Below are 57,671 nucleotides of genomic sequence, written 5' to 3' on the forward strand. Positions count from 1 at the left end.
AGCACCGGCTCGCGCGGACAGCCGTACGCCGCCCACACCCCGGCCGCCGCCGCGCCGGTCGCGACCAGCGGCAGACAGGCTGTCACCCAGAGCCACTGGGGCCGCAGTTCGCCGCCCGAGCAGTACAGCGCGATCGCGCAGCCGACGCCGAGGTAGCCGAGGACGACGCCCGTGCACGCCGTCTGCGCCGGCACGGGCGGCGGGCCGTCGGCGTCCTCGGGCGCGTCCACCGCGACCCGGGCCGCCCGGTACACCAGCCACACCGGCAGCAGCATCAGCAGCAGCGGGGTCACCCCGACCGGCATGGGTGTGCCGGTGAGCGTGTCGGTGCGCAGGAGTTCGACGCCGTGGGCCAGCAGCCACAGCGCGGCGGCGATGTGCAGCGCGCCGCTGGGGCCGCTGTCGGGATACGGCGAGCTGACCCACAGCACCATCACGAGCACGGCGAACGAGCCGAACCCGAGCCCGGCCGCGACGGCACCGCCCAGCAGGCTCGCGGCCAGTCCGGGCTCGCGGTCCCGCATCCGGGTCAGCAGAGGTGACAGCGACGGTCGGCGAGCGGTCTTGAGGATCACGCACGCCATGCTCCCAATGACACGCGATATCCCGTGGTAACGGGCGAACCTCCGAAGTGTCGCTCAATATACTTTTATGTTCCATTTCCCACGGAAGGGCGAACGCCGACGCCCAGGCCGGGCCCGGCCTCTGACGCGGGCTCAGTCCGGACCGGCGGGGGCTGGAGAGGCGGCGGCCGGGCCGGCGGAGCATGGGGCGGCCGGAGTTGGGCCGGGGGCGGTTGGGGGGCGGTTGGAGGAGAAGACGGGCTGCGGCGCGCGGACGCCCGTTCAGGCCTTCGACGCGCTGTACGCCTTCTGCGCCCCCGCCCTGGTCCGCCAGACCTATCTGCTCACCGGGCGCCGGGAACTGGCCCGGGAGGCCGTGGCGCGGGCCTTCCAGCTGGCCTGGCAGCGCTGGCCCGAGGTGGCCCGGGACCGGGATCCGGGCGGCTGGGTGCGGGCGGCGGCGCACGACTGCGCGCTCTCGCCCTGGCACCGCCTCCGGCCCCGGTACCGGCGTCCGGAACCGCCGCCCGCCGACCCGGCCGACCGGGCGCTGCTGCAGGCCCTGCTGGAGCTGCCGCCGTCGTACCGGCGCACGGTCGTCCTGTACGACGGCGTGGGCCTCGGTCTGCCGGAGACCGCGGCGGAGACGGAGGCCGGCTCGCCGGCCACCGCGAACCGGCTGGCCCACGCCCGCGAGGCGCTGGCCGCGCGGCTGCCGGAACTGGCCGACCCCGCCGAGCTGCACCGTCGGCTGCTGGTGCTCGCCTCGGCCGAGCGGCTGCGCGCGGCCGAGGCCGAGCCCGTGCGTCGCGAGGGCGAGCGGCGAAGCCTGTTCTGGGCGCGGGCGGCGCTCGCCCTCACGGCGGCGGTCGCCGGCGCGACGACGCTCACGCTGCAGACGGCGCCGACCCACTACGAGGCGCCGATCGCCCCGGCGCAGGCGGTTCAGGGGGTGCCGTCGCCCGGAGTGCTGGGGCCGTTGTCCCCTCGGGAACAGGCGGTGGAGGTGGCATTGCGGCGCGCGGCGGCGAGGGGCCCGGAGAGACTGGAACCGGAGCCGCGGTGAGCGGAGCCGGGAGTTCGCCGTAAGGGCCGGAGACTTCCCGGAAGGTGGCGGCAACTCGCCGTACGCCTACTGGCCGTACCCGACCGCGGACCGTCGTGGTCGCTCGCGCCCCCTTGAGGGCGGCTCGGTGCCGCCGGGGTCGAACGGCGGCAGGCCCGTCCCCACCGAGGGAAACGGGCCTGCCGGGCGTCGGTTCAGAAGCCGAGCGGTGTCAGGGAGCTCAGCCGCCCAGGATCTCGCGGGCGAGCTTCGCCGTCTCGGTCGGGGTCTTGCCGACCTTGACGCCCGCGGCCTCCAGGGCCTCCTTCTTGGCCTGTGCGGTGCCGGAGGAGCCGGAGACGATGGCGCCGGCGTGACCCATGGTCTTGCCCTCGGGCGCGGTGAAGCCCGCGACGTAGCCGACGACCGGCTTGGTCACGTTCTCCTTGATGAACGCGGCCGCACGCTCCTCGGCGTCACCGCCGATCTCACCGATCATCACGATCAGCTCGGTCTCGGGGTCGTCCTGGAACGCGGCGAGGGCGTCGATGTGCGTGGTGCCGATGATCGGGTCGCCACCGATGCCGACGGCCGTGGAGAAGCCGATGTCACGCAGCTCGTACATCATCTGGTACGTCAGCGTGCCGGACTTCGAGACCAGGCCGATGCGGCCCGGCTTGGTGATGTCGCCCGGGATGATGCCGACGTTCGACTGGCCCGGGGTGATGATGCCGGGGCAGTTCGGGCCGATGATGCGGGTCTTGTTGCCCTTCTTGCCGGCGTACGCCCAGAAGGACGCCGAGTCGTGCACGGCGATGCCCTCGGTGATGACGACGGCCAGCGGGATCTCGGCGTCGATGGCCTCGACGACCGCGTCCTTGGTGAACTTCTCCGGCACGAAGATGACGGAGACGTTGGCGCCGGTCTTCTCGATGGCCTCCTTGACGGTGCCGAAGACGGGTACCTCGGTGCCGTCGAAGTCCACGGTCTGACCCGCCTTGCGCGGGTTCACGCCGCCCACGACGTTCGTGCCGTCACCGAGCATGAGCTTGGTGTGCTTCATGCCGGTGGCGCCGGTCATGCCCTGGACGATGACCTTGCTGTCCTTGTTGAGCCAGATAGCCATGGTGGTGTTGAGTCCTCGTCCTCGTGCTTACTTGGCGGCGGCCAGCTCGGCGGCCTTGTCGGCCGCGCCGTCCATGGTGTCGACGCGCTGAACCAGCGGGTGGTTGGCGTCCGTGAGGATCTTCCGGCCCAGCTCGGCGTTGTTGCCGTCGAGGCGGACGACGAGCGGCTTCTCGACCTTCTCGCCGCGGTCCTCCAGCAGCTTCAGGGCCTGCACGATGCCGTTGGCGACCTCGTCGCAGGCGGTGATGCCACCGAAGACGTTCACGAAGACGGACTTGACGTCCGGGTCGCCCAGGATGATCTCCAGGCCGTTCGCCATCACCTGGGCGGAGGCGCCGCCGCCGATGTCCAGGAAGTTGGCGGGCTTGACGCCACCGTGCTTCTCACCGGCGTACGCGACGACGTCCAGGGTGCTCATGACGAGACCGGCGCCGTTGCCGATGATGCCGACCTCGCCGTCGAGCTTGACGTAGTTGAGGTTCTTCTCCTTGGCGGCGGCCTCGAGCGGGTTGGCCGCGGCCTTGTCGTGGAGCGCCTCGAACTCGGGGTGGCGGAACTCGGCGTTGTCGTCGAGCGACACCTTGCCGTCGAGGGCGATGACGTCGCCGGAGGCGACCTTGGCCAGCGGGTTGACCTCGACGAGGAGGGCGTCCTCCTTGATGAAGGTGTCCCACAGCCTCACCAGGACGTCGGCGACCTTGTCCGCGACCTCGGCCGGGAACTTGGCGGCGGCCACGATCTCCTGCGCCTTGGCCTTGTCCACACCGTCGATGGCGTCGATCGCGATCTTCGCGACGGCCTCGGGGCGGGTGGCCGCGACCTCCTCGATCTCCATGCCGCCCTCGACGGAGGCGATGGAGAGGAAGGTGCGGTTGGCACGGTCGAGGAGGAAGGAGACGTAGTACTCCTCGAGGATCTCGGGGGCCGTCTCCGCGATCATGACCTTGTGGACCGTGTGGCCCTTGATGTCCATGCCGAGGATGTCGGTCGCGCGGGCGACGGCCTCGTCCGGGCTGGCGGCCAGCTTCACGCCACCGGCCTTACCGCGGCCACCGACCTTCACCTGCGCCTTGACGACGGACTTGCCGCCCAGACGCTCGGTGATCTCGCGCGCCGCCTCAGGCGTGTCGATGACTTCACCGGCCAGCACCGGTACATCGTGCTTGGCGAAGAGGTCCCTCGCCTGGTACTCGAACAGGTCCACGCGCTTCCGTCCCTATCAGTGATCTCGCGGTTCGTTGGATGCGTGGGCGTGCCGCGAAGGGCAACGTGACGTCCGCTTGTCACAAGGGAGGCGCACACGGTGTCCGAGCGCGCGGCATGTCCGTCTCGCAGGTTATCGCCGCTTGCGGGACCTCCCTAAATCGAGGGTCACACCCGAGCGGTGATACCTGTCACATGATGCCGGTTTTGCTGGCACGGCGTGCCGCAAAGGGGTGGTGTGCGAGGCCTCACCGGGCTGGGGTTGACCCGGTGAGGCCTCTGGGGCGGCCCCGGTGGATCCGGGGCCGGGGCGGTTGATCCCCACCCCAATGGGGACCACCCGCCCGTGCCGCGGGGCCCCGGCCGGACGCGCCGACGGCATTCGGCCATCCGGGTCCGGACACCCCGCGGAGCGGTTGGGGGCGTTCAGCCCTGGTATCGCATGCCCTGCGCGGGGTCCTGCACGCCGTAGGCGTGGTCGTAGCGGTGGTCCGCGGGTACGTCCAGACGGACGTCCTGGTGCGCCTCGTGGAGGTACGCCGGTACGGCTGCACGGCCGACCCCCTCGCCCCCGCCCACGGCGTGCCCGGCGAGCGGAACACCGGCGTCCCGGACCGTCCCGCCGAGGCCGTACGCCAAGCCCCCGGCCCCCTGACCGACCGGCCCGCCCGCATCGGTGACTCCGGCGGCGAAGGGCGGTACCTGCGCGGCGAGGCCCTGGGCGAAGGGGGGCGTCTGGGTGGCCACGCCGTCCGCGAAAGCGTCGGTCGGGGTGGTCACGCCGTCCGCGAAGGCGGTGGTCTGCGTGGTCACGCCGTCCGCGAAGGTGTCGGTCCGGGGGGTTACGCCAGCCGTGAAGGCGGTGGACTGCGCGGTCACACCGGCGGCTATCACGATCGAACGACGGATGTTCTTGTTCATTGCGTGCGTCAAGTCCTTGGAAGAACGCCGGAAACGGCTGGAGTCGGCGGAAGCAGGTGGGGCCGTCCGGAACCCGCTGGGCGCTGATCACGTGGACGCGGATGGCGTGAACCCAGCTCAGCGAGGTGTGCCGGCGGCCGGCGGGCCTGTGCCGCCCCGCACGACAGGGCGTGGTGGGGCCGGCCCTGCTGCCTAGCCGGGGAAGACCAGGATGTCCCGGTGCCGTTCCCGGGGGCGGGGCGCGTCGACGCGCGCGGTGGCGCCGGGCGCGAGCCGCACGGACGCCCGGTCGCCGAGGGTCACCGCATGCGCGTCCCCGTGCCGGGACGCGCTGCCGTCGGCGGCCGGCTTGCCCAGCACGCCGTCCGGGTCCCCGGTGGGCACGGGTCGCTCGGGGACAGCCGCCGCGGCGGCTGCGCTGTACCGCGCGCCGATGTATGCCACCGGCTGCGGCACCTCCGCGCCGCCCGGGCCGTACACCACGGCCGATGCCGGTGCGCCGACGGCCGCACGACCCCCGGCACCGGCGTGCCGCCCCCTCTCCTCAGCCGGACCGGACACCGCCGCGCCCACGTCCCGCTGCCTGCTGGGCGGCGCGGACATCGGCTCCGGTGTCACCTGGACGGGCACGTCCGTGACGGGAGCGAGGTCGGGCAGGGGCAGCGAGGGCGCGGTGGTCCGGGGCTGCCCGGAGACGGCCCGTCCGGCCGTCTCCTCGACGGCCCGGGAGACGGCGGTGAGCACGTCGCGCACCGAGTCGCGCACCGAGCTGACGGCCTGCACGGGGATGGCTGCCTTTACGCCGACCCTGCGGACGACAGGACCGGCGAGCGGCTCGCTGACCGTCCGCACCGGCGGCACCGCCGGTACCCCCTGCACCGCAGGTACGGCATGTACGACCTGCGCCGCACCCGCGCCATGTACGGCCTGTTCCGCCCCTGCCGCGCGGACGACCTGTGCCGCCCGCGCCGGGTCCGCGTGTCCGCTCGGCCCGGGACGTCCCGCGGCCGAAGTCATCTGCGCCGGAAGCGGGGTTCCGTCGGCCGCGTGTGCCTGCTCGCCGCAGAGGAAACCCAGCGTGAACAGTCCGCCGACCAGCAGCACCAGTTGGAGCGCACGTCGCCCGGCCGCCGTACGCAGCACGCGCACGGAGGTGCCGAGGAGGGCTGCTGGGGAGATCAAGAAGCTGGACATCCTGGCTCGGTACGACACGGGCTCCGCCGATCCTCGCACGGGCCGCCCAAGGCCGCGCAAGCCCGCTGTTACCGATGGGTAATCATGTCCCCTTTCTCTCCTCTTTCATGGCCGGAGTCACGCCGTGTCCGGTATCGGCAGCGGTCGCTTCTCCAGTGCCGCCGCCATGACCTCGGGGAACAGGTCGGGCGTACAGGCGAAGGCGGGTGCGCCCAGCGCGGCGAGCGCGGCCGCGTGCTCCCGGTCGTACGCCGGCGCGCCCTCGTCCGACAGGGCGAGCAGCGCCACGAACTGCACTCCGGACGCCTTCATCGCGGCCACCCGCTTGAGCATCTCGTCACGGATGCCGCCCTCGTAGAGGTCGCTGATCAGCACCACCACGGTCTCGGCGGGCCGGGTGATCTGCGACTGGCAGTACGCCAGCGCCCGGTTGATGTCCGTGCCGCCGCCCAGTTGGGTGCCGAAGAGAACGTCGACAGGGTCGTCGAGCTGGTCGGTGAGGTCGACGACCGCCGTGTCGAAGACGACCAGCCGGGTGCTGATCGACCGCATGGAGGCGAGGACCGCGCCGAACACGGACGCGTAGACCACGGACGCCGCCATCGACCCCGACTGGTCGATGCAGAGCACGACCTCCTTCTTCACGGACCGCGCGGCCCGCCCGTATCCGATGAGCCGTTCGGGCACGACCGTGCGGTACTCGGGCAGGTAGTGCTTGAGGTTGACCGCGATGGTGCGGTTCCAGTCGATGTCGTGGTGGCGGGGGCGGGCGATCCGCGCGCTGCGGTCGAGGGCGCCGGTGAGGGTGGCCCGGGTGCGGTTCGCGAGCCGCTTCTCCAGGTCGTCGACGACCTTGCGCACGACCGCCCGTGCCGTCTCCCTCGTCGTCTCCGGCATCGCCTTGTTCAGCGAGAGCAGCGTGCCGACCAGATGAACGTCCGCTTCCACCGCTTCCAGCATCTCCGGTTCCAGCAGCAGGGAGGCCAGGCCGAGCCGGTCGATGGCGTCGCGCTGCATGACCTGGACCACGGAGGACGGGAAGTAGGTGCGTATGTCCCCGAGCCAGCGCGCCACGGACGGCGCGGAGGCGCCGAGCCCCGCCGAACGGTCCCGTCCTGCCTGCGACTTGTCGCTCCTGCCGTAGAGCGCGGCGAGCGTGCCGTCCATCGACGCGTCCCTGCCGGACAGCGCGCATCCGGTGCCGTCGGCCTGGTCCCCGCCGAGCACCAGCCGCCACCGCCGCAGCCGCTCCGCCGCCGTGTCGACGCCGCCCACCACCCTCACCTCATCCGTCATGCCCCCACCCCCGCACGCCTGTCGTCATCGATCACAGCCACCAGGTCCTCCAGTCCGAGCAGCAGGCGCAGTACCGGGAGTACGGAGTCGGCGCGTTCGGCGTCCGGTTCGGTGGCGAAGCCGGGTGTGACCGCGCCGTGAGCTGCCCCGCCGGACGCCCGGAACGCGGGCCCGCGCCGGACCAGTTCACCGAGCGTTCTGCGCACCCCCGGGTCGTACGCCGCGAACGTGCGGCGCAGCAGCGGCAGTACGTCGGTGAACGCCTCCGCCGACACCCCGGTCAGCCAGTTGTCCACCAGCCCGAGCAGCCGCTCGTCGTGCACCAGCAGCAGCCCGCCCCCGCCGCCGACGAACCCCTCGATCCAGGCGGCCGCGTCGGCGGGCGGTGTCCCCGGCGACAGCGCCAGCCCCATCAGCCGCGCCGCCTCCTCGCACCCCAACTCACCGTCGTCCAACAGCAACCGCACCGCGCGCCCTCGCAGCACACCGGGCACGGTGTCGCGCAACGACAAGGTCCGCAGCACTCCCCGCCAACGGTCCCGCAGGCCCCCTCGCCCGGCACCGCGAACGGCACCACCGGCAACTGCCCCGGCTCCGGGGCCGAAGAGACCGTCCGCACCCTCCGCACCGGCACCGGCGCCCGCCCCCGTTCCTCTGCCCTGTCCCGCGCCGCCGTGTGCTTCAGCAGGGGTCTCCGTCAGCAGGCTCACCGCCGTGTGCACGGCGTCCACATGGGCGCGCATCTCCTGCGCCGCGTCCGTGTCGAGCGCGGTGCAGGCCGGGGGCAGGCCGACGAAGACGCGTTCGGCGAGGCCCGCGGCGACGCCGGCCAGCGCGCCGGTGTCGGTGCCGCGCACGTCGCCGTAGCGCAGGGCGCGGACCAGGGCGGGCAGGGCCCGGGCGAGATGGCCGACGTCGGTGTCGAGCGCGGCCCGGTCGGCGAGGACCCGCATGACCACGGGCAGGGCGTCCGGCAGCCCGGCGAGCAGGCACTGCTCGGCGAGGGCGGTGACGTCGGCGAGGGTGCCCGCGGCCGTCGCGTCCGCCTCGGCCTTCGCCTGCGCCGCGCCCAGCACGGTCGTCCCCCACACCCCCGCCTCCGCTACCCGTACCGACAGCTCCGGCTCCCAGCGCAGCCGCCAGGTCTCCCGGAACGTGCCCGTGCTCCCCCGTGACCGCGCGGGCTCGCCCCAGCCGACGCCGAGCAGCCGGAGCCGGTGCAGCAGCCTGCTGCGGCCGGCGTCGGTCTCGCCGCGCAGGTCCAGCTCCAACTCCCGCTCCAGCGCCTCGGGTTTGAGCCGCAGCGAGCGCTGCTGCCGGGCCAGGTCGCGCTGGAGCGGCACCGCGGGAGCCGACTCCGGGACCTCGCCGAGGACGTCCCCGACCACCAGCCGGTCGTGCACCAGCGCCAGCGGCACGTCCGAGCCGTCGCCCATCACCGCGCGCACGGCGTCGGTGGTCTCGCTCAGCCCCGGCAGCGGTCGGCCGCGCAGCGCCGCCAGGGTGTCGGCGAGCCGGACGGCCTCGATGACATGGGCGGAGGACACGATCCGGTCCTCCTCCCGGAGCAGCCGCGCCACCTTGGTCAGCCACCGCTCGACCGGCCGGTCGGGGGCGTGGAACAGATGGCCGTACCAGCCCGGCGAGTCGATGCCCGCGCCGTACCCGCTGGACCGGGCGAGCCTGCGGTGCGTCCACGGCACCCAGGTCAGGTCGGCCTTGACCTTGGGCAGCCCCTTCAGCAGTGCCCGGTCGGCGGTGACGGTGGTCCTCTCGCGCAGCGCGGGCACGTGCCAGGCTCCGCAGACGACGGCCACCTCGTCGCCGAACTCCTTGAGCGCGGCCCGCAGCCTGAGCCGCATGTGGGCCTCGCGGACCAGGTCCCGGGAGTGCCCGCCGGCGCCGTACCGCTCGCGGAGCGCGCCCATGGCCTCTTCCAGGGCTGCGAAGGGGGCGAAGGGGTCCCGCTCGCCCGGGCCCCGGTGCTCGACGACGTCCTCCCACCAGCGTTCGGGATCGTCGTACCCGGCGGTCTCGGCGAGCACGGCCAGCGGGTCGACCCGCACCTGCTCGCCGGCTCCCCGGCCGTCGTCGGTGCCCCGGTCGGCGTCGGCGTCCCAGTCGGCGTCGCCCTCCCGTCCGACACCGGCCTTCCCACGGTCCTCGCCCTTCCGCCCGGCGCCGGCCTCCCCGCTCTCCTCGCCCTCCCGGCCGGCGTCGGCGTGCTGCGGCTCCGTCCCCTGGGCTGCGGGTCCGGCGGGCCGGGCGGGGTCGCCGGGGAACCCGCCCTCGGCGTCCTCCGGCTCCCAGGCCAGCGTGTGAGTGGCCGGAAGGTCGATGAAGCGGGCCGGGACGCCGTGTTCCACGGCCCAGCGGATCGCCACCCATTCGGGGCTGAACTCGGCGAACGGCCAGAACGCCGAGCGGCCCGGCTCGTCCACGGCATGGGCGAGGAGGGCGACCGGGGGCCGCAGGCCGGGGTCGGCGGCGAGCGGGATCAGCGCGTCCGCCTCGGGCGGCCCCTCGATGAGGACGGCGGCGGGCCGGGCGGAGTCCAGGGCGCCGCGCACCGCTCGGGCGGAGCCGGGTCCGTGGTGCCGCACGCCCAGCAGGAGCGGCCCGGAGTCGTAGGCCTTCGGCCGGTGGCTGTCGTCGGTCATGCGCCGACCTCCCGGCACGCGCGGTAGAAGTCCGTCCAGCCCTCGCGCTCGCGGACGACGGTCTCCAGGTACTCCTGCCAGACGACCCGGTCGGATGCCGGATCGCGCACGACGGCGCCGAGGATGCCGGCGGCGACGTCGCCCGGCCGCAGCACGCCGTCGCCGAAGTGCGTGGACAGGGCGAGCCCGTTGGTGACCACGGAGATCGCCTCGGCCGTGGAGAGCGTGCCGCTCGGCGATTTCAGTTTGGTGCGGCCGTCGGCGGTGACGCCGTCGCGCAGCTCGCGGAAGACGGTCACGACCCGGCGGATCTCCTCGATGCCGTCGGGCGCGGTCGGCAGGTCGAGGGAGCGGCCGATCTGGTCGACCCGCCGGGTGACGATGTCGACCTCGGCGTCGGCGCTCTCCGGCAGCGGCAGCACCACGGTGTTGAAGCGGCGGCGGAGGGCGCTGGAGAGGTCGTTGACCCCTCTGTCCCGGTCGTTGGCGGTGGCGATCAGGTTGAACCCGCGCACCGCCTGCACTTCCTGGCCCAACTCGGGGATCGGCAGGGTCTTCTCGGAAAGGATCGTGATCAGCGTGTCCTGCACGTCGGCCGGGATACGCGTCAGTTCCTCGACGCGGGCCGTCATGCCCTCCGCCATGGCGCGCATGACGGGGCTGGGCACGAGGGCGTTCCGGCTCGGTCCGTGCGCCAGCAGCTGCGCGTAGTTCCAGCCGTAGCGGATGGCCTCCTCCGGCGTGCCGGCCGTGCCCTGAACCAGCAGGGTGGAGTCGCCGCTGACCGCGGCCGCCAGATGCTCCGACACCCAGGTCTTGGCGGTGCCGGGCACGCCGAGCAGGAGCAGGGCGCGGTCGGTGGCGAGCGTCGTGACGGCGACCTCGATGATCCGGCGCGGACCCACGTATTTCGGTGTGATCACCGTGCCGTCAGGCAGGGTGCCGCCGAGCAGGTACGTCGCCACCGCCCACGGCGACAGCTTCCATCGCGCCGGGCGCGGCCGGTCGTCCTGCGCGACGAGCGCGGCGAGTTCGTCGGCGAAGGCGTGCTCGGCGTGCGGCCGCAAGGCGTTGCTGTTCTGTTCGACGGACGTGGCGTCCATGGACACGGTCATGGCTGAGGCCCCCTCCAGCTCGGCCGGTTCGGATCTGGCATCCACCGTGCACCACGCCACTGACAATCGCTCTGACCTGCACAAACGCCCGCACCGGACGGATTGTCAGTGGTGGGACCTACCGTCGGAGGCATGACTGAGCAGGGGGTGCGCTGGACCGCGGAACAGGTGCTGTCACTGGCGCCTGACGCCGCGTCACGCACAGCGGGAGGCAAGCTCGGCACGGCCGGGCCGTGGTCCGAGGCCGGCAGCGGAGAGGGGACGGTGTGGGGGCTGTGCAAGGGCAGCGGCAGCAGGCCGTACCAGACGGTGGTCGATCTCGCCGACCCGGCCGGCCCGGCGTACAAGTGCAGTTGCCCGAGCCGTAAGTTCCCGTGCAAGCACGCGCTCGGACTGCTTCTGCTGTGGGCGGGCGGTGACGGCCCGGTGCCGGCGTCCGCCGAGCCGCCGGAGTGGGCCGAGCAGTGGCTGGCGGGCAGACGCAGACGCACCGAGGCCAAGCAGGCCAGTGGCGACGGGGGTTCGGGGGGCGGGTCGGCCGATCCGGAGGCGGCGCGGCGGCGGGCCGAGCGCCGGGCCGAGCGGGTCACCGCGGGCGCTACCGAGCTGGAGCAGCGCCTTGCTGACCTGCTGCGCGGCGGGCTGGCCGCGGCCGAGCAGGCGGGGTACGGCCTGTGGGACGAGACGGCGGCCCGCATGGTCGACGCGCAGGCGCCCGGACTCGCCGCGCGCGTGAGGGAGTTGGGTGCTATCCCGGCATCCGGTGCGGGCTGGCCGGGCCGGCTGCTGGAGGAGTGCGCCCTGCTGCACCTGCTCGACCAGGGCTGGTTGCGCCGCGCGCAGCTGTCGGACGCCCTCGCGGCCACGGTCCGCTCCCGGCTGGGCCTGCCCGCTGCGGCGGACGGCGCGCCGGTGCGCGACCGCTGGCTGGTCCTCGCCCAGTACGACACGGTGGACGCGAAACTGACGACCCGCCGGATATGGCTGCACGGCGCCGCCTCGGGCCACACCCGGCTGCTGCTCTCCTATGGCGCGGCCGGCCGGGCTCCGGAGCTGCACCTGTCGGTCGGATTGGCCCTGGACGCGGAGCTGTCCGCCTATCCGGGCAGCGGTCAGTCCCGCTCCGCGCTGGGTGAGCGGTTCGCCCCGCCCGCGCCGGCCGCGTTCCGCCCACCGGGCACGAGCACGGCCGAGGCGGCGGCCCGCTACGGCGCGGCCCTGCGTGACGACCCCTGGCTGGAGTCGGTCCCGGTGACGCTGGACCGGGTGATACCGGTCCCGGACGGCGACCTGTGGCAGCTGGCCGACGCCGACACGGACTCCGCCCTGCCGCTGACCCGGGCCGCCCGCTCCCGCCCCGGCCTGTGGCGGCTGGTCGCCCTGTCCGGCGGCGCCCCGCTCAAGGTCTTCGGCGAGTGCGGCCACCGCGGCTTCACCCCGCTCACGGCCTGGCCGGAGGGCCCGGGCGATCCGGTGCCCCTGTGCTGACCGCTCTGCCGCGAAGGGGCAGCACCGGCAGCCCTCGGACACACGCAGGGAAGACGACCGGTCTGCCCCCGAACGACAGCACCGGCACGCTTCGGACACGCACAAGGAAGGCGACCGCTCTGCCGCCGAACGAGCAGCACCGGAGCCTCCCCTCGGACACACACGGGAAGCGACCGCTCTACCCCGAACGACAGCACCTGCACCCTTCGGACACGCACAAGGAAGACGACCGCTCTACCGCCGAACGAGCAGCACCGGCACCCCGCGGACACGCGCAAGGAAGGGAACGCGATGAACGGGACGGACAGGACGACCTCGACCGACGTGGGGGCCACGGCCCCGGCGATCTCCTGGGACGACCTGGTCACCACCGCCCTCCTCGGTACCGACCGGCGCCCGGTGGCGTACGCCGGGGCGAGCCGGGAGGCGCCCCTGGCGCTGCTGGACGCGGCTGCCGTGGCGACCGTACGGCGGCGGGCCGGGCTGCGGCCCGCGCGAGCCGCACGCCGGCCCGAACCGGCGCCCGAGGACCCGCGCCCGGCCCTGCCCGCCGCGGCGGCCCGCAGGCTCGCCACGCTGCTCGCCGACCGTTCCGGCGGAGGATCAGGCGGCCGGCGGGGCAGCTCACCGGACCTCGTGGAGCTGCTCCCGCAGTGGCTCGCGGCGGCCAACGCACACGGGTACGCGGCGCCGCCGCAGGCGCTGCCCGCCCTGCTGGACGCGGCCCGGGGCCGTACGGACCTGCGCCCGGCGGCGCTGGCGTTCGCGGGCCCCCGGGCCCTGTGGCTGGCCCGGCTCAACCCGGACTGGCGCTTCGCGCTGCGCGCGTCCCCCGGCGGCGGCGCCACACTGCCCGGCCCCGAGGACCCCGAAGGGGTGCGCCTGCTGTGGCAGGAAGGGCTGTTCGCCGAGCGCGTGGCTCTATTGGGCGCGCTGCGCAGCCGTACGCCCGCGCTCGCCCGGGAACTGCTGGCCTCGACCTGGCCGACGGAGCGGGCGGAGGACCGGCTGATGTTCCTCGACTCGCTGCGCACCGGCCTGTCCGCCGCCGACGAGCCGTTCCTTGAGCAGGCGCTCGGCGACCGCAGCCGCAATGTGCGGGCGACGGCGGCCGAGTTGCTGTCGGCGCTGCCCGCGTCGGCGCTCGCCGCGCGCATGGCCGTACGGGCCCAGGCGTGTGTGGCCCTCGACCGCACCAGGCCGTCGCCGGCGATCGCGGTGGAAGCGCCGCTCGAGTGCGACTCCGGCATGGAGCGCGACGGTGTGGTGGCCACACCTCCCGCGGGCAGAGGGGAACGGTCATGGTGGCTGGGGCAGTTGGTGGAGGCGGCGCCGCTGAGCACGTGGCCGGTACGGCTCGGCGGGCGGACGGCGCGGGAGATCGTGGCGCTGCCGGTCGCGGACGGCTGGCAGGACGAGCTGCACGCGGCCTGGTGCCGGGCGGCGGTACGGCAGCGGGACACCGAGTGGTCGAGGGCGCTGCTGGGTTCGCCGTGGGCGCCGGAGGCCGGCGGGCCGGGCGCGGTGTCGCTGGCGGAGCGCGCGAAGCTGCTGGTGGCCCTGGAGCCGGAGGAACGGGCCGCGTGGGTGGCCGGGTTCATCGCCACGCACGGGCTGTCGGAGGCCTTCCAGCTGCTCGGGGTGTGCGCGGTGCCCTGGTCCGCTCCGCTGGGCCGCGCGGTGGTGGACGCGCTCAACATCGCGCGGGACGCGGGCAGTTACCCGTGGAGCTTCAGCGGGGTGATGGGTCTGGCCGAACGCTGCCTGGATCCCGCGGAGGTCGGCCGACTGGAGGCGCTGCTGGCGATACCCGACGAACGGGAGGACGCGGCGCCGGGCGCCGGCGGCTACTGGGCGGAGGCGTTCCAGCGGCTGGTGACCACCTTGCGGCTCAGGGCGGAGATGGCCGCCGAACTGGCACCGGCCGGCGCCGACGGCCCGCCCGAGGGCTGAGGACGGCGCCGTTCAGGCCGGGCGGGGTGCTCGGATCGACACCGCCGGGCACCTCGACCCCCGCTCACCGAACCACCGGCTCAACCGCCGCAGACATCCGCTCGACAGCCGGCAAAACCCGCTCAACCGCCCCAGGCACCCACTCAACCACCGGAAACACCCTCTGCACGCGGCCTGGCGCCGGGCTGCACGCGGCCTGGCACCGCGCGGCCCAGCGGAGCGCCCAGGGCACCCGCTCAACCGCCGCAGGAAGCCTCTCAGCCGCCGGAGGCAGCCGGCTGGCGTACGTTCTCCCGCACCCACTCCACGATCGACGTGGTCGTCGCGCCGGGCGTGAAGATCTCCGCGACGCCCTTCTCCTTCAGCGGCGGGATGTCCTCGTCCGGGATGATGCCGCCGCCGAAGACGAGGATGTCCTCGGCGTCGCGCTCCTTGAGCAGGTCGATCACCGCGGCGAACAGCGTGTTGTGCGCGCCGGACAGGATGGACAGGCCGATCGCGTCGGCGTCCTCCTGGATGGCGGTGTCCACGATCTGCTCCGGCGTCTGGTGGAGCCCGGTGTAGATGACCTCCATACCGGCGTCGCGCAGGGCACGCGCGATGACCTTGGCCCCGCGATCGTGGCCGTCGAGCCCCGGCTTGGCCACCACCACGCGGATCGGACCGGCTGCCACACCCATCACTGCCTCCATCAAACGACCACGGAAGCGATCGCTTCCGTCCGTAACGACAAGTACCGCACTTTTGGTGCGTTCCGCCACCCGTCGTCAAGTGAACGAACGTTATCTCCAGCATCCCGCAACCGGCAGTTTTACGGCGCGCAGCGAGGGGGAAATCACATGGTGGGACATGAGGGCACACGGGGGGCAGAGCCGTCCTCCGGCGTGCCGACAGGAGGTCGGCCCATGAAGGTCACCGGGGTACTGCCACTCTTCCTCCCGCTCTGCCGGCGCCTGTGGCCCGGCAGAATTGCTGGAATCTCCGTGGCGCTGCTGAAGGCGACCGCCCTGGAGGCCGCGATCCTGGCCGGCCATCTCCTGCTGTATCCGACCGGCCTCACCCAGGAGCGCCGCACCCCCGCCCTGCCGGCCCAGGACGGCACCGCCCAGCTGCCGGTCCGCTCGGGCCCGCCGGTGGTCCTGTTGCACGGTTTCATCGACAACCGCTCGGTGTTCGTGTTCCTGCGCCGCAACCTCGCCCAGCACGGCAGGCAGCGCGTGGTCTCGCTCAACTACTCCCCGCTGACCTGCGACATCCGCGCCGCCGCCGAGCTGCTCGGCCGGCATGTCGAGGAGATCTGCGAGCGCACCGGCAGCGACCGGGTGGACATCGTGGGGCACAGCCTCGGCGGGCTGATCGCGCGTTACTACGTGCAGTGTCTGGGCGGCGATCTGCGGGTGCGCACCCTGGTCACGCTGGGTACACCGCACTCGGGAACCAGCGCGGCGCCGTTGGCCAACGCCCATCCGATCGTGCGCCAGATGCGGCCCGGTTCGCAGGTCATCGAGGAGCTGGCCCGGCCCGCGCCCGGCTGCCGTACGCGGTTCGTGAGCTTTTGGAGCGACCTGGACTCCGTGATGGTGCCGCTGGAGACGGCCTGTCTGGAGCACCCCGATCTCGACGCGCAGAACGTCCGGGTGACCGGCATCGGGCATCTCGCCCTGCCCGTGCACCCCGCCGTCGCGGCCGGGATACGCGAGGCCCTCGAGACCGCGGCTCCAGGGGGCCGGATTGCCGACGGCCTGACGGTGGCGTGACGCGGCAACGGACGGCGACGGACGCGTGACGGACAGGTGACGAACAGTCACCAGGCGTCGAACAGTAATCGAACTCTCGGCCAAACTCGTGTCCAGCGCCCCCGAAACACCGCCGAATGCCCGTTTCCGGCGGGCGCGAAACCAGCTGAAGATTGTCGCGCCCAGGTACCGGCGGGTACAGTCGCCGCACTGCTCTGGCAGCCCCTGTTGTCGAGGCGAAAGAGAAGTTGGTGAACGACCGTCACCCGTCGGGGACCATGACCACCCCGGCCCCGGCTTCCGACGCCTCAGCCGCGCACTACGACACCCCGTACGGCACCCAGCAGCCCCCTTACGGAGACCACAGCACGTACGGCGGGTACGACGCCAGCGGTTTTCCCGGCGGCACGGGCACGTTCTCCACGGACCCGCTGTTCGGCAGCATGCCCGGCGAGCACACCACCGGCGCGTACGACAGCACCCAGTGGCAGACCGGTCAGGGCCTGAGTTACGACGACCCGTACGCGGCCCAGCAGCACGCCGCCTACGACACCGGCGGTTACGACACCACCGCCTGGACGGTGCCCGCGCAGGCGACGGGCAACGACATCAGCGGCCAGTGGGACGCGAGTGCCTGGCAGCAGCCCGGCCCGTCCGGCGTCGCCGAGCCGACCCAGCAGTGGGCGTGGGACACGCAGACCTTCGAGTCGGGCACGTACGACGCCACGCAGTGGAACTCCGACGGGCACGCCGTACCGGCCCAGCCCGAGAACGCTGCCGAACCGTTCGGCCTGCAGACCACCGCCGCTTACGACCAGGTCGGCGAGGCGCAGGCGACCGCGGCCTTCCCGCAGGCGCCGTACGAGGACGACACGCCGTACGAGGACACCGCCTTCGGCGAACAGCACTTCGTTGACGACGAGTCGGGCGCCACCGGTGAACTGCCCGCCGCGACCGCTCTGCTGGAGGACCAGGAGGAGGCCGGTGCGAAGCCGGCGCCCCGGGGCGGCTCGCGCGGCGCCGCGCGCTCCCGCCGTCGTACGCCCGCCAAGCGCTCGGCGCTGCTGACCGTCGCCGTGCCCTCGGCCTGTGTGATGGGGGTCGCCGGGATCGCCGCCGCCTCGGTCGGCGCGCTGAGCGACGGCGGCCAGGACACCACCGCCTCCGCCTCGGACGCGCACGCGGTCAAGCCGTCGGTCGCCAACAGCAAGCTGGACAGCCAGCTGACGACGCTGTCCGCGGGCGCCCACGACTTCGCCGACCGGGCGAGCCGGACGCAGGAGCGGATCGACCTGAAGAACCAGCAGGAGCTGGAGCAGAAGAAGGCCGCGGCGGCGGCCGCGCTCAAGGAGCGGCTGCGCCCCAAGTTCGTGCTGCCGGTCCTGCAGAAGGGGCTGAGCGCCTACTTCGGCCAGGCCGGTGTGAACTGGATGTCCGTGCACACGGGCATCGACTTCCCGGTCTCGTACGGCACCACGGTGATGGCCGCCACCGACGGCGTCGTCTCCACCAAGTGGAACAGCGCCTACGGCAACATGATGATCGTGACGGCGAAGGACGGCACGCAGACCTGGTACTGCCATCTGTCCAGCTACCGGGTCCCCGCCGGGACGTCCGTCAAGGCCGGCCAGCCGATCGCCTATTCCGGCAACTCCGGCAACTCCACCGGACCGCACCTGCACTTCGAGGTGCGGCCCGCGGGCGGGGCGGCCATCGACCCGCTGCCGTGGCTGCGCAGCCACGGCCTGGACCCGACCTGAGCGACCCGGCCCTGAATGCACGGCAGAGCCCCGCCCGACCGGCGGGGCTCACGCGTGTCTAGAGCTTCTCCACCGGCGCGTACCGCAGCAGCAGCCGCTTGGGCTTGGCGTCACCGAAGTCGATCGTCGCCTCCGCGTTCCCGCCCGTGCCCTTCACGGCGACGACCGTGCCGAGCCCGAACTGGTCGTGCGTGACCCGGTCGCCGACGGCCAGCGCGACCACCGGCTTCTCCGCGGTGCGCCGGGTGGCGAACCCGGACGCGCCCGACGCGGACGAACGCGAGCGGGACGAGGACAGCGAGGCCGCGATCCCGGCGGCCGGGCCGGAGGACACCGGCGCCGCCGCTCCCGTCCGTTTCCAGTCCACATGGGTGGCCGGGATCTCCTCCAGGAAGCGGGAGGGCGGGTTGTACGACGGCTGCCCCCAGGCGCTGCGCATCGCCGAGCGCGTGAGGTAGAGCCGCTCACGCGCGCGTGTGATGCCGACGTACGCCAGGCGGCGCTCCTCCTCCAGTTCCTTGGTCTGGCCGAGGGCGCGCATGTGCGGGAAGACGCCGTCCTCCATGCCGGTGAGGAAGACGACCGGGAACTCCAGGCCCTTGGCGGTGTGCAGGGTCATCAGCGTGATGACGCCGTCGCCCTCTTCGCCGTCCGGGATCTGGTCGGAGTCGGCCACCAGGGCGACCTGCTCCAGGAAGTCGGCGAGTGTGCCGGCCTCTCCCTCGCCGCGCTCCTGCTCGAACTCCAGGGCCACGGCCGCGAGTTCCTGGAGGTTCTCGATGCGGGTCTCGTCCTGCGGGTCGGTGGAGGCCTGCAACTCGGCGAGATAGCCGGTGCGTTCGAGGACGGCTTCCAGGACGGTCGCGGGACCGGCGCCGGACTCCACGATCGTGCGCAGGTCCTCCATGAGCGTGTTGAACCGCTTGACGGCGTTGGTGGAGCGCGCGGCCATGCCGTACGCCTCGTCCACGCGCTTGAGCGCCTGCGGGAAGCTGATCTTCTCGCGCTGGGCGAGGGCGTCGATCATCGCCTCGGCGCGCTCGCCGATGCCCCGCTTGGGCACGTTCAGGATCCGGCGCAGCGGCACCGAGTCCTCGGGGTTGGCGAGGACGCGCAGGTAGGCGAGGACGTCGCGGACCTCCTTGCGCTCGTAGAAGCGGACGCCGCCGACGACCTTGTAGGGCAGGCCGACGCGGATGAAGACCTCTTCGAAGACACGGGACTGGGCGTTGGTCCGGTAGAACACGGCCACGTCGCCCGACTTGGCCTCGCCCGCGTCGACCAGGCGGTCTATCTCGTCGGCGACGAACTGCGCCTCGTCGTGCTCGTTGTCGGCGACGTAGCCGGTGATGCGGGCGCCCTGGCCGGCGTTGGTCCACAGGTTCTTCGGGCGGCGGGACTCGTTGCGCTCGATGACCGCGTTGGCGGCGGACAGGATGGTCTGCGTGGAGCGGTAGTTCTGCTCCAGCAGGATCGTCGTCGCGTTCGGGTAGTCCTCCTCGAACTGGAGGATGTTGCGGATCGTCGCGCCGCGGAAGGCGTAGATCGACTGGTCCGCGTCACCGACGACGCACAGCTCGGCGGGCGGGAGGTCATGCTCGCCGGGCGGGGTGTCCTCGTCGTGTTCGCCCGTACCCACCAGCTCGCGGACGAGCGCGTACTGGGCGTGGTTGGTGTCCTGGTACTCGTCGACCAGGACGTGCCGGAAGCGGCGGCGGTAGTGCTCGGCGACGTCCGGAAAGGCGCGCAGCAGGTTGACCGTCGTCATGATCAGGTCGTCGAAGTCGAGCGCGTTGGCCTCGCGCAGCCGCGACTGGTAGAGCGCGTAGGCCTGGGCGAGGGTCTTCTCGAAGCCGTCGGTGGCCTGGGCGGCGAAGTCCTCCTCGTCGATCAGCTCGTTCTTCAGGTTGCTGATCTTCGCGCTGAACGACTTCGGCGGGAAGCGCTTGGGGTCGAGGTCCAGGTCGCGGCAGACCAGGGCCATCAGGCGCTTGCTGTCGGCGGCGTCGTAGATGGAGAAGCTGGAGGTGAAGCCGAGCTTCTTGCTCTCGCGGCGCAGGATGCGCACGCACGCGCTGTGGAAGGTCATCACCCACATCGCGTTCGCGCGCGGGCCGACGAGCTGCTCGACGCGCTCCTTCATCTCGCCCGCGGCCTTGTTGGTGAAGGTGATCGCGAGGATCTGACCCGGATGCACGTGCCGCTCGGCGAGCAGGTAGGCGATGCGGTGGGTCAGGACGCGGGTCTTGCCGGAGCCGGCGCCGGCGACGATGAGCAGCGGGGAGCCGGCGTGCACGACGGCGGCGCGCTGGTTGTCGTTCAGCCCCTGCAGCAGGGCCGCCGAGTCGAGGGCGGGGCGTGGGGCGCCGTCGCGGTAGTGGGTGTCCCGGTCCGGCGGCGCGTCGAACTTCCCGCCGAACAGATCGTCCGGAAGCGGCTCCGGAGCGTGATCGTCCTCGGGCGGCGGCGGGGGCTCCTCCTCGTGCCCGCGAGGGGCCTGGAGGTCCGCCAGGAAGCTGTCGTCAAAGAGGCTGCTCATCGCTCTACGAGTCTAGGGCGCGCCACCGACAACCGGTCGCCGTCCCGGAAAGACGACCGTCACAGGCGGCACGGCATGACCCTCACGCTGCGGAATCACCCGCTGACGGGGCGGTGATCCAGGCGTCGGATCACAAAAATGTATCGGACATATCACGCACCAACCTTCACACTAGTCACACGAGTTGGCTAGGTTGCCGTCAGGCCGCGTGCGCGGCCTCCGCCGAGTCCGGCGCGCCCCTCGGCGCGCGGAGCCGGGGACCCAACCGATCCCGGGGTGAATCGGCCGACTCCCGAGGGGACGACGCCGTAGGGCAACCCTTCCGAACCACCGCCCGAACCCGACAGCTAACCCGGTAGGCGGCCCATTGGAAGGAGTCGCCTCCCTTGGCGTCGCACCGCAAGCCGCGCCCCGGCGGGACCTCTGGCGCGGGCCTCCGCAGCCCCGCCCTCGCCACCGCAGCCCTCACCTCCATGGCCGTGTTCTCGCAGACCGCCGAGGCCGCTCCGAGAACCGATCACGCCAAGCCCAGCCTGGAGGAGGTCGAGAAGAAGGTCGACGACCTCTACCGCCAGGCGGAGTCGGCGACCGAGAAGTACAACGCGGCCAAGGAGCGCACCGGCAGACAGCGGGGACGTGTCGACGCCCTGCGCGACGAGCTCGCCCGGCGCACCGAGCGCCTCAACAAGGCGCGCGAGGAGCTGGGTTCCTTCGCCGCGGCCCAGTACCGCACCGGCACGGCCGCTCCCGGCACCGCCACCTTCCTGCTCGCGAACGACCCGCAGGAGTACTTCGACCAGAGCCAGCTGATGAACCGGCTGACCTCCCGGGAGAAGCGCGCGGTCGACGCCTACGTCGGCGAGCAGGCCGCGACCATGAAGGACCGGCGCCAAGCCTCCGAGAGCCTGCGAACGCTGGACGCATCGCAGCACGATCTGCGGACCGCCAAGGCCACCGTGCAGCGAAAACTGGCCTTCGCGCGCGAGCTGCTGTCCACGCTGACCGCCCAGGAGAAGGCTCGGCTGGCCGCCATCGAACGGCAGAAGCAGCAGGAGGCGGCGCACAGGGCGGCGGAGCTGGCGAAGCAGCAGGCGGCACGGCAGCAGGCCGCCGCGTCCTCGTCCACGGGGTCCGCTTCCGCGTCCACGGGGTCCGCTTCCGGCTCGGCCGGGTCCACGGTGTCCAGCTCGTACGACACGAAGGCCGAGAAGGCGCTCGCCTTCGCCCGTGCGCAGATCGGCAAGCCCTATGTGTGGGGCGCCACCGGCCCGGACTCCTACGACTGCTCGGGCCTCACCCAGGCCGCCTGGAAGGCCGCCGGCGTCACGCTTCCGCGCACCACGTACGACCAGGTCGACGCGGGCACCACGGTCTCGCTGGCCGACGCGCGGCCGGGCGACCTGATCTTCTTCTACGACGACATCAGCCACGTCGGCGTCTACATGGGCAACGGCATGATGATCCACGCCCCGAAGCCGGGCGCGTACGTCCGCGAGGAGTCCGTCTACTACGGCGGCGAGTCGATCATCCACAGCGTGGTCCGCCCCGGCTGACCGGGTTCACGCCCCGCGCGCGGGTACGGGCGCTTCCCGAACCTCACGCGCGCGTACGGGACATTTTCCGCACCCTGTGCGCGCGTGCGGTCATGGCCTGATCCCCACCCGCGCGGACGGGCATGACCGATCCCTGCGCGCGCGTGGGTGCTTTCGCCGCGATCCCCACGCGGGGATGGCCGGTGTTTTGACGTCCACGCGTGCGTGGCGGGTGTGTTCACGCACACGCGGTGCGTGGCGGGACCTGGCCAGGGCGGTTGCCGCGACGGGGTGAGCGTCAGGTCCACAGGACGGCGATGAAGATGTTCGCCATGGTCAGCGTGCCGACCAGCCCGAAGGTCCCCTTGTCGAGCTTCTCCTCGTCGCGCTTCACATAGACCAGTCCCAGGATCACGATCAGCAACGCCAGCTTGACGCCGATCTTGATGGTGTTGACGTGGTGGTCGTCGGCCTGGTTGAGACCGACCAGCGCCACGCCGGTGACCAGCATGGTCAGCGCCCCGTGCAGCATCCCGGGCACAAACCGGGCCGTGCCCTGGCCCATCGCCTTCATCTGAGTGAGGAAACCGCCGAGCAGCGCGGCGATGCCGATGATGTGCAGGCCGACGAAGAGATGGATGAGTGCGTCCATGGGCCGGAGCCTAGCCAGGGGCCCCGCAGCGTCCTGTCACCGGCCCCCGGCCCGAGTGACCGTACGCCGCATGGGCGATCTTGCATATATGCGCTCCATAGCACCCCACGCCTCCCGCCAGTCCCGCTTTCCGCGCTTCGGTCACCACGCTCCGTGAAGGCGACCGGCGCGGCACGGCGATGCGGTCACATACGGTCGCTCCCCGATCCGTCGGGACCAGTTCCGTACACCGCGTTACCAGCTCGTCACAGACAGGCCTAGCGTCCTGCTCCAGGTGACCGACTCCCCACCGCCGCCCGGGCCAGGGGCGGCCGTCGGCCACCACCGCCGAGAAGGGTCCGGCGGTGGCCCACTCCCCCTGTGCGGGCCGCCGCCGGACACACGGTCCCCTCGGTCCTGCGAGTCGTATGGAAGGACGTGACGGTCCAGGTGGCAGCGCACCGCAAGCCCCGGCAACGCTCGATCGGCGGCCATACGGCCCGGACGGCCGCCACCCTCGCCCTGGCCGGCGCGGCCACCGCGACGGGGTTCGACGGCACCGGACACGCCGAGCCGCAGCTGACGCCGGCACAGGTGAAGGCCAAGGTCGACAAGCTGTACCAGGAGGCGGAGGCCGCGACCGAGAAGTACGACGGCGCCAAGGAGCAGGCGGACAGCGCGCAGCGGCGGCTGAACGCGCTGCGCGACGAGACCGCGCGCAAGCAGCAGAAGCTCAACACGGCCCGGGACGCACTCGGTTCCATTGCGGCGGCGCAGTACCGCGAGGGCGGATTCGCCCCGGCCTGGCAGCTGGCCCTGTCCGGCGACCCCGACCGGTACCTGGACGACGCCGCGTTCGCGGAGCGGGCCGGTGACCGCGAGTCCGCCGCCGTGTCCCGGGTGCGCGAACAGCTGCGGGAGATCGAGCAGTTGCGCGGCGCCGCCCGCGTCGAGCTGACGTCGCTGCGGTCCCGGCAGGCCGAACTGCGGCTGCAGAAGAAGACCGTCACCGGCAAGCTGACGGAGGCCCGGCGGCTGCTGGCACGGCTCACTCCGCGGGAGCGTACCGAGGTCGCCGGCGCCGGCGGCACCGGGCCCGGGCGCGCCTCCCGCTCGGCCTCGGACGCCCGGGCCGCACTGGAACAGGCCGGGTCGGCTTCGGCCCCGAACGCGCGCGCCGCCGAGGCCATCGCCTACGCCTACGCCAAGCTCGGCAGCCCCTATGTGTGGGGCGCGGCCGGCCCGAACGCCTTCGACTGCTCGGGCCTGGTCCAGGCCGCCTACCGCTCCGCCGGCATCTCCCTGCCCCGCACCACCTACGCCCAGATCAACGCGGGCCGGCGCGTCACCCGCTCCGAACTCCGGCCGGGTGACCTGGTGTTCTACTACTCCGGGGTCAGCCACGTCGGCATCTATGTGGGCGACGGGCAGATCATCCACGCCCCGAACCCCTCGGCTCCGGTCCGGCTGGCCCCGGTCGACCTGATGCCGTTCGCGGGGGCGACCCGGGTGGCCTGAGGGCCGACCCCGTAGGGGCCCGACGAGGTCAGACCAGCCGGCGGGCCGTCGCCCAGCGGGTCAGCTCGTGCCGGTTGGACAGCTGGAGCTTGCGCAGCACCGCCGAGACATGGGACTCGACCGTCTTCACCGAGATGAACAGCTGCTTGGCGATCTCCTTGTAGGCGTAGCCACGGGCGATCAGCCGCAGCACCTCCCGCTCGCGCTGGGTGAGGCGGTCCAGGTCCTCGTCCACGGGCGGGGCGTCGGTGGAGGCGAAGGCGTCCAGGACGAACCCGGCCAGCCGCGGGGAGAAGACGGCGTCGCCCTCCTGCACACGGAAGATGGAGTCGACCAGGTCGGTACCGGTGATGGTCTTGGTGACATAGCCGCGGGCGCCGCCGCGGATCACCCCGATCACGTCCTCCGCCGCGTCCGACACCGACAGCGCGAGAAAGCGGACCGGCCGCTCGGCGTCCGCCATCAACGGCGCGCACCGGCGCAGCACTTCGACCCCGCCGCCGCCCGGCAGATGGACGTCGAGGAGGACCACCTCGGGCCGGGTCGCGGTGATGACCGTGACCGCCTGGTCGACGTCCGCGGCCTCCCCGACCACCTCGACGCCGGTCTCCGCGGTCTGCCCGATCTCGGCCTGGACGCCGGTGCGGAACATCCGGTGGTCGTCCACCAGCACCACCCGCACGTGCCGTCCGCCCGCGCCGCCGTCGGCAGCCCCGGTCCCGGGCGCCTCGGGGGCTCCCGCCGTGCCGTTCGCCTCGGTCGCGTCGCTCATGACGTCTTCTCCGCCCTCTCCATCTCCAGCTCGACCTCCGTGCCGCCGCCCGGCACCGGCCGCAGCCGGGCCGTGCCGCCGTTGCGCTCCATGCGGCCGATGATCGATTCTCTGACGCCCATGCGGTCGGCGGGTATCGAGTCGAGGTCGAAACCGGGACCCCGGTCGCGCACGGACACGAAGACCGTCCTCCCCTCGACTTCGGCATACACCTGTACGGCGCCGCCCTCGCCACCGTACTTGGCGGCGTTCACCATCGCCTCGCGCGCCGCCTGCATCTGCGCGCCGGTCCTCTCGTCCAGCGGGCAGTCGCCGACCACGACGACCTCGATGGGCACGCCGTGCTTGTCCTCCACCTCGGCGGCGTTGCGCCGCACCGCCTCGGCGACCGTGTCCGGCTCGTCGGCCTCGTCCTTGCCGGTGCCCTCCGGCTTGTACAGCCAGGTGCGCAGATCGCGCTCCTGGGCGCGGGCGAGGCGGCGCACCTCGTTGGCGTTGTCGGCGTTGCGCTGTATCAGGGTCAGGGTGTGCAGCACCGAGTCGTGCACATGCGCGGCGACCTCCGCGCGCTCCTGGGCGCGGATGCGCATCAGGCGTTCCTCGGAGAGGTCCTGGGTCATCCGGACCAGATACGGGCCGGCGAGCAGGGTGATGCCGACGAGGACGGCGAGCGCGGCCTGGAGGACGGCGCCGAGATGGGCGGCCGAGCCCTGGAGCCAGAACACGGCGGAGACACCGGCCGTGACGAGGACGACGCCGGCGGCCGCGCGGACCAGGGTGAGGGTGCGCCGCCGTCGGCCGACCTCGACCCAGCGGGCCCGGCGGGCGTTGTCCGCCTGACGCCAGACGAGGGCGACACCGGCCGCCACGAGGACGGCGGGCAGCAGATACGCCTTGGCCGCGCTGGTCAGGTTCACGCTGCCCACGAACACGATGGACACGATGACCATGAGCAGCAGCGCGACGATCTGCCCGCGGTCCGGCTTGCGGGCCACGAGTCTGCGCCGTCCGCCGGGCACGGCGTCTGCGGTTGTCGGCGGCTTGTGGGCGCCGACGCCGCCGACGCCGAGCGGGACGAAGAACCAGAACGCCGCATACAGCAGGGCGCCGAGGCCGTTGGCCATGAACAGGCCGACGAAGGCGAGCCGCACCCAGATCACGGGCAGTCCGAGATGCCCGGCGAGGCCCCGCGCCACTCCGCCGAGCCAGCGTCCGTCGCTGCTGCGGTAGAGCTTGCGCGGCGGCCGCGGGTCGTCGACTGGGAGGCTTGCGGCTTCCGGCATGCCAACGATGGTCACATGCCCGGCGGGGCCAGGCATCAGGGTCGGCCCCTAGACGCCCCTGATCTTCCTCGGGGCCGGGTCGGGGCACGTCCGAAGAGGCGACCGGGCGCCGCTCGAACGGTTCCCCGGACCGTCTCGGGGCCGATTTCAGGGTTCGCCCAGGGTCGTCCCGACTGCCGCGGCGGCACCGGGCCCGTCACCATGGACGCATGACGGATCACGAGCACGCCGCGACGGGTCCGGGACCCGGCTCCGGCCCGCGCCCGGCCCCGGGCACCGGACCGACGGATGCCGCGTCCGCCGCGACGAGGACATCGGGAGCGGCCGGCGCCGGCGCCCGGCAGCGCACCGACGCACCGCAGCAGGACAAGGACCAGGACCAGGACCAGGACCAGGAGCGAACCGCGGCCGACGCGCCCGGGCGGTTCCGGCGTGACCACCGGCACAAGATGATCGCGGGCGTGTGTGCGGGCCTCGGCCGGCACACCGACATGGACCCGGTGATCTTCCGGATCACTCTGGCCGTGCTCTCCGCGACCGGTGGCATCGGCCTCATCTTCTACGGCTTCGCCTGGCTGCTGGTGCCGTACGAGGACGAGGAGGAGAACGAGGTCCGCAAGCTGCTGACCGGCCGGGTCGACGGCCAGGCGCTCGCCGCCGTGCTGTTCGCCCTGGTCGGCTGCGGAATCTTCCTGACCATGCTGAGAAACGGCGGCGTGCTGGCCTTCGCCGTGGTGCTCTCCCTGCTGCTGGCGGCCGCCGGGTACTGGTCGCGGCGCCGCGGCGCCCCCGACCCCGACCCGCTCGCCGCCCAGGCCGCCGCCGACGCACCGCCGGAGGCGCAGGCGCCGCCGGTCGTCGACATCTATCCCTCCTGGTGGCGGGACCCGATCGTCAAGGACGGCACGCATGTCGGCGGCACCGGCTATCTGTGGGGGCCCGGCGACGCCCACGCCAGGGATGTCACCTCCGTGCTCGACGTCGGCATCGCCACCCCCTGGACGCACCACGGCCACCAGGGCTCCATACAGCCGCGGCCCCCGGCGCCCCCGAGACCGCGCGGCCCGCGCTGGACAGGCGGCTGGGTGTTCCTGCTCGCCCTGGTGGCGGGCGGCCTGGGCACCGGGCTGACCTGGGACACGCACCCGCTGGGCACCAGCCTGCAGACCGGCCTGGCGTGCGCGCTGGCGGTGTTCGGCCTGGGCCTCGTGGTCAGCGCGTTCCTGGGACGTACGGGAGCCGGGACGGTGTTCCTGGCGATCGTCACAGCGGCCCTGCTCGCCGGGACGGCGGCCCTGCCGAAGGACATCACCACCCACTGGAGAGACACCTCCTGGGGCCCCTCCGCGGCGGCGCAGGTGCGGCCGGCGTACGACCTAGGCACCGGCCGCGGGACGCTGGACCTGAGCCGGGTGCGTCCGGGCAGGGGCCGGACGGTCGCGACGGACGCCCATGTGGGCGCCGGGCAGTTGAAGGTGGTCGTGCCGGCGGACGCGACCGTGCGGATGACCATCGAGGTGGGTGTCGGCGACATCCGGTTGCCGGGGGACAACAGGAAGGACGTGGACGTGCAGCCGCACAGGCTCAGGAACGTGACGCTGACGCCGGCCAAGGGCGCCAAGGACACCGGCACGCTGGACCTCACGCTCAAGGTCGGTCTGGGACAGGTGGAGGTCAGCCGTGCTGCGTCATGAGTTCCAGCCCGGGAAGCTGGTCGCCGGGCTCTTCCTCACCGCCACCGGCGTGGTCTACGCGGGGGACGCGGGCGGCCTGTGGGAGACGCCGTGGTTCGCGGTGGTTCCGCTGGTCGTGGGCGGCCTGTTCCTCGCCGGTGCCACGGCGGCGGTGGCCCGGGGCATACGCAGACGGGGCGACACCGAGAGCGGCTAGGCGCCCGGCCAGAGGTGCGGGGTGCGAACTGCGGGGTGCGAGGTGCTGTGCGAGTTGCGGGGGGGCAGGATACGGCCCACGGGCGCGCGCTCTGCCCCGCGGGCCGTATCCCGCCCGACCCCCCGCGGGCCGCTCCCGCCGGCGACCCCGGCGAGCAGGCCATGGGCCCGGCGCTGGGATGGGCGGGCGGCGTGTCCGGTGGCGGAGCGACTGGGCCGGGGCGGCAGGCCGTCGGCTGTCAGTAGCCGCCCAGATGCCGTCGGCGGCGGGCGCGCCAGGCCGCGTCCACGGAGAAATAGGGGGCACCGGCGAGGATCAGGGGGATCCAGGCCATGAAATAGATGAGGTCGTTGCCGTAGTAGTAGGGGGTCGTCGCCCAGCTGACCGTCATCCACAGGCTGAACGAGATCAGCGCGCCGCCGAGCGCGGACAGCCGGCCGAGCAGACCGAGCAGCGTGCCGATGCCGACGACCAGTTCACCGAGGGCGATGGCGTAGCCGAAGCCGACCGGGGCCTTCAGGGCCAGGTCGACCAGGGCCGGGATGGCGGCGGAGTCGCGAGCCGAGCGCATGGTCTCGCCGATGGACCCGGCACCGCCGGACTTCAGGAAGGAGCTGCTGGTGAGTTTGTCCAGGCTGGCGTAGATGAAGGTGACGCCGAGGAAGATCCGCAGCGGAAGGAGGGCGTAGTGGGCGGCCGTGTCCCGCACGCCGCGGCCGTTCAGCCGGTCCATGTGTGTGTCCGTCCGCATACCGTGAGTCATCGTCGCCCGCCGCCTCTCGCCCGCCGTCCCGCCCCTCACTTGACCATACGTACGACGACGCGGCGCAGTTCAATCCGAACCCGGGCGTTTTTCCGGATATCGGCTCCTCAGAAGAAGGGGCCGAAGGGAGAAGGGAGGTATCGGACACCGCTTCCGCCCCGCCACTCACCTCGCCCTCCCCGTCAGCCCGTCACTCCGTCACTCCGTCACTCCGTCACTCCGTCACTCCGTCACTCCGTCACCTGAACAATGCACCGATTGCTGGCCACCCCCGCCGCCGTGACCACCTGCACCTCCACCGCGCCGGGTTCGACCTCGACCGGGACGGGGACGGTGAGGACGGTGTCGGTGGGGTTGCGGAAGCCGCCGGTGACGGGGACCAGGGGGACATGGACGTCGACGTTGCCGATGCGGACCACCATGCGGGAGAGCCGGTCGGCGCTGTGGGCGCCGGGCGGCACGAAGCCGGCGCCGCGGATCTCGATGTCGTCGCCGGTGCGGATCGGCCCGTCCAGGTCGCCGGGTTCGCGGGCGCGCACGACGGAGAGGACGACCGGGCGGCCGCCCTCGGCGTACTTGCCGGCCAGGTAGGTCGCGGCCGAGATCAGCACCACCACGCCCAGCCCCCAGGGCAGGTCGGGCAGCTGGTCGGGGCGGCGGGCCAGTCGTACGGCGGCGAAGAGCAGGGCGACGGCGCTGATCGCGACGTACTGGATGTCGGTGAAGGCGCCCCGGCCGGAGTCGTCGGTGAGCAGGTCGGCGGCGCGCGGCCGGTGTGCCGGGAGTTTCTGCAGCCGCTGGGCCTGGATGCGCAGGCCGACCACCCGGCGGACCAGGACGGCGATGCCGCACACCACGGCGAGGACGGTCACCACACCCGCTCCGTGCGCCAGACCGAGGCCCGAGATCAGCGCGTCGCGTTCGGCGTGGTCGGAGGCGGCGGCCAGGCGGGCGGCCAGCAGCAGGACGGCGTAGCCGACGAACAGCACCCAGCAGGCGGCGACGGTACGGGAGGTGGACATGCGGTTGTCCTCGCCGATCACCGGGGCCAGCGCCCCGCCACGTGCCCGATGGAACCAGGAGGCGGCAGTGAGCACACCGGCGACTACGAGCGCGGCGGCCAGGGCAGCGGTGCGGGCGCCCGACCAGCCGCCGCCCGCGGTGAGTGCTTCGCCGAGCAGCAGCGCGAGGACCGCCCCCCACACGACGTACACCGTGCGCAGCCACAGCCGGGCGAGCCAGGCCTCGCCCTGGGCGCGGCCGCGTCCGGCGACGGCCTCCGCGCGCTGGGTGAGTTCCTCGGAGACCCACTGGCGGGATGCCGAGGCCGAGTGCGCCACCGCCGCGGGCAGGCCCTGCCCGGCGGCGAACTCGTCGCGCCGGCGCAGGAACGCGGCGACGGCCCGCCGGTGTCCCTCCCGGACGCCGTGCGGACAGTCCCCGCAGGTGCAGCCGCCCTCGTGGACACCCTGGGTGTCCATGCCCTGTCTCGCGTCCTGCACCGCCACGACCGGCGCCCGCCTTCCCCACAACCGTCCGGCACGGCCGGCGGGCCCTCGGTGGAGGGTCCAGCCGCCCGTGCGACTCCCCTGCGCTGAGAGCGAATTGTGCCCTACGGCCGGACGCCCAGGACGTCCGGGCCGGGTCAGGGCGGGTGAAGTACGGGCCGCCGTGTTGACCTGGCTGCGAGAATTTCCCGCTGGAGGCGGACCAGGGGGCCGGCGGGGCTCAGCTGAGCAGGTCGGGTTCGCTGCGGCTGATGTCCTGCCACAGGGGCTGGTAGTTGATCCAGGCCACCAGGTCGCCGCCGAGCTGTTCCCGGGTGGCGACGGCCAGCTTGTGGTCGATGAGGACGGGGCGGCCGGCCGCCTTCGCCGTCAGCTGCACCTGGGAGGACTTCTCCATGGACAGGAACCACCAGGCGGCGGCGTCCACCGAGTCGCCGACGGTGAGCAGCCCGTGGTTGCGCAGCACGAGCGCCTTGCGGGAGCCGAGCGCCCCGGCGATGCGGCGGCCCTCCTCGACGTCGACGGTGACGCCGGAGTAGGCGTCGTAGAGGGCCACGTCCTCGTAGAAGGCGCAGCTCTCCTGGGTGATGGGGTCGATCAGCTCGCCGAGGGCGGCCAGGGCGCGGCCGTGCACGGAGTGGCAGTGGGCGACGGCGACGACGTCCGGGCGGGCGGCGTGCACCTGGGCGTGCACGGTGAAGGCGGCCTGGTTGACGTGGTAGCGGCCCTCGACGACCTGCCCGTCCTGGTTGGCGAGGACGAGATCGCTGACGGTGACGTGCCGGAAGGGCATTCCGAACGGGTTGACCCAGAAGCAGTCGGAGAACTCCGGGTCGCGGGCGGTGATGTGCCCGGAGACCCCGTCCTCGAGCCCGGCCCGCCCGAAGATCCGCAGGGCGCCGGCGAGCCGCTCCTTGCGGTGCCGGCGCTCGTCCTCGACCGACTCGAACATCGGCGGCATGGCGAACCGCAGCTGGTCGGTGGGCAGCGGCAGGGGCGGGGTGGGCCCGTGCATAGGTCCTCCAGCGCTGGAATTGCTGTACGCGCCGGAAGTTACCGTCGGTCAGTGCAAAAGGGCAGGTCTGTTTTGTAAAGATGACGTACGCGACGAATACACGACAGAGGATGTCCGGTTTGCCGTTGACACTGCTCCCATGATTCCTGCGAACTGGGCGGCCTTCACCACCGCCGAACCCGAGCTGGCCGCACTCGTCGAGCAGCGCTTCCGCGCGTTCCGCCACCATGTCCTCGCCACCCTCCGCAAGGACGGCTCACCGCGTACCAGTGGCCTGGAGGCCGACTTCCGCGGCGGCGAGCTGTGGCTCGGCATGATGGCGGACTCGCTCAAGGCCCTAGACCTGCGCCGCGATCCGCGCTTCGCGCTCCAGGCGAACCCGGGCGAGGGCACGGACATGGGCGGCGGTGACGTGCGCATCGCGGGGCGGGCGCACGAGGTCGGGGGCGAGCGGAAGTCCGGTTATGCGAAAGAGGTGGAACCGCCGGAGCCGTTCCACCTCTTCCGTGCCGAGCTGACGGAGGTCGTGCGGACCTGCGTCGAGGACGACCGCTATCTGGTCGTCCAGGTCTGGACGCCCGGCGAACCCGTGCGCACGATCAGGCGCACCTGATCACACGCGCCCGGGGCCTACTCCCACTCGATGGTCCCCGGCGGCTTGGAGGTCACGTCGAGGACGACGCGGTTGACGTCCCGGACCTCGTTGGTGATCCGGGTCGAGATGCGGGCCAGCACGTCGTACGGCAGCCGGGACCAGTCGGCGGTCATGGCGTCCTCGGAGGACACCGGGCGCAGCACGATCGGGTGGCCGTAGGTGCGGCCGTCGCCCTGGACGCCGACCGAGCGGACGTCGGCGAGCAGGACCACCGGGCACTGCCAGATGTCCCGGTCGAGGCCGGCCGCGGTCAGCTCCTCGCGGGCGATCGCGTCGGCCTCGCGCAGCAGGTCCAGGCGCTCCTTGGTGACCTCGCCGACGATGCGGATGCCGAGACCCGGGCCCGGGAACGGCTGGCGCTGGACGATCTCCTCCGGCAGGCCCAGCTCCTGGCCGACCATCCGGACCTCGTCCTTGAACAGCTTGCGCAGCGGCTCGATCAGCTTGAACTCGAGGTCCTCGGGCAGGCCGCCGACGTTGTGGTGGGACTTGATGTTGGCGGTGCCGGTGCCCCCGCCGGACTCGACCACGTCGGGGTAGAGGGTGCCCTGGACCAGGAACTCCACGGCCGGGCCCTCGTCGGCGATGATGTCCGCCTGCGCCTGCTCGAAGACGCGGATGAACTCACGGCCGATGATCTTGCGCTTCTCCTCGGGGTCCGAGACGCCCTTGAGAGCGGTCAGGAAGCGCTCCTCGGCGTCCACGACGACCAGCTTGACGCCGGTCGCGGCCACGAAGTCCTTCTCGACCTGCTCGGTCTCGCCCTTGCGCATCAGGCCGTGGTCGACGTACACGCAGGTCAGCTGGTCGCCGATGGCGCGCGCGACGAGCGCGGCGGCCACGGCGGAGTCCACGCCGCCGGACAGGCCGCAGATCGCGCGCTTGTCGCCGACCTGCGCGCGGATGGCCTCGACCTGCTCCTCGATCACGTTGCCCGTGGTCCAGGTCGGCTTCAGACCCGCGCCGCGGTACAGGAAGTGCTCCAGCACCTGCTGGCCGTGCGTGGAGTGCATGACCTCGGGGTGGTACTGGACGCCGTACAGCTTCTTGTCGTCGTTCTCGAAGGCGGCGACCGGGACGACGTCCGTGGACGCGGTGACCGCGAAGCCCGCGGGGGCGGCGGAGCAGGCGTCGCCGTGCGACATCCACACGTGCTGCTCGTCCGGGGTGCCCTCGAAGAGGGTGGAGGAGTTCTTCGAGACGTGCAGGTCGGTACGGCCGTACTCGCGGGCGCCGGTGTTGTCGACCGTGCCGCCGAGGACCTGCGCCATCAGCTGGAAGCCGTAGCACATGCCGAAGACGGGGACGCCGGCCTCGAAGATCTCGCGGTCGAGACGGGGGGCGCCCTCCTCGTACACGGACGAGGGGCCGCCGGAGAGGATGATCGCCGCGGGCTTCTTGGCGAGCATCTCCTTCACCGGCATGGTGCTCGGCACGATCTCGCTGTAGACCCGCGCCTCGCGGACGCGACGGGCGATGAGCTGGGCGTACTGCGCGCCGAAGTCGACGACCAGGACGGTGTCCGGGGTGGCGGCAGTGGGAGTCGCTGATGACACGGGGTGCCTTCTGGTGGTCGGGCGGGGGTCTGTGCTAACGAGTTTAGCGGGGCCGACGCAAAGCCTTCCCCTGGACTTCGAGGCAGGCCCGGACGTCGTGACCGGCCCGGACCTCGCCGTGGCATACTGTGCCCATGCTTCAGCACACGACCTTCGTCTTTACCTATGGCACCCGGCCCGCCGGCTGCCATGGTCGTGCTGCTTGAGCGAACAGCCAAGCGACTTCCCAGGCGCCCCGGGCCGACAAGGCCCGGGGCGCCTGTCGTTTTCCGGGTCCTGCCGTTCCGGGGCGTCACCGCCACCTTCACCAGGAGCCCCGACATGACCACCACGACCCCGGAAGAGACCGCCACTCCGGAGGAGACCATCGCCGGCGCCCGTGAGCGCATCGACGTGCTCGACGACCGGATCATCGGCCTCATCCAGGAGCGGATGGCCGTCTCCGCCGTCGTCCAGCAGACCCGCATCGCCGCCGGCGGACGCCGGGTGAACCTCTCCCGCGAGATGGAGATCCTCGGCCGCTACCGGGAGGCCCTGGGCAAGCCGGGCACGACCCTCGCCATGACCCTGCTGGAGCTGTGCCGGGGCCGCATCTGAGCAGCGTCCGATGCGCATCCGCGTCGCATCCGTGTTCGAACGCCGTCTCACCCGTACGGCGCGTGACCGGCCCCCGCGGCGCTTCGTTGAGCGGGGTGTCCGTGCCAGCCAGGGGCGGGCCCGACAGAACCACGCGTGGCTCGCTGGAGCGATGAGGCGTACGGGTCGTGCCGTACGCCGTGGGACCTCGCTCCAGGGAAGTGACCGGACGGCAGGGGACAGCAGCCCGGTCACCAAGAGAACGGCCGGCTCCGGGGACGCCCGGGGCCGGCCGGCGGAAAACTGCACAGACGCACCAGTGCCGGGTCACCCGCCGGGTCCCCGCGCCGATCACGGCATTGCTGCACCGTCCGCCTCCCCTGAGGCGGGACCAATGAACCAGCGGCGCATCCCCCCGGCGCCGCTCCCCAGGCACCGGCGCTGCCCTGACGCCGGTGCTGACCATCAGAAGGGCCCCGCGGTCTCTCCGTCCCGCGGGGCCCTTCGTCATGCCCCGGGGCCCTCCGACGCGCTGACGGCCCTCCCTGCGCGCGCCGACGGCCGCCCCGTGTGCCTGTGACTCACGCCACATGAATATTCCGTGCGCCGGGGCAACCCTTCGCGGCCCTCGCCGATCAAACCTGCCGAATCAACAATCCGGCCGGATCTTGAGCGAGACCGGCCGGATCGACAGACCGGCAAGAGGGACCTGCCTTCGGAGGGGGATGCAGGTCCCTCTGCCTCTTCGTACGCCTTCTTCTTTCTTCGCTTACTTCTTCGCTTGCTTCTTCGGCGGTACGGCCGGCATCCCCAGGAACGGCAGCCGCAGCGCGCCGAACGCCTCCGCCGGAACCGCCGGGGCCTGCGGCTCCACCGGCTTCAGCCGCTCGTACGCCGCGCCCTGCGCCGGCCGCGGGTCCTCCTCCCCCTTGTTCGGCCAGAAGGACATGGCGCGCTCGGCCTGTGCGGTGATCGTCAGCGAGGGGTTCACGCCCAGGTTCGCCGAGACGGCGGCGCCGTCCACGACGGAGATGCCGGGGTGGCCGTACAGCCGGTGGTACGGGTCGATCACGCCGGTCTCCGGGGAGTCGCCGATGGGGCAGCCGCCGAGGAAGTGCGCGGTGAGCGGGGTGCCCATCAGCTCGCCGACGTTGCTGCCGGCGAAGCCGTTGATCTCGGCGGCCAGCGCGGAGGCGGCCTCGGTCGCGGCCTTGATCTGCTTGGGGTTCGGGGCGCCGTGGCCCTGGCGTGCGGTCAGCAGCCCCTTGCCGACGCCGTCCGGCTTCAGGTACGTCGTCAGGGAGTTGTCCAGCGACTGCATGACCAGGCCGATGATGGTCCGCTCGGACCAGCGCCGGTTGGACAGGGAGCGCAGCACCAGCAGCGGGTGCCGGGCCGCGTTCGCCAGCCAGGCCAGCGCGCGGGAGGAGCCCTCGGCGTAGGGCACCTGGAGGATCGACAGACCGCCCATGGAGTTCGAGCCCTTGCCGTAGCGGACCGGCTCGATGTGGGTGTTCTCGTCGGGGTGGATGGACGACGTGATCGCGACGCCGCGCGTGAAGTCGGCCCTCGGCTCGCCGGTCGCCTTGCGGTAGCGGCGGTTGTCGGTCTGCGCGCCGACCAGCGCCTCGGAGTTGGTGCGGGTCAGGTCGCCGAGCCGCGGGGACAGGTACGGCAGCTGGCCGCCCGTCTTCATCCGGTGCAGCAGGGTCTGCGTGCCGTAGGTGCCGGCCGCGAGGACGACCCGGCGCGCGGTGAAGAGCCGGCCCTCGCCCTTCTTCTTCCGGTCCGTCGGCAGGGTGGCCACCGCGTACCCGCCCCGCGAGTCGTCCGTGACGGACACCACCGTCGTCATGGGGTGGACCACCGCGCCCGCCTTCTCGGCGAGGTAGAGGTAGTTCTCGTTCAGGGTGTTCTTCGCGCCGTGCCGGCAGCCGGTCATGCACTCGCCGCACTCGGTGCAGGCGTTCCGGGCCGGGCCGGCGCCGCCGAAGTACGGGTCGTTCACCTGCTCGCCGGGCCGGGCCTTCGTCTTGCCGTCCGCGTCCTTGCCGTCGCCGAAGAAGACGCCGACCGGGGCGAGATGGAAGGTGTCGCCGACGCCCATCCGCTCGGCCGCCGCCTTCAGGTGCACGTCGGAGGGCGTCATCGTCGGGTTGATCCGTACGCCGAGCATGCGCTGGGCCTGGTCGTAGTACGGCTTCAGCTCCTCCTGCCAGTCGGTGATGTCCCGCCACTGGGGGTCGTCGAAGAAGGCCTTCGGCGGGACGTAGAGGGTGTTGGCGTAGTTGAGCGAGCCGCCGCCGACGCCCGCGCCGGCCAGCACCATCACGTTGCCCAGCAGATGGATGCGCTGGATGCCGAACATGCCGAGCTTCGGGGCCCACAGGTAGTTCTTCAGGTCCCACGAGTTCTTCGGCAGGGAGTCGCGGGTGAAACGGCGGCCCGCTTCGAGCACGCCGACCCGGTATCCCTTCTCGGTCAGGCGCAGGGCGGACACCGAACCGCCGAACCCCGAACCGACCACGATGACGTCGTAGTCGTACCCGTCCTCGTCCCGGGTCTGGACAGACTTCTCCTGCGACACGTGCTCTCCTCGTTGAGAACGGGGGGTTTTGCGAACGGGGTTGGCGGACGGGGGACTTCCAGCGGAAGCGGGGGCTTCCAGCGGGAGACGGGGACTTCTAGCGGAAGCGGAACGCCTTCATCAGCCGCAGGCTCGTGCTCATGAAGCGGGCGTAGCCCTCGTCCGTCATGCCCAGGGAAGGCGCCATCGGCAGCAGCCGCTGCTGGGCCACCGTCTGCGCCTCCGTGTACTTGAGGATGCCCTCGGAGCCGTGGCGGCGGCCGAGGCCGGAGTCCTTCATGCCGCCCATCGGGGACTGCACGCTGCCGTAGGCGGGCGCGTAGCCCTCGTTGACGTTGACCGTGCCGGTGCGCAGCCGGGCGGCGATCTCCCGGCCGCGCCGGGCGCTCCTGGTCCAGACGGAGGCGTTGAGTCCGTACGGCGTGGCGTTGGCGCGCTCGACCGCCTCGTCGTCGCTCTTGAACCGGTAGATCGAGACGACCGGCCCGAAGGTCTCCTCCTCGCACACGGACATGGAGCTCTCGACGCCGTCCAGGATGGTCGGCTCGAAGAAGTACGGGCCGATGTCCGGCCGGGCGACGCCGCCCGCGATCACCTTCGCGCCCTTCGCGACGGCCTCCTCGACATGCCGCTGGACGGTCTTCAGCTGGCGTTCGCCGACCAGCGAGCCCATGTCGGCGCCGTAGGCGAGGCAGTTGCCGAGCCGCATGGCCCTGGTGCGGGCGGCGAAGCGCTCCAGGAAGGCGTCGGCGACCGACTCGTGGACGTAGAGCCGCTCGATGGAGATGCAGAGCTGTCCGGCGGAGGAGAAGCAGGCGCGTACGGCCCCGGCGGCGGCCTTCTCGATGTCGGCGTCGTCGAGGACCAGCATGGCGTTCTTGCCGCCGAGTTCGAGGGAGACGCCGACCAGGCGGGCGGCGGCGCCCTGGGCGACCTCGCGGCCGGTGCGGGTGGAGCCGGTGAAGGAGACGTAGTCGGCGTGCTTGACGACCTCGGGGCCGACGACCGGGCCGTCGCCGAGCACCACCTGGAAGACGCCCTCGGGCAGCCCGGCCTCGATCAGCAGGTCACGCGCCCACAGCGCGGTCAGGCAGGTCTCGGTGTCCGGCTTCATCACGACCGCGTTGCCGGCCACGAAGGCGGGCAGCGCGTCGCCGACGGACAGCTCCAGCGGGTAGTTCCAGGGGGCGATCTGGCCCACGACGCCGCGCGGGTGGCGGACCTCGGTGACCTTCGTCAGCGTGGGGACGGCGCCGGTGTGCCGCTTGGGCCGCAGATAGGCGGCGGCCCGGCGGCCGTAGTGGCGGGCCGCGACGGCGACGGCCTGCACCTCCTCGTGCGCGTGCAGCCGGGCCTTGCCGGTCTCCAGCTGGATCAGGTCGAGCACCTCGGCCTGCCGCTCGAGCACCAGGTCGTGGAAGCGCAGCAGGACGGCGGCCCGCTGCCGTACCGGGGTCTTCTCCCACACGGCCTGGGCGGCGCGAGCGGCCTCGAAGGCCTTCTGTACGTCCTCGGGGGTGGACTCGGGCAGGTCGGCCAGCTTCTCGCCGGTGAACGGGGTGTGGTTGGCGGTACGGCCGGAGCCGGTGACGCCCTTGGTGAGCTGGGCCACCAGTTCCGGGGTGACCACGTCGGCGGCGGTGCGCACGCCTTCGGGGGCGGGCGCGAGCGGGTTGGTGCCGGTGCTGTCCGGGGCCTGCGTGTCCGTCATGACGCGCAGGGTATGCCGCGCCGCAGCCTTTGTGTACCCGTCGGTAACGGGGATTCACCGAGTGCTCACATGCTGCCAGTGATCACTGGCGGCGAATGTGCTGATCAGGGTGTTGGCACGGTGACGGGCGGAAGGATCAGTCGAGTCCGGCTTTTCTCGCCAGCAGCATCCCGAGAGTGGTGCGGGGGGTACGGCGACGGGGGGCGGCGGAAGCGGGGGCAGGAGCGGCATCCTGCGCGGCGTCCGGATCGGGGGCGGTGGTCGTCGGACCAGGCCGAGCGGGGGGAGCGGGCGCCGGGGCGGTTCCCGCGGGCGTCACCTGGGCGGGGTCAGGGGCGGTTCCCGCGGGCGTCACCTCGGCGGGGTCGGGTGCGGTGTCGGCCGGCGTCGCCTGAGCGGGGTCCGGGGCGGTTCCCGCGGGCGTCACCTGGGCGGGGTCGACTGCGGTTCCCGCGGGCATCGCCTGAGCGGGGTCCGGGGCGGTGTCCGCCGGCATCGCCTGGGCGGGGTCCGGGGCGGTTCCCGCCGGGGCGGCGGGTGTGACGCCCAGGTACGACCGCAGTGCCGCCGTCACCTCCTCCGCCCCCGGCCGTGCCTCGGGCTCGTCGGCGTGCAGCCGGTCCAGCAGGGGGCCCAGCGGGCCGGGGTCCGTGTCCGCGAGGGCGGCGCGCAGCAGGGCGCCGAGGGACCACAGGTCGGAGGCGGGCCCGGCGCCGGGCCCGGCGGCCCGCTCGGGGGCGGCGAAACCGGCGGGCACGGCTCCCGGGTGCCCGTCGCCGGTGCCGAAGTCGGTGACGACCACCCGCCCGGTGCCGGACTCCAGCAGCACGTTGGCCGGTTTGACGTCCCGGTGCACGATGCCGACGGCGTGGGCGGCGCGCAGCGCGCCGAGGACGGCGAGCCCGATCCGGGCGGCCTCCGGGACCGGGAGCGGGCCGCGCCGCAGCACCTCCCGCAGCGACTCCCCCTCCACCAACTCCATGACGATCCACGGGACATGGCCCTCGGTGACGACGTCGTACACCGTGACGGCGGAGGGATGGCGCACCCGGGCGGCGGCGCGGGCCTCCCGGTAGAGGCGGTGGGCGATACGGCGGCTGTCCTCGTCGTCGGCCGGATCGCCGGGCAGCGACGGCTCCTTGAGGGCGACCCGCACGCCCTCGTGCTGTACGTCCCGGGCCCGCCAGACGGTTCCGGTGGGACCCGATCCGAGGCGTCCGGCCAGCCGGTAGCGGCCCCCGATCAGCCGTGCGTCGGGCGGGTGTTCGCCGTCTCCACTCATGTCACATGAGTACCGTGAGCACCATGCCCTTGTCGAAGGGGGACACGGCCGGCGCAAGCAGTCCGGCCGTCGCGGGTCACCGCTTGTCGATGTCCAGGTTCGCGATCGCCGCCTCGGCCACCTGCCGGCCGCGGGCCGTGACGTCGCCCTTGTTCGGATACCCGACGGTGAGCTTGTACAGGTCCCCGCCGCTCGTGCGGTAGTAGAAGATCTGCAGTTCGCGCGGGCTGGGGCGGTCGCCGTTGCTGGTCTTGTACACGACGGTGTTCTTCGCGGCCTCCTTGCCGTGGTACGTCGCGGTGTCGTCCGGGTGGGTCTTCGCGCCGCCCGGCATGTCGAGGTCGTATGCGCCGTCGCCGCGGAACTTCTCGTCGTCGTCGTACATCTGGGACCGCGCGGTGTTCTTGATCTCGCCCAGGGTGTCCTGCGACTTCCTGGCCAGCTCCAGCCTGATCCACACCGCGCCGCTGAAGTCCTCGTACGTCACCCAGTTCTGGTCGGAGTCGTTCTTCTCGGGCCTGATCTCCTGGTAGCTCGCGGGGGCGGCGACGGTGGCGCCGAGCCGCGTCACCTGGTGCTTCGTCCAGCCGTCGGGCAGCGGGCCCGCGAACGGGTCGGCGAGCACCAGGTACGCCGCCACCGCCGCCGCGACCAGTGCCGCGCCCACGCCGAGCCACGCCTTGCGGCCGAGGCGCCGGGGCCGGGCGGCGGGGGCGGCCGTCGGGACGGCCAGGGTCGGCGCCGGCGGCGCCGGGGGCTTGGCCGCCTCCTCCAGCAGCGCCTTCACCCGGTCCGCCGCCGGCCGGTGCTCGGGGTCCTTGCGGAGCAGTCCGTCGATGACCTCGGCCAGCGGGCCGGAGGCGGCGGCGGGCGGGGCCGGGGTGGAGTTGAGGACCGACTGCAGGGTGGCCGGGGTGTTGCTGCGGCGGAACGGGGAGACGCCCTCGGTGGCCGTGTAGAGCAGCACGCCCAGGGACCACAGGTCGCTCGCCGGGCCGGGCCGCCGGCCCAGCACCCGCTCCGGCGCGATGTACTCCGGGGAGCCGACGAAACCGCCCGTGTCCGTGAGCCGGGTGTCGCCCTCGATCCGGGCGATCCCGAAGTCGGTGAGGACGACCCGGTCGTACCGGCCGAGCAGGACGTTGTCGGGCTTGACGTCCCGGTGCAGGACGCCCGCGGCGTGCGCCGCCTGAAGCGCGCCGAGCACCTTCAGGCCGATCCGGGCGGCCTCCCGCGCGTCCAGCGTGCCCTCGCGCAGGACGTCGCCGAGGGTGCGGCCGTGCACCAGCTCCATGACGATCCAGGGCCGGCCGTCGACGACCGCGACGTCATGGACGTTCACCACCGCCGGATGGTCGAGCCGTGCCGCCGCGCGTGCCTCGCGGCGCATGCGCTCGAAGGCGTTGGCGCGTTCCCGTTCGGGAAGGTCGTCCGGGATGCGGGGTTCCTTGACGGCGACCTCGCGGTCCACCACCTCGTCCTTGGCCCGCCACACGGTCCCCATCCCACCGTGGCCCAGCCTGCCGAGCAGCCGGTAGCGCCCGGCGATGAGCCGCCCGGCGCCGGGATCCAGGGGCGCATGGGGTTCCGAAGCCGGTTGCGGGATCGGGTGCGTGCGCGGCTGCGGCGGTTGCAGAACAAAACTCGTCGTGTCGTCGGTCTCGTGACCGACTCCCCCGTCACTGCTCATGGTTCATCCATATCGCGCCACCGGCCGCCACAGCCACAGGGAATGCGATCCGGTCACAGACCCGTGACCGAGCGGCCGTTCAGGAACCGGCCCGGAAGGTGTCGACCGCCACGTCGAAGTACTCCTTCGCCTCGCGCACCTTGCCGACCGGCGCCGACACCCACACGTCGTACATCCGCCCGGCCTCCTCCCAGCACAGGTCATAGGTGTGGCGGGGGCCCTCGGCGGCGCTGAAGCCGTTCCAGGTGAACTCCCAGAGCACGGCCGGGTGTCCGTCGTGCGTGGTGCGGGTGATCCGGCCGTCGTGGTAACCGGGGTTGGTGGACGGGCCGCCTGCGGCCGAGCGCTCCATCACGCCCTGCGGACCGCCGGGCTGGGGATCGGCGACCTTGACGCCGAGCCGGAAGGTGCTGCCCGGTGAGAGATAGAAGACGCGCTCGCCCTGCGGGCTGCGGGTGAAGTCGTCCGGTACGGCCAGCGAGAAGCCGGCCGGATCGCGGGACGTACGGTAACCGGAGGGCGCGGTCGGCGGGCCGGTGCGGCCCGAGCCGGTGGCGGTCGGGCGTGCCGTGGTGGACGCCGGGCCGGAGGCGGAGGGTGTCGTGGGCGCGGTGGCGCTCGTCCCGGTCCCGGTCGCCGTGGCCGCCGTCGGGGAGGTCGGCGTGCCGCCGGGGGTGCCGCCGCGCCCGCCGCCGTCCCGGTGCAGCAGCAGTGCCGCCGCCGACACACCGGCCCCGGCGAGGGCGGCGACCAGCAGGGCGGCGACCAGCACCCCGCGCGTGGAAGGCGCCCGGGCCGGGGCGGGCTGCGCGGCCGGCCCGGAACCGGGCGGCGGCTGCGCCGTGCCGTGCGGCACGTCCAGCTGGGTCGGCGAGTACGGCGCACCGGCGCTCTGCGCACGACTCGGTGTGAGGCCCCCGCCGATCCGGTGCATCAGACCGGAGGCGGTGCCGGCGGCGGGCGACGGCCCCGCCTGCGGTGTCCGTCCGGTCTCCAGGTACGTCCGCAGCATCTGCTCGGCCTCCGCAGCGCCGAGCCGCCGGTCGGGATCGCGTTCCAGCAGGCCCCGTACGACCGGCAGCAGCGGCCCGGCCTCGGCGGGTGGCCGGATCTCGGCGGCGACCACGGCGTGCAGGATGCCGCCGAGCGAGTCGCGCCGGAACGGCGACTCCCCGCTGAGCACCGTGCACAGCAGCGCCCCGACCGACCACAGGTCGGACTCCGGCCCGGTGCGCACGCCGGACATCCGCTCCGGCGCGGTGTATTCGGGCGAGCCGACGAAGGAGCCGGTCTCGGTGAGCGTGGTGGCGCCCGCGACCTGCGCGATGCCGAAGTCGGTGAGCACGACCCGGCCGGTGTCGGACTCGATCAGCACGTTGGCGGGCTTGATATCCCGGTGCAGCACCCCCGCCTCGTGCGCGGTGCGCACCGCGCTGAGCAGGGCGATGCCGATCCGCGCGGCCTCGGCGGCGTCGACGGGGCCGTCCCGGGCGATCCGGTCGGCGAGCGAGGTGCCCTCGATCAACTCCATGACCAGGTACGGCCGTTCGTCCTGCTCCACCACGTCGTGCACGACGATGATGTGCGGATGCCGCAGCTGGGCCACGGCCCGCGCCTCACGAAAGGTGCGGTCCCGGCGGCGCCGCGCGTCCTCCTCGGCGAGGGAGTCGTCGGGGAGGAGCTCCTTGACCGCGACACGCCGGCCCAGCACCTGGTCGACGGCCCGCCACACGACGCCCATGCCGCCGCGCCCGATGCGTGCCTCCAGACGGTAACGGCCCGCGATCATCCGGAAGTCGGCGCCCTCGGTCCCCATGGGCCCATCATGCCTCACCGGACCCGCGCGCTCCGGGGCGCCGATCGGCCAAGCCGGGCCGAACGACCAGCGGTTTTCGGCCGTATCGGCGTCGTACGGCCCCCGCCCGGTGGCCCAATGGCGGGGCGTCAGCCGGCGGGCGGCTCCTGCCAGCTCTGCAGCACCCACCTGAACTGCTTGCTGGTCTTCGCCCAGTCCTTGGCGGGCGTGGAGATGTAGATGGCGTACTCGGTGCCGGAGCTCGCGAAGTACGTCTCCTCGATCGCGTGGCGCGGACCGGCGACGTGCGGCGGGTCCTTCTGCAGCGCGTACCAGGTGTACTCCCACAGCGAGCCGGTGCGGTCGCGGTAGGTGTTCTGCTTCAGGGCCACGCGCTTGTAGTCGACCAGCCGCTGCAACTGCGCTTCCAGATTCAGCTGGTGGTGGTAGGCGTCGGCGAAGTCGGACGCGGTGTCGACGGCGATGCGGACGAAGTGGTAGCCCCCGTCGGGGCTGTAGTCGATCTGCTTGAGGCTGTCCTTGCGGCCGCCCGTGGGCTTGACCACCGACCGCTTCCAGCCCTTGGGCGTGGAGAGGCTGAAACCGAGCGGGTCGTGGTGGACCTCCCAGTCGGCGGGCACGGTCCCGGTACCGCCCGGCGTGGCGCTGCCGCTCGCCGAGGGCGAGGTGGTGGCCGGACCCGCGCCCCCGCCCGACCGGGTGTTCTGCTGCGAGCCGCCCCACTGCTGGAAGGCCACCGCCGCGCCACCGCCGAGCACGGCCGCGAAGGCGACGACGAGGGCGAGGGTGCGCAGCCGGCGCCGGCGCCGTACCGGCGTCGGGTTCTGCGGCGCGGGTGCCACGGCCGTCGGTCCGGTCGTGGAGCGGCCCGGCGCCGCCGGCGCTCCCGGGCCGTAGCCGGAGGCGGTTCCGGCGGGCTGGTATCCGGGTGCCTGGGCGGTGGGGCCGGTGGGGCCGTGACCGAACGCGGCACCGGAGGCGGTGCCGTAGCCCGGGTCGGACGGGTTGCCCGCGCCCGCCGCGTGCAGGCCCGAGCCCTGGGTCGGGATGAACGCCTGGGCCGTGTGCGGGCGGCGGCCCTCCGCCGCCTCGGCGAGCATCTGCGCCGCCTCCTCCGCGCTCGGCCTGCGCTCCGGCTCCTTGCGCAGCAGGGCGGCTATGACGGGGCCGAGCGCGCCGGCGTGGCGCGGCTCGTCGGCCTCCTCCTCGACGACCGCCTGCATGGTGCTCAGCGGTGAGGTGCGGCGGAACGGCGACCGGCCCTCGACCGCCGTGTAGAGCGTGGCGCCGAGCGCCCACAGGTCCGAGGCCGGGCCGGGATCGTGGCCGCGCACCCGCTCGGGCGCGAGGTAGTCGACCGAGCCGACGACCTCTCCGGTGCGGGTGATGGTGGAGTCGCCCTCGATCTGGGCGATGCCGAAGTCGGTGAGCAGCACCCGGCCGTCGCGGCCGAGCAGCACGTTGCCGGGCTTGACGTCCCGGTGCAGCACGCCCGCGGCGTGCGCGGCGCGCAGCGCCCGCAGCACCCACAGCCCGATGCGCGCCGCCTCCGGCGGCTCGATGCGGCCCCGCTCCTTGACGGCGTCGGCCAGCGAGTTGCCCTCGACCAGTTCCATGACGATCCACGGGCGGCCGTCGTGTTCGAGGACGTCGTGCACGGTGACGACGGCGGAGTGGTTGATGCGCGCCGCGGCGCGGGCCTCCGCCCGGGTGCGGGCGAGCAGGACGGCCCGGTCGCTGTCGGAGACGTAGAGCGCGGCGGTCAGCTCCTTGACGGCGACCGCCCGGTGGAGCACCTCGTCGTGGGCGCGCCACACCCGGCCCATGCCGCCGCTGCCGATGGATTCGGCGAGCCGGTAGCGGCCCGCTATCAGCAGGCCCTGCATCTGATTCACGTTGCCCCGCAATGCTTTTGACAGGGTCAGACTAAGGACCGGCCCACCCGCTGGGAACCAGCGGGGTACCAAGGTGACAGCACTGTGACGCTTGTCGCCGCCCGAACCGGACAGGAGCGGCCCACCGGTATACGCGGCGCTCAACCCGTGTAGCGGTACGTCGCCGTCGCCTGCTCGTACAGCCGGGTCACCTGGTCCCGCTGGGCCTCCGGGCCGCGCACCTGGATGATGTGGTAGCGGCCGTTCAGCAGGATCGCCATGTTCCGCACGAACAGGTCGCGGCCCTGGCCGTCGGTCCAGGTGAACTGCCCCTCGGCCATGGTCCGTCCGCCCACCTCGATGGTGCGCAGTCCGGTGGCCGTGGCCCAGCTGGAGTCGCGGTACGGCTGGAGTTCGCGCTCCTTGTCGCGCTGATAGGCCATCGGGTCGCCGCCGTAGGCGGACGCGCCGTCCCGCCCGGGGACGACGACCAGCTCGAAGTTCCCGTGCGCGTAGACGACTTCGCCGCTGCCGTTCTTCGGGGTGCGGCCCCAGCCCTGGGCGACGGCGACCGTGAAGCCCTCGGGGTCCTTGCGCAGGGTGAACCCGTCGGCGGCGGACGGGTCGCCGCCGGTCTGCGGTTCGGTGGCGGGGGCGGAGGCGGAGGGGGTGCCGGTCTGCTGCGGGGAGGGCTTGTGCGTGGCCGAGGGCGCGGGGCCCGCCTCCCCCGCGCTGCCGGTGCGGTCGCTGCCCGCGGCCCCGCTCTCGCCCTGCTTCGGCATGAACAGCAGCGCGTACGCGATCGCGCCGGCCAGCAACAGCAGGATCAGCACGAGCAGGATCCGGCCGAGACTGCGCGGTGAGCGGGCCTCCCGCTGGGCGCGTTCCCGGGCCCGCTTGTGCCGGCCGTGCGACGGGTGGGTTTCGGGCAGCCGTGCGCGCCGCCGCCGTATCCGCACCAGCTCCCCGCGGCGCCGGACGACCGGCAGCCGGCTCGGGTCGGCGGGCGGCACCGGTACGACATGGGCGCCGGCGTCCGGCTCGGGCGCGGAGCGCACCAGCGAGCGCAGCCAGCCGCTCAGCTCCTCGAAGTCCGGGCGCTCGGTGGGGTCCTGACGCAGCAGCGACTCCACGACCGGCCTGAGCGGGCCGCACTCCTCGGCGAACGCGGGCGGCTCGGCGCACACCAGCTGCACCAGCTCGGCCGTCGACTCCTCCGGGTACGGCGCGTGTCCCTGCACCGCCCGGAACAGCAGCGCACCCAGCGCCCACAGGTCGGTGGCGGGCCCGACCGGCGCCGCCAACTGCCAGTTCTCGTGCACCGGTCCGGCCTGCTCCGGCGCCCACCGCTCGGTCACCGGGCCGACCACGGTCATCCGCACCTGCCGCGCCCGCTCGGCGGCCAACGCGGTGCCGCCGCCACGCCGGGCGCCGCCCAGGGGGGCTCCGGCGCCGTTCCAGTGCGCGGGGGCGGCGGCGGTGGGGTCGGGCGCCGGGGACTGGCCGGGGACGGAGGGGGGACCGGGATCCTCTGGTGCCGCGGGAAGGCCGGGGCGCCGGCTGCCGCTGGGCAGGGGTGGGGAGGCGTCGGGGGCACCGGGGTGCGGGGAGGGGACGCCAGGGCGTGGGGATGCGCCGTGCCAGGGGGCGCCCCGCACTCCGTAGGGGTCGGCGATCCGACCGAGCGGCGTGGTGGTGTCCGGCCGGCCGGGGTACTCCGGCCGCGCCGTACCCTCGGCGCCGGTGTCGCCCTCGGCGGGCGGCCTGGCGGCGGGCAGGGCGGCGCGCCCGTTCTGCCGGGCCTCCTGCACCCGCGCGGCGGCACGCGCGCCCGCGCGGTACGCGGCGATGGCCCCGGCGCGCGCGGCACGGATGTCCGCGCCGTTCGCCGGCTGCCCCTGCCCCGCCGGGCCGGGCGCACCGCTGCCGCCGGACACGCCGTCGGCCACCGGCACCGGCAGCCCGCCGGCCGCCCTCGCCTGGATCGCGGCCCGCCGCGCGGCCTCGGGATCGACGTCCGCGGAAGGGACGTGGGCCTGGACTCCGGCGGGGGCTTGGGAGGGGACTTGCGTGGGGGCCCCGGAGGCCACTCCGGTCGACCCGCCGGTCGCCCCGCCGGTCACACCGTCGGTCGCCGCGCCGGGCACACCGCCCGGGCGGCCCTCCAGGCCGAGGGCCTCCCCCCGGCCCCCCTCGAACGGCGCCGGCTCAGCGCCCGAGCCGGAGCGGGCGCCCTGCGGCCCCGGCCCCGGTCCTCCGGCCACCGCGCCGGGCGCGCCGCCCGCCGTACCGTCCTGGGCCGGCACCGGGTCGTACCCGCACAGCGCCTCCTCCGCGGCGCCGACGGCGAGGCCGGTCAGCATCACCCGGCCGTCGTCGCAGACCAGCACCGTGCGCGGGGTGATGTTGCGGTGCACCCAGCCGTGGGCGTGCAGGACCCTCAGCGCCATGAGCACGTCGGCGGCGACCTCCGCCGCCCGGTACGGCGACAGCGGCTGCTCGGCGAGCAGCGCGGCCAGCGGGCGTGCGGCCACCAGCTCGCTGACGATCCACAGCGACCCGCCCTCGGCGAACACGTCGAAGACCTGGTCCAGGCGCGGATGGTCGGGGATGCGGGCCGCCGCCTGCGCGGCCTCGACGGCCCGCCGCACGGCGGGGTCGGCGGGCCGCCGGGTGGCGGTCCGGGCGTCCGCCGTCCGCCGCGCCCCGGCCCCGACACCGGCCCCGCGCTCACGTGCGGTGAAGCCCTCGGGCAGTCCCTCGGCGTCCAGCACCTCCGCCTCGACGACCTCCGGCAACGGCACCTGACGGACCAGCACTTCCTGGCCGCTGTAGGTGTCGAAGGCGCGGGTCTCGGTGAGTTCGTACTCGTCGGACGGCGGCAACGGCAGGCGGTAGCGGTCGGCGAGCACCCGGCCCGCGTAGTCCTCCACGTTGCCTCCCCCGGCCGCCCGGTCGGTCACATCCGTTCGCCTCGCGGCCCGTTTCGCACACGCTTCCGGCTGCGTACGGTCCGCAACCATTCACGATACGTGCCGGAGACAACCCGCACGGAGTGGATGACGGATTCTCACGCCCCAAACCGGCGTCCGCCGTCTACGACTTGGGCTTGAAGGAGCCGGTGAGCGTCTTCCAGGTGTCCTTGCGCAGCGCGCTGTCCCAGTCCGCCGCCTTCGCGGTGTACATCAGTCCGTAACCGAGGTGGCCGCCCACCACGAACCCGCGGTCGATGGTGCGGTACTCGGTGCCGCCGTCGACATAGGTGAACTCCCAGTCGGCCGTGTTCCAGTCGCGGTAGTCCACCTTCTCGATGCGGACGCGGTGGTACTGGGCGCGCACCATGGCGTGCTCCTGGTTCTCCCAGTCCGCCACCGGGTCGCTCTTGGGGCTGCCGGTCCAGCCGATGAGCAGCTTCTGCCCGTCGGGGCCCGTGTAGCGGTCGCCCGCACTGCCCGTGGACCGGTACGACCATCCCTTGGGCAGCCCGATCGAGTACCCCTGGCCGCCCTTGCGGGTCGACACCACCGGCGCGCTGGTGCCGCCCTGGGCACCGGAGGCGCCGGTCGAGGCGGTGGCGCCGGTGGACGCGCTCGCGTCGACGGCGGTGCCCGACGCCGAACCGGCGCCGCCCGGCGACGGGTTCGCCCCGCCCGTGCGGGCCGCGCCGCCCGTCGCCCTGTCGCTCTTGTCCCGCTCGGTGGACGCGCTGATGCTCGCCGCCGCCTTGGCCCCGCCGCTCTTACCGCCCTTGTCGCCGCCGCCGAAGGCGAAGGCCAGGACGGTGCCGAGCACGGCCAGGACGATCACCACGGCGATGATCACCAGGGTGCGCCGGGGCACCACGTCGGTCAGCGGCGCTCTGGGCACCGGGCGCGGCGGCAGGTCGAGGTCCGGCGGCGGCACCACCGGCCAGCCGGAACTGGGCTTGTTCGCGCTGGAGTTCGGCACGGCGGCGGCACCGGCGGCCGGGCCGCCCTGCCGACCGGCGGTTCCGGCGCTTCCGGAGACGGCGCCGGGGCCGGGGCTGCCGGAGGAGACCGGCCGCGTCCCGCCCGGGGTGCCGGGTCGTGCCCCGGCGGCGATGCCTCCCGGAGCCGCCGCCGCACCGGCACGCGCGGCGGCCGTGTCCGCGCCGCTCTTCGTCCGGGCCGACGCCGCCGCGCCGGCCGCGCCGGCCGCCTTGCGGACCGCGCGCAGCGCGCCGCGCAGCTTATCCGCGGGGTCCTCGCCCCGCTTGGCCACGCCCCGCCCGTCTTCGGCCGGCCCGGGCTGCGCCGGCAGCGGCACCACCCGCGTGGCGTCCAGCGGCTGCGGCTCGGGCGCGTGGATCACCGCGTTGAGCATCGCCCGGGCCCCGGCGTCGTCGAGCCGCTTGGCCGGGTCCTTGGTGAGCAGGCCGTAGATGACGTCCTTGAGCGGGCCCGCGTTCTTGGGCTCCTCCAGGGGTTCGGTCATCACCGCGGTGAGCGTGGCGATCGCCGAGCCCTTGTCGTACGGGGGCACGCCCTCGACCGCCGCGTACAGCAGGCCGCCCAGCGACCACAGGTCGGCCGCGGGGCCCGGCTTGTGGCCGCGGGCGCGCTCGGGGGAGATGTAGGAGGGGGCGCCGACGAGCATGCCGGTTGAGGTGATGGAGGGGTCGCCCTCGACCTGCGCGATGCCGAAGTCGGTGAGCACGACCCGGCCGTCCTCGGCGATGAGCACGTTGGACGGCTTCACGTCCCGGTGCAGGATGCCCTGGCGGTGCGCGGAGCGCAGCACGTCGAGGATGGCGAGCCCCACCTCGGCGGCGCGCCTCGGCTCCAGCAGGCCGTCCTCGCGGATGACCTCGGCGAGGGACTTGCCCTCCACCAGCTCCATGACGATCCACGGCCGGTCGTCCTCGTCGACCACGTCGAACACCGTCACCGCGCTGTTGTTGCGGATCCGGGCGATCGCCTTGGCCTCGCGCAGGGTGCGCGTGATCAGGCGCCGCTTCTCCTCCTCGTCGATGTTCGACGGGAACCGCAGCTCCTTGACGGCGACCGTCCGGCCCAGGGTCTCGTCCTCGGCGCGCCAGACCGTGCCCATCCCGCCCCGGCCCAGCACGTCTCCCAGCCGGTACCGCCCGGCGAGAAGACGGCGCTCGCTCTTGTCCTGACGAGTCCCCTGACGAGATGTCCCCGCCCGCTCCGCCTCCGACATGCGTCCCCTCATACAACCCGCCCTGACAGAGCCTCCATTGTCTCTCACCCGCCAAGTGCCGAGCGCCCAGGGTGCCCCTGATCGCGGCCCCGGCCCCGCGCACCGGAAACCCCCCGGAAGCGACCGTTCCGCCTATCGGGACGAGGGGCTGCAAGAGCGGAGGAAACGGCAGGTTGACGCCGTATCAGGCGCTGCCGCCGGGGCGGCCCGCAAGGGTTCCGCCCAGCCCTGTGTCGCTACAGCGGCACGATGTCCGGGGCGCCCAGCCGCGCCGCGTCCGCCGTGAGGTCGTCCGGCTGGCGCTGGGACTCGCGCTCGGCCTCCACCCGTTTCTCGTAGTGCTGGACCTCGCGCTCTATCTGGTCCTTGTCCCAGCCGAGGACCGGCGCCATCAGCTCGGCCGCCTCGCGGGCGCTGCGGGTGCCCCGGTCGAAGGTCTCGATGGAGATGCGGGTGCGGCGGGTGAGGACGTCGTCCAGGTGCCGGGCGCCCTCGTGCGAGGCGGCGTACACCACTTCGGCGCGCAGATAGTCGTCGGCGGCCTGCAGCGGTTCACCGAGGGCGGGGTCGGCGGCGATGAGGTCCAGGACCTCCTCGGCCAGGGAGCCGTACCGGTTCAGCAGGTGTTCCACGCGGGCCACGTGCAGTCCGGTGCGGGCGGCGATCCGGGCGCGCGCGTTCCACAGCGCGTGGTAGCCCTCCGCGCCCAGCAGCGGGGTCTCCTCCGTCACGCAGTCGGCGACCCGCATGTCCAGGCCGTGCACCGCCTCGTCGACCGCGTCCTTGGCCATCACCCGGTAGGTGGTGTACTTGCCGCCCGCCACGACCACGAGGCCCGGCGCCGGGTGGGCGACCGTGTGTTCCCGGGACAGCTTGCTGGTGGCGTCGGACTCGCCGGCGAGCAGCGGGCGCAGCCCGGCGTACACACCCTCCACGTCGTCGCGGCCGAGGGGCACCGCGAGCACCGAGTTGACGTGCTCCAGCAGGTAGTCGATGTCGGCGCTGGACGCGGCCGGATGGGCCTTGTCCAGGTTCCAGTCGGTGTCGGTGGTGCCGATGATCCAGTGCCGGCCCCAGGGGATCACGAAGAGGACGGACTTCTCGGTGCGCAGGATCAGGCCGGTCGAGGAGTGGATGCGGTCCTTGGGCACGACCAGGTGGATGCCCTTGGACGCGCGGACGTGGAACTGGCCGCGCTCCCCCACCATGGCCTGGGTGTCGTCGGTCCACACGCCGGTGGCGTTGACGACCTGCTTGGCGCGGATCTCGTACTCCCCGCCGCCCTCCACGTCCCGCACCCGGGCGCCGACCACCCGCTCGCCCTCGCGCAGGAACCCGGTCACACGCGCGCGGTTGGCCACCTTCGCGCCGTACGACGCCGCCGTGCGCACCAGGGTGGCCGTGAAACGGGCGTCGTCCATCTGGGCGTCGTAGTACTGCAGGGCGCCGACCAGGGCGTCCTTCTTCAGGCAGGGGGCGACCCGCAGGGCCTGGCGGTGGCTCAGGTGGCGGTGCAGGGGCAGGCCACGGCCGTGTCCGCGCGCCATGGACATCGCGTCGTACAGGGCCACGCCCGAGCCCGCGTACAGCCGCTCCCAGCCCTTGTGCTGCAGCGGGTACAGGAACGGCACCGGCTTGACCAGGTGCGGGGCGAGCCGCTCCAGGAGCAGGCCGCGCTCCTTCAGGGCCTCGCGGACGAGCGTGAAGTCCAGCATCTCCAGATAGCGCAGACCGCCGTGTATCAGCTTGCTGGACCGGCTGGAGGTGCCCGACGCCCAGTCGCGGGCCTCCACCAGACCGGTGGACAGGCCGCGGGTGACGGCGTCCAGCGCGGTGCCGGCGCCGACCACTCCGGCGCCGATCACCAGCACGTCCAGCTCCCGCTCCGCCATCGCCGCCAGTGCCTCGGCGCGCTGTGCCGGGCCCAGAGTCGCTGTCCTCACGCTGCCTCCCGCTGTCGCAGACTCGCTCGCGTCGGCCGCACCCGGTGGGCGAAGCCCGGTCCATCCCCTCCCCATGCCCAAATTCTGACCGGATCGCCCGACTTCAGCCACCACGGCAGCCGAACCTGTGGACAACTCGCGCACAACCCCTCGGAAGACACACGAACACAATCACACATAACAGTCATATGTGTATCTAGCCTGGCATCGCACGCGCTCATCTCGTCCACAGCGGTTGCGCAACTGTCCCGCTTCGGCTATCGGGAAGGACGGCCCACGCCATGCCCGCAGACCTCGCCGTCATCGGACTCGGCCCCTACGGCTTGCCGCTCGCCCAGGCCGCAGTCGCCGCAGGCATCTCCACCATCGGCTACGCCACCGGACCCGAGGCGGGCTCGCTCAGCCCCGCCGAGCTGCGCCGGATGCACTCGGGCGGATTCCGGCCCGGCACCGACCCGGCCCAGCTCGGGCGGGTGCGCACCGCGGTGATCTGCGCGCCGACCCCGCGCGGCGCCGACGGCGGACTCGACCTCGGCCAGGTGGAGGCGGCCGCCCGCGCCCTCGCCGAGCGGCTGCGCCCGCACACCACGGTCATCCTGGAGTCGCCGGTGCTGCCCGGCACCACGGAGGACTTCCTGCGCCCCCTGCTGGAGAAGGGCTCCGGGCTGCGCGCCGGCCGCGACTTCCACCTCGCCTACTCGCCCAGCCGGGTCGACCCCGGCAACCGCGACCACACCCCCGCCGGCACGCCCAAGGTCATCGGCGGCCTCACGCCCGCGTGCACCGAGTCGGCCGCCGCCTTCTACGGCCGGCTCACCGACAAGGTGGTACGCGCGCGTGGACTGCGCGAGGCGGAGACCGTGCAGCTGCTGGAGACCAACTTCCGGCACGTCAACATCGCGCTCGTCAACGAGATGGCCGTGCTCTGCCACGAGCTGGGCGTCGACCTGTGGGACGTCATCCGGTGCGCCGAGACCAAGCCCTTCGGCTTCCAGGCGTTCCGCCCCGGACCCGGCGTCGGCGGGCACGGCGTCCCGCAGGACCTGACCGGCCACGCCACCCGCACCCTGCGCATGGTGGAACTGGCCCAGCAGGTCAACAGCCGGATGCCCCGGTACGTCGTGCAGCGCGCCGCCACCCTGCTCAACGAGCACGGCAAGTCCGCCCGCGGCGCGCGCGTGCTGCTGCTCGGCGTCACCTACAAGCCCGACCTCGCCGACCAGCAGGGCACTCCGGCCCAGGAGATCGCGATCCGGCTGATGGAGCTGGGCGCCTCGGTGAGCTACCACGACCCGTACGTGGCGTCCTGGACCGTCCTGGACCGGCCGGTCCCGCGCGCGGACTCGTTCTACGAGGCCGCCGCCGACGCCGACCTGACGATCCTGCTCCAGCAGCACCGGACGTACGACCTGCAGGGGCTGTCGGTGAAGGCCCAGTTGCTGCTGGACACCCGTGGGGCCACGCCCACGGGGGCGGCGCACCGGCTCTGAGCCCGGCGCCGCCGGGCCCCGCCCGGTCACGAACGGAAAACAGCCGGGGGCGTTGTCGTCCCCGGCTGTTAATCTCCCCCGGACTCGCGGCACACGCGCGTGCCGGGGTTTTTCGTTTTCCTTGGTCAGTTTGTGATCCACATGGATCCATATCGGGGGGATTTCTGTCATGAGCCAGTCAGTTCCGTCGGCGCAGCCACCGCAGCCCGGTCCGGCCGACGGCAACCCGTACGCCCAGCAGGCCCCGGCCGGCGCGCCGTACCCTCCGCAGCCCGGCGCCCACCCCGCCCAGGGCGCCTTCGCCCCGCCGGCGCCGGCCGCCGCGGGCCGGAACAACGCCGTTCTCGGCATCGTCGCCGCGGTCGTCGCCGCCGTGGTCACCGCCGCGATCTACGGCCTCGTCATCGGCACCACCAAGCACGAGATCGGCTACGCGGCCGTCGGCGTCGGTTTCGTCGTCGGTCTCGCGGCCGGCAAGGCGGGCGGCCGCAACCCGGCCCTGCCCGTGGTCAGCGCGATCCTGGCGCTCGGCTCGGTGTACGTCGGCCAGCTGGTGGGCGAGGCCATGATCGGCGCCGACCAACTGCACGTGAGCTTCAGCGAGCTGTTCTTCCAGCACATCGACGTGGTGCAGAAGGTGTGGAAGGAAGACGCCGATCCGCTGACCTTCCTGTTCTTCGCCATCGCCGCGTTCGCCGCGTTCTCCGGCGCCAAGAAGGCCGCCGCGTAACCGCCTTCCCGCACGCGACAGGGGCCCGGCCACCTCCTCGGTGGCCGGGCCCCTGTGCGTCGTACGCGTCAGCGGCGGTGCTGGCTGTCCGCGACCGTCACCTCGACCCGCTGGAACTCCTTCAGCTCGCTGTAGCCGGTGGTGGCCATCGCGCGGCGCAGGGCGCCGAAGAGGTTCATCGAGCCGTCGGGGGTGTGGGACGGGCCGGTGAGGATCTCCTCGATCGTGCCGACCGTGCCCAGGTCGACCTTCTTGCCGCGGGGCAGCTCCTCGTTGACCGCCTCCATGCCCCAGTGGTGGCCCTTGCCGGGGCCGTCCGTGGCGCGGGCGAGCGGGGAGCCCATCATCACCGCGTCGGCGCCGCAGGCGATCGCCTTGGGCAGGTCGCCGGACCAGCCGACGCCGCCGTCCGCGATCACGTGCACGTACCGGCCGCCGGACTCGTCCATGTAGTCACGGCGGGCGGCCGCGACGTCGGCGACGGCCGTGGCCATCGGGACCTGGATGCCCAGCACGTTGCGCGTGGTGTGGGCGGCGCCGCCGCCGAAGCCCACGAGCACGCCCGCGGCGCCCGTGCGCATCAGGTGCAGGGCCGCCGTGTAGGTGGCGCAGCCGCCGACGATCACCGGGACGTCCAGCTCGTAGATGAACTGCTTCAGGTTCAGCGGCTCGTGCGAGGACGAGACGTGCTCCGCGGAGACCGTCGTACCGCGGATGACGAAGATGTCCACGCCCGCGTCCACGACCGCCTTGGAGAACTGGGCGGTGCGCTGCGGGGAGAGCGCGGCGGCGGTGACCACGCCGGAGTCGCGCACCTCCTTGATGCGCGCGCCGATCAGCTCCTCCTTGATGGGCGCCGCGTAGATCTCCTGCAGGCGGCGGGTCGCCTGCTCGGCGGGCAGCTCGGCGATCTCGTCCAGCAGCGGCTGCGGGTCCTCGTACCGCGTCCACAGGCCCTCGAGGTTGAGCACGCCCAGGCCGCCCAGCTCGCCGATGCGGATCGCGGTGGCCGGGGAGACGACCGAGTCCATGGGGGCGGCCAGGAAGGGCAGCTCGAAGCGGTAGGCGTCGATCTGCCAGGCGATCGAGACCTCCTTCGGGTCCCGCGTACGGCGGCTGGGGACGACGGCGATGTCGTCGAAGGCGTACGCCCGGCGGCCGCGCTTGCCGCGCCCGATCTCGATCTCAGTCACGTCTGTGGCCTTTCCCTGATGCGTTGCAGCGCCTCCCAGTATCGCCGACGGGTACGACAACGGCGGCCCCGGATGCTCCGGAAGCCGCCGTCGATGCCGTCACGCGCGCGTGGGGACGCCGTCTCAGCCCTTGCTGCTGTAGTTCGGCGCCTCGACCGTCATCTGGATGTCGTGCGGGTGGCTCTCCTTCAGGCCCGCCGAGGTGATCCGCACGAAGCGGCCCTTGGACTCCATCTCCTCGATGGTGGCGGCGCCGACGTAGCCCATGGTCTGGCGCAGGCCGCCGACGAGCTGGTGCAGCACGTTGGCCAGCGGGCCGCGGTAGGGCACCTGGCCCTCGACGCCCTCGGGGACGAGCTTGTCGTCGGAGGCGACCTCGGCCTGGAAGTAGCGGTCCTTGGAGTACGACTTCGCCTGGCCGCGGGACTGCATGGCGCCCAGCGAGCCCATGCCGCGGTACGACTTGAACTGCTTGCCGTTGATGAACAGCAGCTCGCCCGGGGACTCCTCGCAGCCGGCGAGGAGGCTGCCCAGCATCACCGTGTCGGCGCCGGCGGCCAGCGCCTTGCCGATGTCCCCGGAGTACTGCAGGCCGCCGTCGCCGATCAGCGGGATGCCGGCGGGACGGGCCGCGAGGGAGGCCTCGTAGATGGCGGTGACCTGGGGGACGCCGATGCCGGCGACCACACGGGTGGTGCAGATGGAGCCCGGGCCCACGCCCACCTTGATGCCGTCCACACCGGCGTCGATCAGCGCCTGGGCGCCGTCGCGGGTGGCGACGTTGCCGCCGATCACGTCGACGGACACGCTCGACTTGATCTTGGCCATCCAGCTGAGCGCGTTGCTGTTGTGGCCGTGCGAGGTGTCCACGACCAGGAAGTCCGCACCGGCCTCGGCGAGCGCCTGGGCGCGCTCCAGCGCCTCGGGGCTGGCGCCGACCGCGGCGCCGACGAGCAGCCGGCCCTCGGCGTCCTTCGCGGCGTTGGGGTACTGCTCGGCCTTGACGAAGTCCTTGACCGTGATCAGGCCCTTCAGGACGCCCTCGTCGTCGACCAGCGGCAGCTTCTCGATCTTGTGCTTGCGCAGCAGCTCCATGGCCTCCGGGCCGGAGATGCCGACCGTGCCGGTGACCAGCGGCATCGGGGTCATGACCTCGTGCACGCGGCGGGTGCGGTCGCTCTCGAAGGCCATGTCGCGGTTGGTCACGATGCCGAGCAGCTTGCCGGCCGGGTCGGTGACCGGGACACCGCTGATGCGGAACTTCGCGCACAGCGCGTCCGCCTCGGCGAGCGTCGCCTCCGGGTGCACCGTGATCGGGTCGGTGACCATGCCGGACTCCGACCGCTTCACCAGGTCGACCTGGTTGACCTGGTCCTCGATGGACAGGTTGCGGTGCAGCACGCCGACACCGCCGAGGCGGGCCATCGCGATCGCCATCCGGGACTCGGTCACCTTGTCCATCGCCGCCGACAGCAGCGGGATGTTGACGCGGACGTTGCGGGAGATGCGGGACGAGGTGTCGACCGCGCCCGGCAGCACCTCGGATGCGCCCGGCAGCAGCAGCACGTCGTCGTAGGTCAGCCCGAGTGTCGCGAATTTCTCGGGCACTCCGTCGACGTTTGCAGTCATGACACCTTCCCCAAATGGCCTTGATCGGTGCGGATGTCCATGCTAACGGGAAGCATCGTCAGCACATTCCACGGTACGGGGTGACTTCAGGCTTCGTATGTTCGTACGGAAACGCACGGCATGCCTGTCCAACAAGGGGAGCTGCTCAGGCTCCACGCACGGGCGTCACTGCTCGGCGAGCGCGCGCAGGCGGCTCAGCGCCCGGTGCTGGGCGACCCGGACCGCGCCGGGTGACATTCCCA

The 57,671-nt window shown here is 73.0% G+C and carries 41 protein-coding genes, 1 pseudogene and 1 riboswitch (2 of these 43 cut by a window edge); of the genes and pseudogenes, 13 read left to right on the forward strand and 29 right to left on the reverse strand.

Going from position 1 to position 57,671, the window contains the following annotated elements:
• Nucleotides 1-584, reverse strand: the 5' end (the start) of a protein-coding gene (locus AB0950_RS02300) for a DUF6350 family protein (RefSeq protein WP_366777601.1). It extends 1,303 nt beyond the left edge of the window; 584 of the gene's 1,887 nt are visible here — the first part of the coding sequence; it begins with the start codon at nt 582-584; the stop codon falls past the left edge of the window.
• Nucleotides 585-837: 253 nt separating this feature from the next.
• On the opposite strand from AB0950_RS02300, the pseudogene AB0950_RS02305 reads away from it, so the two are divergent.
• Nucleotides 838-1,629, forward strand: a pseudogene (locus AB0950_RS02305) (RNA polymerase subunit sigma-70); the annotation flags it as partial.
• Nucleotides 1,630-1,849: 220 nt separating this feature from the next.
• Here AB0950_RS02305 and sucD read toward each other — a convergent pair.
• The 7 genes from sucD to AB0950_RS02340 all read right to left on the reverse strand — a co-directional run bounded on the left by sucD (nt 1,850) and on the right by AB0950_RS02340 (nt 11,125).
• Nucleotides 1,850-2,734, reverse strand: coding sequence for a succinate--CoA ligase subunit alpha (gene sucD, locus AB0950_RS02310; protein WP_360149335.1), 885 nt, complete (start codon nt 2,732-2,734; stop codon nt 1,850-1,852).
• A gap of 27 nt (nt 2,735-2,761) precedes the next feature.
• A complete protein-coding gene (sucC, locus tag AB0950_RS02315; protein ID WP_360149338.1) occupies nt 2,762-3,940 on the reverse strand; it encodes an ADP-forming succinate--CoA ligase subunit beta in 1,179 nt (392 codons plus the stop codon).
• A gap of 425 nt (nt 3,941-4,365) precedes the next feature.
• Nucleotides 4,366-4,860, reverse strand: a complete 495-nt coding sequence (locus tag AB0950_RS02320; protein ID WP_366777602.1) for a hypothetical protein — start codon at nt 4,858-4,860, stop codon at nt 4,366-4,368.
• A gap of 192 nt (nt 4,861-5,052) precedes the next feature.
• Complete coding sequence (locus AB0950_RS02325; protein ID WP_366777603.1) at nt 5,053-6,054, reverse strand: hypothetical protein; 1,002 nt, start codon at nt 6,052-6,054, stop codon at nt 5,053-5,055.
• Nucleotides 6,055-6,171: 117 nt separating this feature from the next.
• On the reverse strand, nt 6,172-7,350 hold the full coding sequence (locus tag AB0950_RS02330) for a VWA domain-containing protein (RefSeq protein ID WP_366777604.1): 1,179 nt from the start codon (nt 7,348-7,350) through the stop codon (nt 6,172-6,174).
• Nucleotides 7,347-10,010, reverse strand: coding sequence for a DUF5682 family protein (locus AB0950_RS02335; protein ID WP_366777605.1), 2,664 nt, complete (start codon nt 10,008-10,010; stop codon nt 7,347-7,349). The genes AB0950_RS02330 and AB0950_RS02335 overlap by 4 nt, the downstream gene beginning before the upstream one ends.
• The gene (locus AB0950_RS02340; protein ID WP_366777606.1) at nt 10,007-11,125 is read right to left on the reverse strand and encodes an AAA family ATPase; all 1,119 of its coding nucleotides are present in this window, start codon (nt 11,123-11,125) and stop codon (nt 10,007-10,009) included. The genes AB0950_RS02335 and AB0950_RS02340 overlap by 4 nt, the downstream gene beginning before the upstream one ends.
• A gap of 132 nt (nt 11,126-11,257) precedes the next feature.
• On the opposite strand from AB0950_RS02340, the gene AB0950_RS02345 reads away from it, so the two are divergent.
• Both AB0950_RS02345 and AB0950_RS02350 read left to right on the forward strand, forming a co-directional pair.
• Nucleotides 11,258-12,613 (forward strand): SWIM zinc finger family protein, encoded by a 1,356-nt coding sequence (locus AB0950_RS02345; protein WP_366777607.1) that lies wholly within the window; start codon nt 11,258-11,260, stop codon nt 12,611-12,613.
• A 291-nt stretch (nt 12,614-12,904) separates the two neighbouring features.
• Nucleotides 12,905-14,566 carry a DUF5691 domain-containing protein gene (locus tag AB0950_RS02350; RefSeq protein ID WP_366777608.1) on the forward strand — a complete coding sequence of 554 codons (1,662 nt, stop codon included), beginning with the start codon at nt 12,905-12,907 and terminating at the stop codon, nt 14,564-14,566.
• Between the two features lie 257 nt (nt 14,567-14,823).
• Here AB0950_RS02350 and AB0950_RS02355 read toward each other — a convergent pair whose 3' ends face one another.
• Complete coding sequence (locus AB0950_RS02355; RefSeq protein WP_360149362.1) at nt 14,824-15,246, reverse strand: cobalamin B12-binding domain-containing protein; 423 nt, start codon at nt 15,244-15,246, stop codon at nt 14,824-14,826.
• Between the two features lie 225 nt (nt 15,247-15,471).
• Between AB0950_RS02355 and AB0950_RS02360 the strand changes: the two genes are divergently transcribed.
• Together AB0950_RS02360 and AB0950_RS02365 are read left to right on the forward strand one after the other, a co-directional pair.
• Entirely contained in the window at nt 15,472-16,323 is an 852-nt protein-coding gene (locus AB0950_RS02360; protein ID WP_366777609.1) for an alpha/beta fold hydrolase, read from the forward strand.
• Between the two features lie 230 nt (nt 16,324-16,553).
• Complete coding sequence (locus AB0950_RS02365; RefSeq protein ID WP_366777610.1) at nt 16,554-18,062, forward strand: peptidoglycan DD-metalloendopeptidase family protein; 1,509 nt, start codon at nt 16,554-16,556, stop codon at nt 18,060-18,062.
• 58 nt (nt 18,063-18,120) lie between these two features.
• Here the strand turns inward: AB0950_RS02365 and pcrA are convergent, their stop codons facing one another.
• The gene (pcrA, locus tag AB0950_RS02370) at nt 18,121-20,601 is read right to left on the reverse strand and encodes a DNA helicase PcrA (RefSeq protein WP_366777611.1); all 2,481 of its coding nucleotides are present in this window, start codon (nt 20,599-20,601) and stop codon (nt 18,121-18,123) included.
• Nucleotides 20,602-20,811: 210 nt separating this feature from the next.
• Nucleotides 20,812-20,980: riboswitch (cyclic di-AMP (ydaO/yuaA leader) on the forward strand.
• Nucleotides 20,981-20,987: 7 nt separating this feature from the next.
• Between pcrA and AB0950_RS02375 the strand changes: the two genes are divergently transcribed.
• A complete protein-coding gene (locus tag AB0950_RS02375) occupies nt 20,988-22,154 on the forward strand; it encodes an NlpC/P60 family protein (protein ID WP_366777612.1) in 1,167 nt (388 codons plus the stop codon).
• A 277-nt stretch (nt 22,155-22,431) separates the two neighbouring features.
• Here the strand turns inward: AB0950_RS02375 and AB0950_RS02380 are convergent, their stop codons facing one another.
• Nucleotides 22,432-22,785, reverse strand: a complete 354-nt coding sequence (locus AB0950_RS02380; RefSeq protein WP_366777613.1) for a hypothetical protein — start codon at nt 22,783-22,785, stop codon at nt 22,432-22,434.
• A 429-nt stretch (nt 22,786-23,214) separates the two neighbouring features.
• Here AB0950_RS02380 and AB0950_RS02385 point away from each other — a divergent pair, with 429 nt between their 5' ends.
• Entirely contained in the window at nt 23,215-24,282 is a 1,068-nt protein-coding gene (locus tag AB0950_RS02385; protein WP_366777671.1) for an NlpC/P60 family protein, read from the forward strand.
• A gap of 28 nt (nt 24,283-24,310) precedes the next feature.
• On the opposite strand, the gene AB0950_RS02390 is transcribed toward AB0950_RS02385, so the two are convergent.
• A complete protein-coding gene (locus AB0950_RS02390) occupies nt 24,311-25,054 on the reverse strand; it encodes a response regulator transcription factor (RefSeq protein ID WP_360149410.1) in 744 nt (247 codons plus the stop codon).
• Nucleotides 25,051-26,337: a PspC domain-containing protein gene (locus AB0950_RS02395; RefSeq protein ID WP_360149413.1), complete on the reverse strand. Its 1,287-nt coding sequence runs from the start codon at nt 26,335-26,337 to the stop codon at nt 25,051-25,053. The genes AB0950_RS02390 and AB0950_RS02395 overlap by 4 nt, the downstream gene beginning before the upstream one ends.
• 209 nt (nt 26,338-26,546) lie before the next feature.
• Between AB0950_RS02395 and AB0950_RS02400 the strand changes: the two genes are divergently transcribed.
• Nucleotides 26,547-28,031, forward strand: coding sequence for a PspC domain-containing protein (locus AB0950_RS02400; RefSeq protein ID WP_366777614.1), 1,485 nt, complete (start codon nt 26,547-26,549; stop codon nt 28,029-28,031).
• On the forward strand, nt 28,018-28,227 hold the full coding sequence (locus AB0950_RS02405; RefSeq protein WP_360149419.1) for a hypothetical protein: 210 nt from the start codon (nt 28,018-28,020) through the stop codon (nt 28,225-28,227). Before AB0950_RS02400 ends, AB0950_RS02405 begins: the two co-directional genes overlap by 14 nt.
• Nucleotides 28,228-28,465: 238 nt before the next feature.
• On the opposite strand, the gene AB0950_RS02410 is transcribed toward AB0950_RS02405, so the two are convergent.
• From AB0950_RS02410 to AB0950_RS02420, 3 genes are all read right to left on the reverse strand, one after another.
• Nucleotides 28,466-28,990: a DoxX family membrane protein gene (locus tag AB0950_RS02410; RefSeq protein ID WP_360149422.1), complete on the reverse strand. Its 525-nt coding sequence runs from the start codon at nt 28,988-28,990 to the stop codon at nt 28,466-28,468.
• A 230-nt stretch (nt 28,991-29,220) separates the two neighbouring features.
• On the reverse strand, nt 29,221-30,498 hold the full coding sequence (locus tag AB0950_RS02415; RefSeq protein WP_366777615.1) for a hypothetical protein: 1,278 nt from the start codon (nt 30,496-30,498) through the stop codon (nt 29,221-29,223).
• A gap of 220 nt (nt 30,499-30,718) precedes the next feature.
• Entirely contained in the window at nt 30,719-31,513 is a 795-nt protein-coding gene (locus AB0950_RS02420) for a class II aldolase/adducin family protein (RefSeq protein WP_360149428.1), read from the reverse strand.
• 139 nt (nt 31,514-31,652) lie between these two features.
• Here AB0950_RS02420 and AB0950_RS02425 point away from each other — a divergent pair, with 139 nt between their 5' ends.
• Entirely contained in the window at nt 31,653-32,126 is a 474-nt protein-coding gene (locus tag AB0950_RS02425) for a pyridoxamine 5'-phosphate oxidase family protein (RefSeq protein WP_360149431.1), read from the forward strand.
• A gap of 17 nt (nt 32,127-32,143) precedes the next feature.
• Here AB0950_RS02425 and guaA read toward each other — a convergent pair whose 3' ends face one another.
• A complete protein-coding gene (guaA, locus tag AB0950_RS02430; RefSeq protein WP_360149434.1) occupies nt 32,144-33,724 on the reverse strand; it encodes a glutamine-hydrolyzing GMP synthase in 1,581 nt (526 codons plus the stop codon).
• A 321-nt stretch (nt 33,725-34,045) separates the two neighbouring features.
• Here guaA and AB0950_RS02435 point away from each other — a divergent pair, with 321 nt between their 5' ends.
• Entirely contained in the window at nt 34,046-34,321 is a 276-nt protein-coding gene (locus AB0950_RS02435) for a chorismate mutase (protein WP_366777616.1), read from the forward strand.
• A gap of 748 nt (nt 34,322-35,069) precedes the next feature.
• On the opposite strand, the gene AB0950_RS02440 is transcribed toward AB0950_RS02435, so the two are convergent.
• The 9 genes from AB0950_RS02440 to AB0950_RS02480 all read right to left on the reverse strand — a co-directional run bounded on the left by AB0950_RS02440 (nt 35,070) and on the right by AB0950_RS02480 (nt 52,387).
• Nucleotides 35,070-36,887: a GMC family oxidoreductase gene (locus tag AB0950_RS02440; protein WP_366777617.1), complete on the reverse strand. Its 1,818-nt coding sequence runs from the start codon at nt 36,885-36,887 to the stop codon at nt 35,070-35,072.
• A 97-nt stretch (nt 36,888-36,984) separates the two neighbouring features.
• Nucleotides 36,985-38,598, reverse strand: a complete 1,614-nt coding sequence (locus AB0950_RS02445) for a succinic semialdehyde dehydrogenase (protein ID WP_360574619.1) — start codon at nt 38,596-38,598, stop codon at nt 36,985-36,987.
• 136 nt (nt 38,599-38,734) lie between these two features.
• Entirely contained in the window at nt 38,735-39,880 is a 1,146-nt protein-coding gene (locus tag AB0950_RS02450; RefSeq protein ID WP_366777618.1) for a protein kinase, read from the reverse strand.
• A gap of 76 nt (nt 39,881-39,956) precedes the next feature.
• On the reverse strand, nt 39,957-41,570 hold the full coding sequence (locus AB0950_RS02455; protein WP_360149449.1) for a serine/threonine-protein kinase: 1,614 nt from the start codon (nt 41,568-41,570) through the stop codon (nt 39,957-39,959).
• Nucleotides 41,571-41,649: 79 nt separating this feature from the next.
• Complete coding sequence (locus AB0950_RS02460; RefSeq protein ID WP_366777619.1) at nt 41,650-43,386, reverse strand: serine/threonine-protein kinase; 1,737 nt, start codon at nt 43,384-43,386, stop codon at nt 41,650-41,652.
• 128 nt (nt 43,387-43,514) lie between these two features.
• Entirely contained in the window at nt 43,515-45,272 is a 1,758-nt protein-coding gene (locus AB0950_RS02465) for a protein kinase (protein WP_360149456.1), read from the reverse strand.
• Between the two features lie 149 nt (nt 45,273-45,421).
• Nucleotides 45,422-48,193 carry a protein kinase gene (locus AB0950_RS02470; protein WP_360574622.1) on the reverse strand — a complete coding sequence of 924 codons (2,772 nt, stop codon included), beginning with the start codon at nt 48,191-48,193 and terminating at the stop codon, nt 45,422-45,424.
• Nucleotides 48,194-48,356: 163 nt separating this feature from the next.
• Nucleotides 48,357-50,444, reverse strand: coding sequence for a serine/threonine-protein kinase (locus AB0950_RS02475; RefSeq protein ID WP_366777620.1), 2,088 nt, complete (start codon nt 50,442-50,444; stop codon nt 48,357-48,359).
• Between the two features lie 236 nt (nt 50,445-50,680).
• On the reverse strand, nt 50,681-52,387 hold the full coding sequence (locus AB0950_RS02480) for a glycerol-3-phosphate dehydrogenase/oxidase (RefSeq protein WP_360149465.1): 1,707 nt from the start codon (nt 52,385-52,387) through the stop codon (nt 50,681-50,683).
• Nucleotides 52,388-52,668: 281 nt separating this feature from the next.
• Here AB0950_RS02480 and AB0950_RS02485 point away from each other — a divergent pair, with 281 nt between their 5' ends.
• A complete protein-coding gene (locus AB0950_RS02485; RefSeq protein WP_360149468.1) occupies nt 52,669-53,877 on the forward strand; it encodes a nucleotide sugar dehydrogenase in 1,209 nt (402 codons plus the stop codon).
• A gap of 169 nt (nt 53,878-54,046) precedes the next feature.
• The gene (locus AB0950_RS02490; protein WP_366777621.1) at nt 54,047-54,607 is read left to right on the forward strand and encodes a hypothetical protein; all 561 of its coding nucleotides are present in this window, start codon (nt 54,047-54,049) and stop codon (nt 54,605-54,607) included.
• Between the two features lie 68 nt (nt 54,608-54,675).
• On the opposite strand, the gene AB0950_RS02495 is transcribed toward AB0950_RS02490, so the two are convergent.
• The 3 genes from AB0950_RS02495 to AB0950_RS02505 all read right to left on the reverse strand — a co-directional run.
• The gene (locus AB0950_RS02495; RefSeq protein WP_360149474.1) at nt 54,676-55,800 is read right to left on the reverse strand and encodes a GuaB3 family IMP dehydrogenase-related protein; all 1,125 of its coding nucleotides are present in this window, start codon (nt 55,798-55,800) and stop codon (nt 54,676-54,678) included.
• Between the two features lie 123 nt (nt 55,801-55,923).
• On the reverse strand, nt 55,924-57,429 hold the full coding sequence (gene guaB / locus AB0950_RS02500; RefSeq protein ID WP_360149477.1) for an IMP dehydrogenase: 1,506 nt from the start codon (nt 57,427-57,429) through the stop codon (nt 55,924-55,926).
• 165 nt (nt 57,430-57,594) lie between these two features.
• A protein-coding gene (locus AB0950_RS02505) for a sigma-70 family RNA polymerase sigma factor (RefSeq protein ID WP_330338279.1) crosses the window boundary here: on the reverse strand, nt 57,595-57,671 show its final stretch. Its footprint extends 511 nt past the window's final position; the window shows 77 of its 588 coding nt (coding positions 512-588); the start codon falls outside the window, past its right edge — the gene reads right to left on this strand; it ends in the stop codon at nt 57,595-57,597.

The sequence above is a fragment of the Streptomyces sp. NPDC007189 genome (assembly GCF_040703635.1).
Taxonomy (GTDB): domain Bacteria; phylum Actinomycetota; class Actinomycetes; order Streptomycetales; family Streptomycetaceae; genus Streptomyces.

What these genes read in the sequence shown, in the direction of transcription:
- AB0950_RS02450 (WP_366777618.1), bottom strand. Translation starts at nt 39,880, where the DNA reads ATGAGTGGAGACGGCGAACACCCGCCCGACGCACGGCTGATCGGGGGC.
- AB0950_RS02340 (WP_366777606.1), bottom strand. Translation starts at nt 11,125, where the DNA reads ATGACCGTGTCCATGGACGCCACGTCCGTCGAACAGAACAGCAACGCC.
- AB0950_RS02465 (WP_360149456.1), bottom strand. Translation starts at nt 45,272, where the DNA reads ATGCAGGGCCTGCTGATAGCGGGCCGCTACCGGCTCGCCGAATCCATC.
- sucD (WP_360149335.1), bottom strand. Translation starts at nt 2,734, where the DNA reads ATGGCTATCTGGCTCAACAAGGACAGCAAGGTCATCGTCCAGGGCATG.
- AB0950_RS02475 (WP_366777620.1), bottom strand. Translation starts at nt 50,444, where the DNA reads ATGTCGGAGGCGGAGCGGGCGGGGACATCTCGTCAGGGGACTCGTCAG.
- AB0950_RS02390 (WP_360149410.1), bottom strand. Translation starts at nt 25,054, where the DNA reads ATGAGCGACGCGACCGAGGCGAACGGCACGGCGGGAGCCCCCGAGGCG.
- AB0950_RS02360 (WP_366777609.1), top strand. Translation starts at nt 15,472, where the DNA reads ATGAAGGTCACCGGGGTACTGCCACTCTTCCTCCCGCTCTGCCGGCGC.
- AB0950_RS02455 (WP_360149449.1), bottom strand. Translation starts at nt 41,570, where the DNA reads ATGAGCAGTGACGGGGGAGTCGGTCACGAGACCGACGACACGACGAGT.
- AB0950_RS02350 (WP_366777608.1), top strand. Translation starts at nt 12,905, where the DNA reads ATGAACGGGACGGACAGGACGACCTCGACCGACGTGGGGGCCACGGCC.
- pcrA (WP_366777611.1), bottom strand. Translation starts at nt 20,601, where the DNA reads ATGAGCAGCCTCTTTGACGACAGCTTCCTGGCGGACCTCCAGGCCCCT.
- AB0950_RS02435 (WP_366777616.1), top strand. Translation starts at nt 34,046, where the DNA reads ATGACCACCACGACCCCGGAAGAGACCGCCACTCCGGAGGAGACCATC.
- AB0950_RS02335 (WP_366777605.1), bottom strand. Translation starts at nt 10,010, where the DNA reads ATGACCGACGACAGCCACCGGCCGAAGGCCTACGACTCCGGGCCGCTC.
- AB0950_RS02410 (WP_360149422.1), bottom strand. Translation starts at nt 28,990, where the DNA reads ATGACTCACGGTATGCGGACGGACACACACATGGACCGGCTGAACGGC.
- AB0950_RS02460 (WP_366777619.1), bottom strand. Translation starts at nt 43,386, where the DNA reads ATGGGGACCGAGGGCGCCGACTTCCGGATGATCGCGGGCCGTTACCGT.
- AB0950_RS02330 (WP_366777604.1), bottom strand. Translation starts at nt 7,350, where the DNA reads ATGACGGATGAGGTGAGGGTGGTGGGCGGCGTCGACACGGCGGCGGAG.
- AB0950_RS02490 (WP_366777621.1), top strand. Translation starts at nt 54,047, where the DNA reads ATGAGCCAGTCAGTTCCGTCGGCGCAGCCACCGCAGCCCGGTCCGGCC.
- AB0950_RS02380 (WP_366777613.1), bottom strand. Translation starts at nt 22,785, where the DNA reads ATGGACGCACTCATCCATCTCTTCGTCGGCCTGCACATCATCGGCATC.
- AB0950_RS02425 (WP_360149431.1), top strand. Translation starts at nt 31,653, where the DNA reads ATGATTCCTGCGAACTGGGCGGCCTTCACCACCGCCGAACCCGAGCTG.
- AB0950_RS02320 (WP_366777602.1), bottom strand. Translation starts at nt 4,860, where the DNA reads ATGAACAAGAACATCCGTCGTTCGATCGTGATAGCCGCCGGTGTGACC.
- AB0950_RS02485 (WP_360149468.1), top strand. Translation starts at nt 52,669, where the DNA reads ATGCCCGCAGACCTCGCCGTCATCGGACTCGGCCCCTACGGCTTGCCG.
- AB0950_RS02400 (WP_366777614.1), top strand. Translation starts at nt 26,547, where the DNA reads ATGACGGATCACGAGCACGCCGCGACGGGTCCGGGACCCGGCTCCGGC.
- guaB (WP_360149477.1), bottom strand. Translation starts at nt 57,429, where the DNA reads ATGACTGCAAACGTCGACGGAGTGCCCGAGAAATTCGCGACACTCGGG.
- AB0950_RS02395 (WP_360149413.1), bottom strand. Translation starts at nt 26,337, where the DNA reads ATGCCGGAAGCCGCAAGCCTCCCAGTCGACGACCCGCGGCCGCCGCGC.
- AB0950_RS02420 (WP_360149428.1), bottom strand. Translation starts at nt 31,513, where the DNA reads ATGCACGGGCCCACCCCGCCCCTGCCGCTGCCCACCGACCAGCTGCGG.
- AB0950_RS02345 (WP_366777607.1), top strand. Translation starts at nt 11,258, where the DNA reads ATGACTGAGCAGGGGGTGCGCTGGACCGCGGAACAGGTGCTGTCACTG.
- AB0950_RS02355 (WP_360149362.1), bottom strand. Translation starts at nt 15,246, where the DNA reads ATGGGTGTGGCAGCCGGTCCGATCCGCGTGGTGGTGGCCAAGCCGGGG.
- AB0950_RS02445 (WP_360574619.1), bottom strand. Translation starts at nt 38,598, where the DNA reads ATGACGGACACGCAGGCCCCGGACAGCACCGGCACCAACCCGCTCGCG.
- AB0950_RS02325 (WP_366777603.1), bottom strand. Translation starts at nt 6,054, where the DNA reads ATGTCCAGCTTCTTGATCTCCCCAGCAGCCCTCCTCGGCACCTCCGTG.